General features: G+C 63.4%; 30 protein-coding genes and 1 pseudogene (1 of these 31 only partly in view). 16 read left to right on the top strand and 15 right to left on the bottom strand.

From position 1 onward, the window contains the following. Positions 1-163 precede the first annotated feature (163 nt). From ACX80C_RS07810 to ACX80C_RS07795, 4 genes and pseudogenes are all read left to right on the top strand, one after another. A pseudogene (locus ACX80C_RS07810) lies at positions 164-361 on the top strand (trypsin-like serine protease); the annotation flags it as partial. A 472-nt stretch (positions 362-833) separates the two neighbouring features. Next, complete coding sequence (locus ACX80C_RS07805; RefSeq protein ID WP_459325872.1) at positions 834-6,605, top strand: DNRLRE domain-containing protein; 5,772 nt, start codon at positions 834-836, stop codon at positions 6,603-6,605. Further along, the gene (locus ACX80C_RS07800) at positions 6,509-7,429 is read left to right on the top strand and encodes an RHS repeat-associated core domain-containing protein (protein WP_459325897.1); all 921 of its coding nucleotides are present in this window, start codon (positions 6,509-6,511) and stop codon (positions 7,427-7,429) included. Before ACX80C_RS07805 ends, ACX80C_RS07800 begins: the two co-directional genes overlap by 97 nt. Next, positions 7,426-7,854, top strand: a complete 429-nt coding sequence (locus ACX80C_RS07795) for a hypothetical protein (RefSeq protein WP_459325870.1) — start codon at positions 7,426-7,428, stop codon at positions 7,852-7,854. Before ACX80C_RS07800 ends, ACX80C_RS07795 begins: the two co-directional genes overlap by 4 nt. A gap of 835 nt (positions 7,855-8,689) precedes the next feature. On the opposite strand, the gene ACX80C_RS07790 is transcribed toward ACX80C_RS07795, so the two are convergent. Further along, the gene (locus ACX80C_RS07790) at positions 8,690-9,304 is read right to left on the bottom strand and encodes a carbonic anhydrase (protein WP_459325869.1); all 615 of its coding nucleotides are present in this window, start codon (positions 9,302-9,304) and stop codon (positions 8,690-8,692) included. 70 nt (positions 9,305-9,374) lie between these two features. After that, positions 9,375-9,959 (bottom strand): DUF4245 domain-containing protein, encoded by a 585-nt coding sequence (locus ACX80C_RS07785; protein WP_459325867.1) that lies wholly within the window; start codon positions 9,957-9,959, stop codon positions 9,375-9,377. A 147-nt stretch (positions 9,960-10,106) separates the two neighbouring features. On the opposite strand from ACX80C_RS07785, the gene glpX reads away from it, so the two are divergent. Continuing rightward, positions 10,107-11,156 (top strand): class II fructose-bisphosphatase, encoded by a 1,050-nt coding sequence (glpX, locus tag ACX80C_RS07780; RefSeq protein ID WP_459325865.1) that lies wholly within the window; start codon positions 10,107-10,109, stop codon positions 11,154-11,156. Here glpX and ACX80C_RS07775 read toward each other — a convergent pair. Genes ACX80C_RS07775 through ACX80C_RS07755 form a run of 5 tightly spaced genes read right to left on the bottom strand, consistent with a single transcriptional unit; the run spans position 11,138 to position 16,713 of the window. Then, the gene (locus tag ACX80C_RS07775; protein WP_459325863.1) at positions 11,138-12,139 is read right to left on the bottom strand and encodes a lipid II:glycine glycyltransferase FemX; all 1,002 of its coding nucleotides are present in this window, start codon (positions 12,137-12,139) and stop codon (positions 11,138-11,140) included. The genes glpX and ACX80C_RS07775 overlap by 19 nt on opposite strands. A 3-nt stretch (positions 12,140-12,142) precedes the next feature. Further along, positions 12,143-13,462: a mannose-6-phosphate isomerase, class I gene (manA, locus tag ACX80C_RS07770; protein ID WP_459325861.1), complete on the bottom strand. Its 1,320-nt coding sequence runs from the start codon at positions 13,460-13,462 to the stop codon at positions 12,143-12,145. 16 nt (positions 13,463-13,478) lie between these two features. Further along, positions 13,479-15,056: an LCP family protein gene (locus ACX80C_RS07765; RefSeq protein ID WP_459325859.1), complete on the bottom strand. Its 1,578-nt coding sequence runs from the start codon at positions 15,054-15,056 to the stop codon at positions 13,479-13,481. Further along, the gene (gene purE / locus ACX80C_RS07760) at positions 15,053-15,553 is read right to left on the bottom strand and encodes a 5-(carboxyamino)imidazole ribonucleotide mutase (RefSeq protein ID WP_459325896.1); all 501 of its coding nucleotides are present in this window, start codon (positions 15,551-15,553) and stop codon (positions 15,053-15,055) included. Before purE ends, ACX80C_RS07765 begins: the two co-directional genes overlap by 4 nt. 35 nt (positions 15,554-15,588) lie before the next feature. Then, positions 15,589-16,713 (bottom strand): 5-(carboxyamino)imidazole ribonucleotide synthase, encoded by a 1,125-nt coding sequence (locus tag ACX80C_RS07755; RefSeq protein WP_459325895.1) that lies wholly within the window; start codon positions 16,711-16,713, stop codon positions 15,589-15,591. Between the two features lie 251 nt (positions 16,714-16,964). Between ACX80C_RS07755 and ACX80C_RS07750 the strand changes: the two genes are divergently transcribed. After that, positions 16,965-17,570 carry a GtrA family protein gene (locus ACX80C_RS07750; RefSeq protein WP_459325857.1) on the top strand — a complete coding sequence of 202 codons (606 nt, stop codon included), beginning with the start codon at positions 16,965-16,967 and terminating at the stop codon, positions 17,568-17,570. On the opposite strand, the gene ACX80C_RS07745 is transcribed toward ACX80C_RS07750, so the two are convergent. Next, the gene (locus ACX80C_RS07745) at positions 17,548-18,294 is read right to left on the bottom strand and encodes a TIGR03089 family protein (RefSeq protein ID WP_459325856.1); all 747 of its coding nucleotides are present in this window, start codon (positions 18,292-18,294) and stop codon (positions 17,548-17,550) included. The two genes, ACX80C_RS07750 and ACX80C_RS07745, sit on opposite strands and share 23 nt — an antisense overlap. A gap of 275 nt (positions 18,295-18,569) precedes the next feature. Between ACX80C_RS07745 and ACX80C_RS07740 the strand changes: the two genes are divergently transcribed. Genes ACX80C_RS07740 through ACX80C_RS07730 form a run of 3 tightly spaced genes read left to right on the top strand, consistent with a single transcriptional unit; the run spans position 18,570 to position 24,353 of the window. Beyond that, on the top strand, positions 18,570-19,118 hold the full coding sequence (locus ACX80C_RS07740; RefSeq protein WP_459325854.1) for a WhiB family transcriptional regulator: 549 nt from the start codon (positions 18,570-18,572) through the stop codon (positions 19,116-19,118). After that, positions 19,115-22,708, top strand: coding sequence for a glycosyltransferase (locus ACX80C_RS07735; RefSeq protein WP_459325894.1), 3,594 nt, complete (start codon positions 19,115-19,117; stop codon positions 22,706-22,708). The genes ACX80C_RS07740 and ACX80C_RS07735 overlap by 4 nt, the downstream gene beginning before the upstream one ends. Before the next feature lie 10 nt (positions 22,709-22,718). Then, positions 22,719-24,353, top strand: a complete 1,635-nt coding sequence (locus ACX80C_RS07730; protein ID WP_459325852.1) for a DUF5719 family protein — start codon at positions 22,719-22,721, stop codon at positions 24,351-24,353. A 41-nt stretch (positions 24,354-24,394) separates the two neighbouring features. Here ACX80C_RS07730 and ACX80C_RS07725 read toward each other — a convergent pair whose 3' ends face one another. After that, positions 24,395-24,886 carry a metallopeptidase family protein gene (locus ACX80C_RS07725; protein ID WP_459325851.1) on the bottom strand — a complete coding sequence of 164 codons (492 nt, stop codon included), beginning with the start codon at positions 24,884-24,886 and terminating at the stop codon, positions 24,395-24,397. 134 nt (positions 24,887-25,020) lie between these two features. Between ACX80C_RS07725 and ACX80C_RS07720 the strand changes: the two genes are divergently transcribed. The 3 genes from ACX80C_RS07720 to ACX80C_RS07710 all read left to right on the top strand — a co-directional run bounded on the left by ACX80C_RS07720 (position 25,021) and on the right by ACX80C_RS07710 (position 28,716). After that, on the top strand, positions 25,021-25,401 hold the full coding sequence (locus tag ACX80C_RS07720) for a DUF3499 domain-containing protein (RefSeq protein WP_459325849.1): 381 nt from the start codon (positions 25,021-25,023) through the stop codon (positions 25,399-25,401). 379 nt (positions 25,402-25,780) lie between these two features. Next, a complete protein-coding gene (gene ahcY / locus ACX80C_RS07715; protein WP_459325847.1) occupies positions 25,781-27,259 on the top strand; it encodes an adenosylhomocysteinase in 1,479 nt (492 codons plus the stop codon). A 179-nt stretch (positions 27,260-27,438) separates the two neighbouring features. Then, complete coding sequence (locus ACX80C_RS07710) at positions 27,439-28,716, top strand: L,D-transpeptidase (protein WP_459325845.1); 1,278 nt, start codon at positions 27,439-27,441, stop codon at positions 28,714-28,716. 14 nt (positions 28,717-28,730) lie between these two features. Here ACX80C_RS07710 and ACX80C_RS07705 read toward each other — a convergent pair whose 3' ends face one another. Continuing rightward, positions 28,731-29,567, bottom strand: coding sequence for an RDD family protein (locus ACX80C_RS07705; RefSeq protein ID WP_459325843.1), 837 nt, complete (start codon positions 29,565-29,567; stop codon positions 28,731-28,733). 40 nt (positions 29,568-29,607) lie between these two features. On the opposite strand from ACX80C_RS07705, the gene ACX80C_RS07700 reads away from it, so the two are divergent. Next, on the top strand, positions 29,608-30,600 hold the full coding sequence (locus ACX80C_RS07700) for a stage II sporulation protein M (RefSeq protein WP_459325841.1): 993 nt from the start codon (positions 29,608-29,610) through the stop codon (positions 30,598-30,600). A 128-nt stretch (positions 30,601-30,728) separates the two neighbouring features. Then, a complete protein-coding gene (locus ACX80C_RS07695; RefSeq protein WP_459325839.1) occupies positions 30,729-31,760 on the top strand; it encodes a lipoprotein intramolecular transacylase Lit in 1,032 nt (343 codons plus the stop codon). Between the two features lie 72 nt (positions 31,761-31,832). Here ACX80C_RS07695 and ACX80C_RS07690 read toward each other — a convergent pair whose 3' ends face one another. Both ACX80C_RS07690 and ACX80C_RS07685 read right to left on the bottom strand, forming a co-directional pair. Next, positions 31,833-33,626, bottom strand: coding sequence for an AMP-dependent synthetase/ligase (locus ACX80C_RS07690; protein WP_459325837.1), 1,794 nt, complete (start codon positions 33,624-33,626; stop codon positions 31,833-31,835). A 51-nt stretch (positions 33,627-33,677) separates the two neighbouring features. After that, positions 33,678-35,174 carry a dolichyl-phosphate-mannose--protein mannosyltransferase gene (locus tag ACX80C_RS07685; RefSeq protein WP_459325893.1) on the bottom strand — a complete coding sequence of 499 codons (1,497 nt, stop codon included), beginning with the start codon at positions 35,172-35,174 and terminating at the stop codon, positions 33,678-33,680. Between the two features lie 259 nt (positions 35,175-35,433). Between ACX80C_RS07685 and rsmI the strand changes: the two genes are divergently transcribed. Continuing rightward, a complete protein-coding gene (rsmI, locus tag ACX80C_RS07680) occupies positions 35,434-36,294 on the top strand; it encodes a 16S rRNA (cytidine(1402)-2'-O)-methyltransferase (RefSeq protein WP_459325892.1) in 861 nt (286 codons plus the stop codon). A gap of 184 nt (positions 36,295-36,478) precedes the next feature. Continuing rightward, positions 36,479-37,960: an NAD-dependent succinate-semialdehyde dehydrogenase gene (locus ACX80C_RS07675; protein WP_459325835.1), complete on the top strand. Its 1,482-nt coding sequence runs from the start codon at positions 36,479-36,481 to the stop codon at positions 37,958-37,960. A 28-nt stretch (positions 37,961-37,988) separates the two neighbouring features. Here ACX80C_RS07675 and ACX80C_RS07670 read toward each other — a convergent pair whose 3' ends face one another. The 3 genes in view from ACX80C_RS07670 to ACX80C_RS07660 are tightly spaced (at most 4 nt apart) and all read right to left on the bottom strand, a layout consistent with a single transcriptional unit that may run on beyond the window. After that, entirely contained in the window at positions 37,989-40,391 is a 2,403-nt protein-coding gene (locus ACX80C_RS07670; RefSeq protein WP_459325834.1) for a transglutaminase TgpA family protein, read from the bottom strand. Beyond that, positions 40,388-41,836, bottom strand: coding sequence for a DUF58 domain-containing protein (locus tag ACX80C_RS07665; protein WP_459325833.1), 1,449 nt, complete (start codon positions 41,834-41,836; stop codon positions 40,388-40,390). The genes ACX80C_RS07670 and ACX80C_RS07665 overlap by 4 nt, the downstream gene beginning before the upstream one ends. Before the next feature lie 4 nt (positions 41,837-41,840). Further along, positions 41,841-42,012, bottom strand: the 3' portion of a protein-coding gene (locus ACX80C_RS07660; RefSeq protein ID WP_459325832.1) for an AAA family ATPase. It continues 872 nt past the right edge of the window; only the last 172 of its 1,044 coding nucleotides appear in the window; the start codon falls outside the window, past its right edge; it ends in the stop codon at positions 41,841-41,843.

Below are 42,012 nucleotides of genomic sequence, written 5' to 3'. Positions count from 1 at the left end.
TGTCCTTTCGAGTGGGATGTGAGAGTTTCCTCGAAGGACCCACGGTGACCGCGCCCCGTTCGGGCGGTACCGGTCACCAGCGGGCGTTACACCACTCTAAGGGGCACTACTTGATTATGTTGAGCAACTTGTTACGTCGCCGCCTGGGGAAAGTTCCTACGTTTGTGCCTTACCTCCTATGGGGGAGTCCTACAACACCTGCCAAGGTGACAGTGGAGGGCCAATCATCTTCAAGGAAGGTGATCAGTGGCGCGTCGCCGGGCTCACACTCGGCGGAGCCAGCTGCGCTGTTGACTCCCCGGGAATGTACGTCGGGCACTCTGCTCTCCAACGTGCACTGAGTGAACACGAGAACCGGTAGACACGTGAATTCAACAACCCGCAGCCGGCACGTCGCATAATCCAGCCCGTCAATTCTCGTAGAAGTGACGGAACACAACCCGCGAGTTGGCACCCAGACAGGTTATGGGCGTGCTTGCTGATAAAGCGGTTCCACTTGGCAGAAAAATCGGGCCCGCTGGCGTTCGGACGACCATGCAGGAATGATTTCGTAGCAGTGCATGGCAGCGTCCAGACGACTGTTATGTTTTCCTGCGCTGATCTTGTGGTAATCCTTCGTCTTGAAGGGTTCCTGTCTCGTCTTCATCAGTTATCTTCATGTGACTTACCTCTCAAGAAGCTTTCCGGAACTCGCTGAGCGGCAGGTAATCCGTTCCTTTTCACCGTTCACTTCTGCCGTCGCTCTGGCGGTGGTCCCTTCGCCTCCCTTGGGGTTCCTCATGTTCTTTGCTGCGCCCGAAACCGCTGCTGGTAAAGCTTCACTGCGTTGGACGATGTTCGTTACGACCATCGCTTGTTCCTCCCTGTTGATGGTCGATGTCGGCCCTGCCGCGGCGGAGATGCGGACACAGACTGTTCAAACACAGCCCCAGGAGGAGCTGGCGACGGAGCCGGTGCCCACCGAACGCCCGGACACGCTGTCTGCGCAGATCACGGCCCGGTCAGCTGGTGTGCCGGTCGAGGACCTGTCCCAGCGAACGGAAACCACGCGTACATTGGCTAACCCGGACGGGACCTGGACGCTGGAGTCCTTTCCGAAAGCGATCCACGCCGAGACCGCTGACGGGAAGCTGGTGGAGATTAACACCGACCTGCGTGAGTTCGAAGGCGACGTGTCCCCCGTGGCAAGTACTACGGATCTGACACTCTCCTCCGGCGAAGCGACCGGTAGCGATGGGGTTGCTGATTTGGTCACGATCGCGGGGGAAGACTCCACCGGCGACGAGGCGTCTCTCACCCTGGGGTGGGAAGGCGCCCTCCCTGAACCGGTCCTGGATGAATCCGATGCCACGTATGAGGGGGCCGCGAACGCTGTCATCGACGGCGAGGAACTGCCCTTGGACCCGGCCGGCATCGTCCCCGATCCGGTACCAGTCGACTCACCATCAGCATCCTCGGCACCTTCACCGTCAGCCTCCCCGTCGGCCGCGCCGGAGGGTGAGGAAACGGCAGGCGCTGATGTTGTCATCGAAACCAACAAGGAAGGTTTCTCGCATAACGTCGTCCTCAACGAAGCACCCACGGAGCCCTTGGAGCTGCGCTTCCCGCTGAACCTTTCCGAGGGTTTGACCGCGGAGATCGTCGAATCCGGTGTCATCGAGGTCCGCGACCCAGAGGGCGAGCTGGTGTTCTTCGGGTCGAAACCGTTGATGTGGGATTCGGTGGTCGATAAGAATTCCGGCCTGAACACCAACACCGTCGACGTCGGTGCTGAGCTTGAGGACACTCCTGAGGGTGTTGTCCTGGTCCTGCGCCCGGACCATGGGTTCCTTACTGATGCGGAGCGCGTGTACCCGGTGACTGTGGATCCGACCTGGACCACAGCCACCACGGTGGATACCTTCGTGCAGTCCGATAACAGCACACCCCAGCACGGGTCGAACGAACTTAGGGTGGGTACCTTTAACGGTGGAGCGTCGATAGCGCGCAGCTACCTGAAGTTCATTACGGACAGCATCACGGGCAAGCAGATTCTCAGCGCCGACCTGCAAATCCACAACCACTGGTCTTGGTCCTGCGACCCGCGCCCGGTCTACGCGCAGCGGGTGACCAGTTTCTGGGACTCCACCAAGCTCATCTGGTCCAACCAGCCCACGGTCACCACCAGCGGGCAACAATTTGTGTCCGCGGCCCGGGGATTCAGCAGCGCCTGCACCCAGGCCTCAATATATGTCCCGGTTACGAACATCATTCGGGACTGGGCGGTGAACCCGGCCAACAACTACGGCATCCGCCTGGTCGCGAGCCCGGAATCAGATAACTACGGGTGGAAGCGATTCCACTCGAACGCCAACTCGCATGAACCGCACCTGCGCGTCACCTACAACTCGTACCCCAACACCCCTACCGGCGGGTCCTACGTGTATGGGCAGACCGTCACCTGGACCGACCCGGTCACCAAGGCGGTCACCCGGTACGCGAAAACCACCAAACCTGCGATTTCCGCGATCGTTTCCGACCCCGACGGCGGGAGCCTGCGCCTCGGCGTGGATACGTTCGACGGATCCACCCAGGTCTGGAACAAGCAGATGGGCAACGCTGTCGCCTCCGGCGGCCGCTCAACCATGGCACCATCATCGACCACCCCGGCCCTCGCGGACGGAAAAACCTACACCGCGAAACTCTGGACGCACGACGGTTCCCTGTACTCCAAAGCCTCATCCAACATGACGTTCACCGTGGACATCACCGCACCAGGAACACCAGCAGTAAGCGCTTCGCACGTCACCAACAACGGGTGGACCGACACCAAACCGGCCACCAACACGTTCACGTTCAGCTCCACCGCCGCGGACACCGTAAAGTTCCAGTACTCACAAGACGGCGGAGCGTTCATCGACCTGCCCGCCACGGGGAGCACCACGAAGACCGCAACCCTGAACTGGACACCGGACGGCGGTCATGAACTCCGAGTCCGGGCCGTCGATAAGGCACAGAACACCTCCGCGCTGAGCACCTTCAAATTCGGGTTCGGTGGTGCCGCCCTGACCGCGCCGAAGAGCGGGGCATCCTCCACCGATACGTTCCGGATCACCGCGTCCTCCCCGGCAGCCGGTTCCGGGACTGTCACCCCCGTAATCTACTGGCGGGCCGCCGGCACACCAAACAACGCTCTCTTCTCCGACACCCACGGCAGCACAAGGGACTGGACGCTGGCCGAAACCCTGCCCACCATCGCAGCAGGGGCACCCGTAGCAGTTAACGAACCCTTCGACGCAGCAGCCGCAGCAGCCGTACTGGGTAAGGAGCGTGTACCAGCCCTGCTCGATGTCCAGGTTTGCTTCACCTACACCTCACCAGCAATCATCCGGTGTACCTGGACTAAGAACGCCGGGAACACCTCCGTCCTACGGCTGCCGCACGCCTTCGGCAATGGGTACCCCGTCGCTGAAGCAGGACCTGGCCAGGCCGCCCTCTATACCGGTGAACTGAACCTCTCCGACACCGACGTTTCTGTGGACGCCGGCGGAACCGGACTGAGCATCGGACGCACCTACTCCTCGCTCTCCGGGGCAGGCTCCGCAGCCGGCGCGTTCGGCCCCGGCTGGCGGGCCTCCTTCACAGGACCCGACGCCGGGCTCGCCGGACACCTCGTCGCTGACACCACCGGTATCGACGGAACTGTCTCCCTGATCGGGGATGACGAAACCGCCTTGGTGTTCCGCCAGCCAGGTGCGACCAAGACCGCCGGCAAGACCGGGGTTTATGAGCCGGTGGATGACAACGCCGTGGCCTCCGGGCTGAAGGTCGAACTCACCGGCACCGGCACCGCCGCCCGGATCACCGTCACCGAGGATGACGGCACACGCACCATCTACCTCAAAGGCAAGATCGACGACGGCGTCCAACTCTGGGACCCCGAAAAAGTTGTCGGGCCGGCATCCATCGGTGAAGTCACTTTCACCCGCGACGCCGAAGGCCGTATCACCCGGATCCTGGCACCCACCCAGGAAGACACCATCATTTGCCCGGCAACAGGAACCCTCACCCCTGGTTGCCGTGCCCTCGACATCAGCTACGCCACCATCACCGGTGCAGGCAAAGTCGCAGGCCAGGTCGATACGATCAGCTTCACCGCCTACGACCCGGCAGCATCGGTGATGAAGTCCACGGTCGTGGCCACCTACACCTACGACACAGCGAAGAGACTCTCCACCGTCACCGACCCCCGCAACAACCAATCCACGACCTACACCTACGGGGCCAACACCAGCGCAGGAGTGCCATCGCTGGCATCGGTCACCGACTCAGGACTGGCACCGTACAAGTTCAGCTACGGTGCCGGCGCCGGAACCGGTCGCACCGACTGGATCGAAACCGTCAAACGCGGCAACCCCGCCGGCACCGGCTCCGACATCCAAACCGCACGCTTCGTCTACGGCGTCCAACCCGCCGGTGACGGCACCAACCTGCCCAACCTCTCCCCGACCACAGTGAAGCTGTGGGATCAGGAGAAAGCCCCCGTGCTCGGAGCAGCAGTCTTCGCCGCAGACAAACCCGTCACCAGCTCAAACGCCGCGTCCATGGCCGCCGGTGACTTCCGCTACGCATCCCTGCAGTACTGGGACGCCGAAGGCTACACCACCAACACCGCCGACTACGGTGCCGGCGCCTGGCAGAACAGCGCCACCGACTACGACACCTCCGGCAACATCGGCCGCTCCTTCACCCCAGGTGCCATCGCGCAGATCCGCGACCTCGCCGCCAACGACCCCACCAGCATCACCAACGGTGTCCTCGGCAACAACAACGAGTTCGCCACCATCACCCGCTACACCACCAACACCGCCGGCACCTACCCCACCGACGTCTGGGCACCAGTAGCACCCTCCGGACCGAACAGTGAACCGCAGCGAGCACACACCCGCACCGTCTACACACCAGTGACGGACCTGAATCCGGTTACCGGGAAGCCGCGGATGCTCGTCCTGGAAGCCATCACTACCGAGGCGGAACCCACCGAGGGCACCACAGATCCTCAAGCCGCCACAGCGACCGGAGAACCCGTACTCAGCCACATCCGCAACGGCTACGACGCCGCCGGGTCAACTGACAAGTTGAACCCGGCGTCCGGATGGGTCCACGGAGAACCGACAAGCGTCACCACCGTCATGGGATCCGGCCAAACCGACATCGTCTCCCGGACTACCCTGGACACCCGCGGCCGCGTCATCGAATCCCGTCAACCGAAATCAGTAGGCGCTGACGCCGGTACAACGCGCACCTACTACTACACCAAGGCCGCACAAACCGCCGCACCACAATGCGGCAACCGTCAGGAATGGGTTGGATTGACCTGCGCGACGATCCCCGCCGGGCCAGGTGCGATCACCGAGACCACCACCGGATATAACCAGTTCCTCCAGCCCACCCGCACCGTCGAAACGGGAGGAGGAGCCACTCGCACCACTGACACCGCCTACCTGCCCGACGGCAGGGTCGACACCGAGAAGACAACCGTCAGCGGGCTGCCCGGGTCCGAACCCGTTCCACCCACCAAGAACCTCTATGACCCCGCCACCGGAATCAGTATCGGCACAGCCTCGCTGAGCGTCACCGGGACCGAAACAGCGAAGACGATTTCCACGATCGACAAGTGGGGCCGTACCACCACCTACACCAACGCAGGAAACGAGAAGACCACCACCACCTACACCGCCACCGGCGAAGTGGCCAGCACCATCACCCCGTACGGCACCACCACCTACACCTACGACGGCACCGACGCCAACGGAAAGGAAGAACGCCGCGGACTGCCGGTCACCATGACCGTCACAAACCACGGCGCGACCGGAACAACCGGCACCTACAAAGCCGCCTACGACGCAGCCGGCATTCTGACCCACCAGCTCATGCCCGGAGGCATCACGCAAACCCGGAGCTACGACCAAGCCGGCCGCCCTGAAGGACTCGCCTACGCCGGACAAGTGACCACCACGGCCGACGACGGAACCACCAACACCGCAACGGGACCGTGGATCGCTTGGACGCAAGCCCGCAACACCCTCGGGCTCGTCATCGCCGAAACCACACCCGACGGTGCCCTCATCACCGGGGGCACCACCGGAGAGTCAGCCTCCGCTTACCACCGCACCTACACCTACGACCGGGCAGACCGCCTCATCACCGTTCAGGACCGCACCGCAGCACCAGTGCAGTCATCAACACCGACCCAACCGAAGGAGAACTCACAGGCTGCACCACACGCATCTATACCTTCGACGCCAACGGCAACCGCGCCACCCTCGCCACAGCCAAGGCAGCAGCGGACGGCGCCTGCACCACAACCAGCCCAACCACCAAGACGTGGGCCTACGACGCAGCCGACCGCGTTCTTGCCGGTGCCAACAACATCGGTAACTACGTTTACGACGGCCTCGGCAGACAAACGACCCTGCCAGCCGCCGACGCACCGGCCACCGACACCCACGCGGCCGGAACCGGGGACATCACAATCGGCTACTACGACACCGAACAAGCCCACACCATCACCCGCAACGGCACCACGACCGAATTCTTCCTCGACCCCGAAAGGCGACGCCTGAACGCCATCACCGACGGCGTCCAAGAAAGCAACGGGTACAGCGACACCTCCGACAACCCGGCCTGGGTCACCACCTCCTCAGGACAAGGACCTACCCGGACAAGGTACGAATCTGTCATCGGCGGAGACCTCGGAATCACCATCACTGGCACCACCGCCAAACTCGCCCTCAACAATCCCCACGAGGACGTCGTAGCAACCATTCAACTACCTGCTACCGGCAACGCAACGGGCATCGACTCCTGGGCCAACTACGACGAGTACGGCAACAACACTTCCACGACACCCAACACCGGACTCACCACCTACGCTTGGCACGGAGCAGCACAACGAGCACTCGACAACTCCGGACTGGTCCTCATGGGAGCCCGCCTCTACAACCCAACGACGGGACTTTTCACCAGCCGCGACCCCATCACCGGAGGAAATACGACCAGCTACACCTACCCGCAAGACCCCATCAACAAGTCCGACACGACAGGCCTAGCCTTCTGGTTCATTCCCATCCTGGTACGAGTCGCGTGGGTTGCATGTAAGCGATACTGCGCCTCTGCCGGGAAAGCGATCTATAATACATTCAAACGCGCTGCTCCGAAGGTGAAGCACTATGCAAACAAAAATCCCTATATTCGGTACGGGAACCAGCCAAGCGGAATCCGCAGATTTTCAATGGGAGCGACCACGAAGCACTGGAATAAGTCGGGTCCTATTAGGCGGCAGTTCACTCGGTTCCATTTGCACGTCGAGAGACACAAGTGGGACTTCCACGTCAACACGAGATCTGGACCGCGCTTCCACCGTCATGGTGGAAAGAACTGGAAATGATGATGAGCGATGAAATAGACCCTCCTCCGGCTTTGCTGGAAATCGCGTCCGAAGTACAGCGAATAGTAGACAATTTGCCGGATGGTGTGATCGGAACGACGTACCTACGCGGACATCATGTATATATGAAATTACAGGGACAGGGATCCCCGGCTTTTGAGGTGGTTCTTGGTAGCGAGGCGCCTGAAATTGTGTACGACGCGCAGTTCATCGAACATACCACCATCGACAGTGACATAGAGGATCATTTCGAGTTTGCGAGAGAAACCGCTAGTCAAATAGTCGACTTCATCCTAAGCAAGAGAAAGGCCACGCTTCGCAAGAGCCGCATCTTCGGACGACCCTTCCTTTGCGTGCCCCTATCCGACGGCTCTGAATGGAAGATGAAGAAATTCTCTGCGGGGACGAGTTCATCCGCAGAGTGACAATCGTACTCAAGTACTGGGCCATGTCAAGGTTATGGTTACTAGTGGGTGATCGTAGAATACATACGTTAGCCGGTCGATACAGCGAGGACGCAACTTCTCACAATGCGTAATTAATCACAATTATTATGCTCTCAATCTATCCGAGCAGGTATGCAAACTATCAGTAAAAAATTCCGCGGCGATAGAATACTTTGAGAGCACGGTAGGGCGATTATATATGATTCGGGTCGACTTCCTATATGAGGAGGCCTTATATACCTCTCCCACTGGTTGGGAGGTGGCTGAGGAAGACCGGCGCATATACCGAGGAGAACGGTTCGGTTGTCGCGGTGATGCGTGGGGGACAGTGATCACCGCTCATTTGAACGAGGAAAGAACCGTGCCGAGGCCTCTTGGGACGTGGTTCCCCTTCCTCCGGTCACAAACGGTAGGGCCTTTAAGTACGCGGCTGCAGCTGAGAGTTTGTTCACCTACCTTCCAGGAGACCGACAGCCGCTTCCTACACGAGGGGGGTCATTTGGCTTTGGTTCAGGACGAGTTTAATCTTGCATCAGTCAAGAATTACATCAACCGGAGAATCCAAGAGACGCGCCGTCTGAGCTTGCCAGCCCAGCACGAAGCATGGAGTCAGCACTTTCACCTGGACGATCCAGACGATTGATTTCGTGCTCGGTAGCAGCGCGCCAGGCTCGCCCGTGCTCTTCACTCACTCGGCAGTCGGGTAGTTGGTCTTTTTCAGCGGGTCCGCGTTTTTGTCTGGCGGGCGTTAGCGATCTCGCTGCTATTAGACTTGCGGCACTAAGCACGTGCCGAAGCCGAGGCATGCGGGCAGTTACAGCGCCCCGTTGTCGGCAACCAGTTCCGCTTTGCCTTCCTCGAGCCGGTAGGCCACGCCGACGACGGCGGTGGACCCCTGCTCAACAGCGTCGCTGATAACCCGCGAGGAGTCGACCAACCGGTTCGCGGTCTGCTTGATGTGCTCGACGACGGTTCCGTTGATGTCGGTGACACCGTTTCGCTGCGAGGTCAGTACTGACGGCGTGATGCGTTCCACCAGGTCGCGGATGAAACCGGCGGGCATAGCTCCGGTCTCGATGGCGTTCATGGTGGCTGTGACAGCGCCGCAGGAATCGTGCCCCAGGATCACGATCAGCGGGACGCCGAGGACGCTCACGCTGTACTCGAGGGAGCCGAGGACGGCATCGTCGATCACCTGGCCTGCGGTGCGGACCACGAAGACGTCACCGAGGCCGACATCGAAAATGATCTCTGCGGCCAGACGTGAGTCCGAGCAGCCGAAGATGACCGCGAAGGGATTCTGGGTGTTGACCAGCGACGCGCGTCTCGACGCATCCTGGTTGGGGTGCGATGAGTCCGAGGAAATGAAGCGAGCATTTCCATCGCGCAGTTTCTGCCATGCTTCCGCGGGAGTAAGTTGCTTGTTCACCCGATTACTGTACTGCGGACGATCCACGGGGCCGTACCGTCGGTGACGGTAGGTTGAGCGTGCGGGCACGTCAGAGTTCGTCGACGACGGCGCCGGCAAGTATGTCGAACTCCGCGAGGTCTGCTGTGCCGTCCAGGATCAGGGTGAAACCCTGGAGCTCGGTGGTAAGGAAGGCATCGCCGGAGGGACTGTCGAGCAGTTCCCAGGTCACGCCGTCGATCACTCGCTGGCCGGAGGGTTCAGCGTCCTGCAGATGCTGTGAGAGCCAGGTGGGGTTGGCCTGGTTGGTCTGGGTCACCCGGATGAACTCGCGGCTGGGTGTGAGATATCCCACCTCCCAGAAGGGGACCCCGTCTGCGCCGCTTCCGGTCCAGCGGGCGTAGTTCGAGGTCCAGCCGTCCGGCAGTCCGGCAGCGACCGGAAGGTAACCGGCGGCGCCCTCGGCCTGGTTGGCTATCCGTGCGACATCGACATTGCGGGTGTAGGTCTCAGCGGTATGGGTGGGATTCAGCAGCACCACAAGGAAAACCAGGGCCAGCGTGGCGCCGGTGGCAATGAACATGCCCACAGCTGAGGCGTTGGCACGCTTTGCCTGCTTGGGTGTGAGCACGGGCGTACCCGTTGCCGACTGCTGATCTTCCTGGGCTTTCCTCACCCCTCCATTGTCACCCACGGATGGTTGCCGCGGCCAACCGGGACTGATCACGGGCGGTCCTTTCGAACACGTCACCGATAAGGGGAGCAGGTCCGGGCCGCACTATGATTGCGGGAGAAGGAAACGGCCAGTTCAATGATTTCAACGATGAGGTACAACGTGTCCGACACCGCAAAAGCTGCACAGTATTCCACCCTGTCACCCGCCCTGGCGGTTGGGGATGACGAGCCGGACCGCAACCTCGCGCTCGAGCTGGTGCGCGTCACTGAGGCCGCGGCGATCGCCGGTGGGCACTGGGTCGGTTTCGGCGACAAGAACAAGGCAGACGGCGCAGCGGTTGACGCAATGCGGTCCCTCCTCTCCACAGTCCACTTCAACGGCGTCGTGGTGATCGGTGAGGGCGAGAAGGACGAAGCGCCGATGCTGTTCAACGGGGAACGCGTGGGCGACGGCAGCGGCCCGGAGTGCGACGTCGCCGTGGACCCCATCGACGGCACGCGCCTCACCGCACTCGGAATCAATAACGCGCTGGCCGTCCTGGCCGTTGCAGAGCGCGGCACCATGTTCGATCCGTCAGCCGTGTTCTACATGGAGAAGCTGGTCACGGGACCCGAGGCAGCCGACATGGTGGACCTTCGCCTGCCGGTCAAGCAGAACCTGCACCTCATCGCCAAGGCCAAGGGCAAGCGGGTGAGCCAGATCAACGTCATGATCCTCGACCGGGACCGCCACCGCCCTCTGGTGGATGAGATCCGTGACGCGGGCGCGCGCACCAAGTTCATCATGGACGGTGACGTGGCAGGAGCCATCGCCGCTGCCCGCGAGGGCACCGACGTCGACGCCCTGATGGGCGTAGGTGGCACACCCGAAGGCATTGTGGCGGCCTGCGCCATCAAGTCCCTCGGTGGAGTGATCCAGGGCCGCCTGTGGCCCACCAGCGACGACGAGAAGCAGAAGGCGATCGACGCCGGCCACGACCTCGACCGGGTGCTCTCGACGAACGATCTCGTCACCAGCGACAACTGCTACTTCGCAGCAACCGGAATCACCGACGGCGACCTGGTTCGCGGCGTTCGCTATAACAAGGGCAAGGTCCTCACCCAGTCGATCGTGATGCGCTCGAAGTCGGGCACCATCCGCGTGGTGGACGGTGAGCACCAGGCCCACAAGTGGGAAAGCTACGCCCGCCTGGCGTAGCGCCGGGCGCGCGACGCGGCGGTGCGGGCCGCTGACGCGGTAGTGCGCAGGGCTCCCCGGGCCAGCCGCGCCAGCACGTACGCCCGGTACATACCGTGGCGTACCGGCAGGTCCCAGCTGCCCGGGTAAGCCACCTCGAATCCGCCGAACGAGCGTTTGAACCGGGAAAATCCCGCCCAGGGATGCTCCGGTTCATCCTCGGGGGAGACACCCCACATATCGAAGTGAGTGAGCCCTGATGCCTTCGCGTCCAGGATCATGGTTACGAGGAGGGGGATCGCTGCGTTCAGGCGGCGGTGTTCGTCGCTGGCAGCGGCATGTGCATACGCGCGGGTGGTGCCGGTTTCATAGGACAGGGCGGCGGCAATCGGTTGACCGTCCAGGCGCGCGATGAACAGTTTCGCGGCTCCGGATGGCATCAGCGTTTTCGCCGCCAGCTCCAGGTAGGTGTCTGACTGCGGGCGGAATCCGGCGCGGTCGGAGACTTCGTGCAGGAAGCCGAGCAGGATCGAAATGTTGTCCGGATCGGTGGACGTATCGAATGTCACGCCCTTCTTGTGGATGTTCCGGTGAAGGTTGCGGCTGGTGGGCCGCATCCCTGCGAGGAGAGCCTTCTCATCCTGCATCAGGTCAAGCATCCACGTACGCTGCGGCTGTATGTCGGTTGGTGCCTTCCTCAATCCGGCGGCGGTGAGTGAACGTTGGCTCGTCTCGACGCCACCGTGCCCGGGCTCCAGCCGTACGAAGTAGGCTCCTTCAGCCTTGGCACAGCGCGACAGCGCAGCAACGGCCTGTTCAAAGCCGGCCTCATCCTGAGCTAGCGGACCGTGGGGACAGTACAGGTATCTTCCCAGCACCGTCGACTCCAGCACCGCCAGGAATGTCCAGCCGTCTCCGGACTCCTCGTGGACCTTCTTGCCCAGGACACGTTGAAACTCCGCCCACAGCGCAGACTGCAGGATCGAGGAGGGCATGGTGTTCATCGACTATTTCTCACTGGTTCTCAAGGAGGGTGTGCCGGCCATAGCCCCGTTTACCGTCACAGCGTAGGCGAGCGCCGCGCCGCCGTCGTCGTTCTCTGAGGTTTCCGAGGCCCGCTTGACCATCACCGGGGACTCGTTGGCGGGTATAAAGGCGCTCTCGCCGCGGTGGAGGAGGAGGTCTCCCTTAGGGGAGTCCAACACCACCGAACCGCTGAGCGCTATGATCACGGCCGGACCGTTCTGGGCCAACGGGATGTCGGCGGAGGCGGCGGTGTCGCCGAAGGAGACGGGAAGTTCAAGCCGCTGAAGCTGAAACTCGTCGAAGGGCGGGCAGTACAGTTCCTGGCCAAGCGGCGTGGTCTCCGGCTCCACCATCGGGACTTCGAGCGGAGCGAAGTCCACTGTCTTGAGCAGTTCGCCGATGTCCACGTGCTTGGCCGTGAGCCCACCCCGCAACACGTTGTCGGAGGAAGCCATCACCTCAATGCCGAGTCCCTCCAGGTAGGCGTGGACGTTGCCGGCAGGAAGGTACAGAGCCTGGCCGGGGCGGAGCGCCACCCGGTTGAGCAGCAGCGCAACGAGCACGCCCGGATCACCCGGATAGTGGCCGTTGAGTTGGAGCACGGTCTGCGCGGTTGTACGTACATCGTCGGCAACCTCAGCCGGGTTCTCCTCCAACACGCCAACGACGACGGCGACAGCCTCCCGGGTCTCGGCGCCGCCGGTCAGCAGGCGAGTGAAAGCTTCGCGCATCGCGCGCACCGGGTCGGGGATGGCCAGGTCGCGGACCACGGACTGGAGGATGGCGGGAGAGAAGCCACGGCGCTGTGCGACCAGGTTCACGAGCGCGGTGAAGGTTCCGGCCGCGTCGCGGACCGGGCGGAAGCCGGAAAGCGCCTCGAAATCGGTGAGGGCGAAGATCATTTCCGGCTTGTGGAAGGCATCACGGTAGTTGCGCTGTAGGGCATCCTGCGGCACGGCGGCAGCGTTCTCGGCCTCGTAGCCGGCACGAGCCTGTTCGAGGCTCGGGTGCACCTGCAGGGACAGCGGCGATGCCGCGGCGAGCACCTTCATCAGGAAGGGCAGCCGCTCACCGAACGCATCGCGCGCGGAGCCAAGGGTGCGATCCGGGTCGGCACTGATCAGTTCATCCAGCGTCTCACCGGAACCGCCGTGTCCAAGGATGCGCGACGGAGAATCCGGATGCGCACCGATCCAGAGTTCAGCCTCCGGGCCGCCGGAGGGTTTCCTGCCGAGCAGTTCCGCGATGGCTGTCTCCGACCCCCATGCGTAGGGGCGGAGCGGGTTATCCAGCTTGTACATCCGATGAGTCCGTTTCTTAGGCGGGGGTGCATTCCCCGTTGTCGGCGAGCAGGGACTCCAGCGTGGCCCAGTCCTGGTTCACTGCGAGCTGATGCAGGTACTCCTCGGTAATTTCGCCGGTTGTGGTCTGTGCGGGGAGGCCCTGGGTGAAAGCAGCGAGGACTTCGCGGGCCTCTGGGGAAGTCGATCCGGCTGAGGCTTCCGGAGAGGCCGCGGCGAGTGTCTCCTGGACGCGCTGCCGGATCAGGTCGAAATCCGGGTAGGTGGAGAACAGGTCACCCGGTTCACCGAAGTCCGGCGCACCGATGGTGAGGCGGCCGACGTCGTGATTCTTCGCCTTGAGCGCAAGGTCCACGAAGCTGCCCAGCTGGTCGCGGGGGATGTCGGTTTCCACGATCTGGGTGCCCGCGGCTGCGATCTGCTGGAACCGGGTCAATACCGTCGCAGGGTCGAGCTGGGCAATCATTGCCGCCTGGACACACTGCTGCCTGCGGATGCGGGAGTAGTCGGTTGCGTACTCGCGGGAGCGTGCATACCAGAGCGCGTAGTAGCCATCGAGCGTCTGGATGCCCGGCGCAATCCACTCCGACGGCGGGTTATAGCGCTTGGGCACCGAACCGGGGATTTCCGTGGACGTAATGGGAACCCAGCCACCGGCGTCGATGGTGATCCCGCCCATCGCGTCAATGAGCTGCTCGAATCCGGCCATATCCACGAGGATGTAGGCCTGCACCTCGATGCCGAGAATCCCGCTGGCGGCATCCATCATCGCTTCGGCACCCGGGTCCTGGGCCTCCGGGTAGAGATCGGCATACTGTTGCGTCACTACCGGGTAGAGGCTGTTGATAATGCACTCGTTGCCGCAGTTGTAGCCATCGGGCCACACCTCCCAGAGGGGTGAACCCTCGGAGAACGGAGCGTTCTGGAAGTCGCGGGGGATGCTGAAGGTGACGGTCGCGCCGGACTCGGCGTCAACGCTGACCACCGAGATGCTGTCGGGTCGGCGGCCGGTCCGGTCTTCGCCGGCGTCGCCGCCCATCAGCAGGAAGTTGTACCGGCCCTCGACCGGATCGAAGGCGGGGCCCGCCTGGAAAATACTGCCGAAGGTGTTCCGGCCGACGTTCAGCAGATACGCGCCGTAGCCGAGGCTGCCGCTCGTCAGCAGCATCAACAGGGCCAGGGATCCGGCCACCGCAGGCCGCATCCCGCGGTCCAGGAGCGGCGGGCGGATGATGCGCAGGGTGTTGAGAAACAGGAAAGCCCACCCCAATGCCAGCAGGACCAGGAGCACGATCAGAATCAGTGACAGCCACTCATTGGTGAAGAGGCTCACCAGGATCTGGCGGTTGACCAGCGCTACGACGACGGCGGCAATCACCAGGAGCCAGACCGTGAGGGTCACACGCAGCGCGCGGCGGCCGAGCCTGCGGTCACCGGCGACTATCTGGGCGGACCCTGGAATCAGGAGCGTCAGCAGCAGGAGCATGAAGGCGCGCTTGGTGCGCACCTGCGATTGGGCCGATTCCGGGCATCTCACCGGATCCGTGAGGAGGGTCCGCTCAGAGGGACGGCCGGGATGGACTGCCCTGCTCATGCGCCGCCTTGGTTGCTGCCCGCGCGGGAGCGCAATGCAGCCCCTTTATCGAGCGCGGTCTGACGGAGTCCCCGGGCAAAGTCGTCCAGTCTGGCTGAGAGTTCCTGTGCCAACTGCCCTTCGCCGGATGCAAGGATGCGCACGGCAAGGAGTCCGGCGTTGCGGGCACCGCCTACCGACACGGTGGCGACCGGAATTCCGGCCGGCATCTGCACAATCGAGAGCAGCGAATCCATGCCGTCCAGATACTTGAGGGCAACCGGGACACCGATCACGGGCAGGGTTGTCAGCGATGCGAGCATGCCGGGCAGATGCGCTGCCCCGCCGGCGCCGGCGATGATCACCCTCAGCCCGCGGCCGGCAGCTTCGCGTCCATAGGCCAGCATGTCTTCGGGCATGCGGTGGGCGGAGACGACGTCGGCCTCGTAGGGAACGTTGAATTCCTCCAGCGCCGTTGCCGCTGCCTCCATGACCGGCCAATCGGAGTCCGAGCCCATGACCAGGCCTACCCGGGCGTGGCTAGCGGAGTGGTTCACTGTTCTTCCTTCCGGGTCTCGCATCCGTCCCGCAGGATCGCCGCGGCGCGTTCAGCACGCCGGGCGATCTGTGCAGGCGTTTCGCCTGTTAGACCCATCGCGTTGACATGGCCGATCTTGCGGCCCGGCCGGACGCTCTTGCCGTAGGTGTGGATTTTCGCAGCGGGCTCCGTCTGCATCGCTTTCGGAAAAGCACTATACAGCTCGGGGTTGTCCCCGCCGAGGATGTTCTTCATCACAACCACACCGCCTGCCAGTGAGGGATCGCCGAGCGGCAGGTCAAGCACAGCGCGAAGATGCTGTTCGAACTGGCTGGTGACAGAGCCGTCCATGGTCCAGTGGCCCGAGTTGTGCGGCCGCATGGCAAGTTCATTGATGAGGAATCCATGCTCGGAGTCGGGAACCTCGAACAGTTCCATCGCCATGACGCCGGTGACGGCGAGCTCATCGGCGATGCGCAGGGCGGCGCCCGCAATCGCTTGTCCCTGTTCACGGGGCAGGTCCTGTGCCGGGGCGATCACTTTGTCGCAGACGCCGTCAACCTGGATGGAGTGAACCACCGGCCAGGCGCGGGCTTCCCCGCTGGGGGAGCGTGCTACCAGCGCTGACAGTTCACGGGTGAACGCGACCTTTTCCTCCGCAAGGAGGGCTGAACCGTCGAACCAGTCGGCGGCATGGCCGGTGTCCTCCGCCGAGGCGATAATCCGCACGCCCTTGCCGTCGTAGCCGCCGCGCGGGGTCTTCAGAACCACGGGCCAACCTACTGCGTCTCCGAACTCCCGGAGCTCATCCGGGGAGGAAACTGCACTCCACCGGGGGTTCGGGAGTCCCAGCCGGTCAACTGCGGCGCGCATGATCAGCTTGTCCTGGGCGTGTTGCAGCGCTTCCGGCCGCGGTTGCACATTCACTCCGGCAGCAACAAGCGCGCGAAGGTGCCCACCGGGAACGTGCTCGTGATCGAAGGTCAGGACGTCGACGCCTTCGGCGAAGGCCAGCAGGTCCTCCAGGCTCAGGTAGTCACCGACGGTCGCTTGAGCCACGGCAGCAACCGCGGATACACCGGGAGCCTCTGCCAGCACGCGTAGTTCAAGGCCTAGTTCGACGGCGGGCGGTGCCATCATCCGGGCCAGCTGGCCGCCGCCCACCACACCAATTACGGGAAAAGTCACCCCTTCAGGGTACCCATAGCCGGGTGCGTAACCGTGATGTGACCTCTTCCCTGTCCACCTTCCTAGGAAAGTCTCAATCTCGATCGGTACAGTAAAATAGATCGGCAGTTGTACTGTGTTCTTCGCAGCTCCTCGCAGTTCGTCCGCCCCGTATGCTTTTCCAACAGCTGCCATGGCGAATTAGTCCAATCGACCGGAGGGTCATGATCACCACACTTGCTGAGCGAATCAGGGGCCTCGCGTCCCTGTTCTGGCGGGAGCTCGCGAAATTCGGCGCAGTGGGCGGCGTGGCGTTCATCATCGACAAGGGACTGTTCTGGCTGTTCATCCACGGGCCCATGTCGGACAGCGAGGTCAAAGCCCAGGTCGTTTCAGCGTCGATCGCCACCGTGTTCGCGTGGATTGCCAATAGGTACTGGACATTCCGCCACCGCAGGCAAGCCAACCCATGGCGCGAGCTCGTGATGTTCGCCCTGATCAACGCCATCGGACTGGGCATAGCAGCGGGCTTTGTCTGGCTGGCGAAGTACCCACTCGATATTTCCGACCGCACCGGCCTGTTCGTTGCCGGGATCATAGGAACCGTACTGGCTACCGCCGTGCGTTTCGTCGCCTACCGCTTCTGGGTCTTCAACGTGGAACTCGATGCAGAGCCCGGCTTCGCGCACGACTACGAACTTATCCACCCGCACTCAGGTGGCGCGCATGCTGCGGACACTTCGGACTCCGGCCACGCCCGGACGGACCAGAACGACGTCGGCGGGCTGGGTACCGTTGTGCGGGAAGCTAAGCAGCCAACCGAGCAGTAATCCGTTCCCCCGCCAACAATCGGTCGGTCACCTCTACGCCCGGGTGCACCAGGACGACGGCGCCGCCGCCCGCCCAGATACGGACAACGGCAGCCAGCACCGTACCCAGGGGGAGCCCGGCTGGAACCAGCCACACGCCGTCGTCGTTCTCCGGCTGTCCTGACGCGCTTTCATCCTCTGCTGCCAGCGGCGCGGAAAGCAGGTCCTGGAAGGTGAGACTTCTCACGCCGTCGGTGGCGAGCACCGAATCCGGGCGTGCAGGCTCCTCCAGATAGACGTCGCCGTAAGAGCGAACCGAAGCCGCGTAGTCCACGCTGCCGACCGGGAGCTCGCCCGGCCAGCGCACATCCAGCGCGCCGGGAGCGATGAGCACGGACACGCCGTTGGCGGCAACGTCCTTGTCGGCAACATCGGCCTCCATCGAGAGGCGGATGTCAGCTTCTGCTGGAGGCTCCGCGATGGCACTCCGCGCTCCCACCTGCCAGCATGCCAAAGCCCAGATCAGGGACTTCCAATGCGGGGACAGGTTCATTGCGACAACGGTGGACTCGTCAGCGTCCAGTTCCTCGACGAGAAGGTTGGAGGTTTTTGCCACCCAGTTCTCGAGTACGCGTCCGGATAGTTCGATTCGTTCGTTCGTTTCGCCGTACCAGATGAGCTTCGGGCTGGAGGACGCCGCCCGGAAGGATTCGAGGAGTCCGGCCACGCTGGAAATATTGGTCATTGATGCTGTTCCTTCCCGGCGCCGCCGCGGTCCGTCGGGCGTATTTGAGGGCGCCGGTTGCTGAATCGTGAGGAGTCTTGCGCGTGGCGTGCCAACCGCTGACGAAAATTACTCTATAAGATTCCTTCCGCCGCTTGACTCACAACGTATTACACGCGTGTAATTAGGTCATCGGATTTGTTCCGGCGGACGGGATTTAGAGGTTCACAGCGACTTGCGGTGGACGCATCTCCCACACTAGCTTCCGGCCGGAGCTGCAACACCGGGAGGCTGATATGGGGCAGGCAGAGCACATACAGGACCGTACATCCATAGCGGCCCAGGCATCGGCGCGTTACGGATCACGGGGAGTGCCACAGGACTGGTACGTTGACCCGGCAGATCCGGGTGCAGCTGTTCGGTACAAACAGCAGACCCAGGGCCTGGAAGATGAGGCGACCGCGTTCCTTGCAGCGCACGAGGCACTCAGCGACGGCGCCGCAGTCGAGAACTTCCTGGACCCGGAGAAAATCTCCAGTCCGCGCAAACCCGCTGCACCGGAACACGTGGAGCAGGCTGTCTGGATCGGGTTGCCCGGAATCGGCTCCGACTTCGATGATGAAGGGGAGCTTGGGTGGCAGGCGGATGCCCTGTGCGCACAGACTGACCCCGAAGCGTTCTTCCCGGAAAAGGGCGGCTCAACGCGGGACGCGAAGAAGGTCTGCGGTTCCTGCAACGTCAAGGCCCAGTGCCTGGAATACGCACTGGCCAATGACGAGCGGTTCGGAATCTGGGGAGGCCTCTCCGAGCGTGAGCGCCGGCGGTTACGAAAGCGAGCAGTCTGATTCATCCTCACCAAAGGGTCACGGCCGTTGTCGTAGCGCATAACGGTGCCGAGTACCTCGCTGAAACGCTGGGTGCACTTGGTCGACAGACCCGACCCGCGGACTTTCACGTTGGAGTAGACGCCGGTTCAACTGATGAATCGGCGTCGATTCTGCAACTGCAGCTTCCGGTGGGTTCGCCGGTTGTGGGGGTGAGCGGACGAGGAGGGTTCGGAGGCGCCATTCGGACAGGGCTGGCGGAAATTCCCGCCGCCCGTCGTGCCGACCCTGAGGCTGCTGACCAGGACTGGATCTGGTTGGTGCATGATGATTCAGCGCCCGAACCAACGGCCCTGGAGGAACTGCTTCGAGCCGTTGAACTCGCGCCGTCGGTAACCGTCGCTGGAGCTAAACAGGTTGAATGGGAACACCGGCGGAAGCTGGTTGACGTTGGACTCTCGATCAGCCGGTGGGCCGAACGGCTCACCCTCATCGATGTAGATGAACTGGATCAGGGCCAGTATGACGTCCGCAGCGACACCTTCGCCGTGAACTCGGCAGGCATGCTCATTCGCCGTGATGTGTGGGACGAACTCGGCGGGTTCGATCCGGCACTGCCGGGCGTCGGCGATGATGTCGATTTCTGCTGGCGGAACCGCCTGGCCGGGCATCGCGTAGTGGTGGTGCCCACTGCGGCGATGCGTCATGCAGGCTCGCGCGAAAGCCACACCGCCGTGTTCCGTGCAGCACGTCGCTCTGAGGTGTACCTGCGCCTCAAGCACGCCACGCTCTGGAAGGTGCCGTTTCTGGCAATCGGTGCAGTCCTGGGCGGGTTCGCCCGGCTGATCCTGGGGATGCTTGCGAAGGACCCCGGCTATGGGCTCGGGCAATTGACCGCCAGTATCGCGGCCTGCCTCAAGCCTTTTGACCTGTACCGCTCGCGACGGTCCGCAGCCCGCACCAAGCGGCGGCCGCGCTCGGTCGTTCGCGCCCTGCGGACACACCGGCGGGAAGTGTGGTCACACCGCAAGTCCGTGGTTGAAGCCTTCTCTGCACGTGGGCTCGAAGATGAGTCCTATGCCCAAAGCACCGCCGCGGAAGTTCCGAGCGGCGATGCGAACGATGATTTCGCGGCACTCGAAGGTCCGTCCCGCCTATGGGTCGGGTTGGGGGCCATCGCCGCCGCTGTGGTTCTGATGGGCGTCTCGGTCATCGCCCTGTCCGGATTTGTTGGTGCGCCGGCGCTCGCCGGCGGGGCGCTGCTTCCTGTATCGACCGACCTCGCAGAGATCTGGGCCAATTCTTCCCGGTGGTGGATCGGGCTTGGCTCAGGGGTGGCCGGCCACGGAGATCCGTTCGGCTACGTTCTGTGGGTGCTGTCGGCTCTGGGATTCGGTAACGGCAACGCCGCTATTGTTGCCCTGCTGCTGTGTGCTGCCCCGCTGGCCGGTGTGAGCGCTTGGTTTGCAGCCGGCGCCCTGGTCCGCAGCAGACCGTTGCGATTGTGGGCAGCCTTCTTCTGGGGTTCAGTGCCAGTACTTCAGGTTGCTTTGGGAACCGGGCGTCTCGGTGCGCTTCTGGTCCACGTTCTGCTTCCGTTTGCGGCCCTCGCGATGATTCGCGCTGTGGGTCAGGCTCCAGGGAGACCGGGCTCACAGTCGGACGATTCGCTCGAGTACAGGAACCGGCAGCGCGGCCTGCAGCTGATGCTGAAACCGGGGATCAACGGGATTCCGAGCTGGACCGCCGCAGCAGCAGCCGGCCTGCTGATCGCAGCGATCGTTGCCAGTGCGCCGTCCCTGCTGATCTTCTTCGTGCTCGCCGTTCTCCTTATTACCTTTGTAGCCAGGCGCCGGGCGAAGACCTTGTGGTGGGCTCTGCTGCCGGTGTTGGCCCTCTTCCTGCCGTTTGCGATTTCAACCCTGGATCGTCCCCGGGCTGTGGTTGGGGATCCAGGGCTCCCATTTCCCTTCGAGGCCGCCGCACTGTGGCAACAGTTGCTCGGTTACCCCGTCGCGTTTGACCCCTTTGCACCGCTTGCGGCCTTTCCGACCCTCTCCCAGGGACCATGGCCGCTTGTAGCAGCCTTGTTGGTCGGGTTGCCCGTACTGCTGCTGGGAGCCGCCGCACTGTTCCTACCGGGACGTGGCCGGCCCGCGGCACGGGTGCTGTGGCTGCTGGCGATCCTGGCGCTCCTTGGCAGCGCTGGAAGTTCCCTTGTGATTACTGCAGTCGGCTCCGCGACGCTCATGACCCCGTTCTCCGGCCCGTGGGTTTCGGTGCTCGCCTTCGCGCTGCTCGCTGCAGGGCTTCTTGGCGGGGAGGGCATCTCGCAGTTCCTGCGCACCCGGCGCGCACGCTCGAGCTCCTCCGCTGGGCGCGGCACGCGCCTGTGGCTGACCTCGGCTGCAGTCATCCTGGCTCTGGGGCCTGCAACCAGCCTTGGACTGTGGCTGATCCCTCAAATTCGTGCGGCGGACCCTTCCCTTGCGGCCACGTCCTTCGGTACGGAGTCCTGGGTTGTGCCAAGCGCGCAGCGGACGTTGCCGGCCACGGCAGCGGATCGGGGGAGCAGCGGGGAACGAAGCCGCACCCTGGTGATGAATGTCGACGGCGACAGGAACGTCAGCGCCGCCGTGATGCGTGGCGGCGGGACAACCCTGGACGGGCTGTCACAGATATATGCGGCTCGTCAGCTGCACGGTCCACTGCTGGACGCTCAGTTGAGGACCGACGACGACGCCACGGCGGACATGCGCCGGACAGTGGCCACCCTCGTCGCCGGAACCGGTGCTGATCCTCGTGAAGAACTCAAGCGGCTCGGCATTGGGTTTGTGGTGCTGCAGCAGTCCGACTCGGCGGCCGAAGTTCTCGCCAGCCAGATTGATTCCGTACCGGGGCTCGTATCGGTCGGCAACACCGAGTCGGGGTGGCTATGGCGCGTCGAGATGCAGGCTTCCGGAGCGAGCGAGTCGGCGCCGCAGACAGGACGCATCCGCGTCCTGGATGAGTCCGGCTCCACTATCAGTGTGCTTGACTCTGGTCCGACAACCGCGTCTGCGGACGTTCCGGCAGGGCCGGAAGGGCGAACCCTCGTATTGGCCGAACGTGCCGCTCCCGGTTGGGAAGCAACGCTGAACGGACAGCGGCTGGAACCTGCTGACGCAGGCTGGAGCCAGGGCTACGCGCTTCCGGAGAACGGCGGCACGCTTGAGGTCCGCTATGTGACTCCGTGGGAACCCTGGGCGGGAATCGGACAGGCGGTGGTGTTCGGATTGACCGTGCTGTTGGCCGTTCCCATTCCCGCGCGTCCGCGGCTTGTCCGCATCCCGCCTGGCAGGAACCAGGCAAGTGAGGTTCGATCTTCCTCAGGCAGGCGTGCAGCGGTCCCGGCCCGTGACACGAATCGTGGGCATGTTGATGCAGTGGCAAATGACGTGCGCGATGGTGCGATTCTGAAGGAGCAGGCCGCCACCGGAAGCAGGGAAGCACATGGGGAGCGTCCGGTCGGTGGTCAGGACCTCGGGGCCGGTGAACCCGCCGACCCACCACGGTCCGATAATCCAAGGTCCGATACTGCGGCTCTGAGCGGTAGAAGGGCCGGTAACTGATGTGGGAAGCATGAGCAGGAAAGACAACACGGAACGTACCGGCGCCCGAAGCCCGCGCGGCACGTGGGTGCGCAGTGCGGCGGGTGTAGCTGCCGGCGTCGTACTGGTGTCTGCGACGGGTGCGATCGCGGGTGCGGGCATTGCGGGGCGGATTGGAACTGCCTCGGAGCAGTTTCCTGTTCCGACTGCTGCCGTGCCCGCCGGTGAGTACTCTGCCGTCTGTCCCGAACCGCTCCGGCTGCTGGAGGGCGCTGTGGAGGGCGGGGATCCTGAGTTCAGCCCGGTGTCTGAAACAGCAGAGAACCGGGTCAGTGCGATGGCTTTGAGCGACCTCGGGGGAACAGTGCCCGGTGCGGCCGTAAGCCCGCTCGGAGCCGATGAGCCGGCAGCTGTCATTGCCGAACAGGTGCCCGAATCGGAGGCGAAGCCGCAGGTAAGCAACGAGGACGGCTTAACCGGGCGTGTTGCCGGTGTTGTCCGCGGTGTAAATGTGGAGAATGCAACGGTGCTGCGCGCCCAGGCCGTCGGTGAGCAGGAGGCAACCGCAGGCGCCGGATTCACGTACACGGCATCCGATGGGGACCTGGCGGGGCTTGCTACGGCGAACTGCCAGGAGCCGTCGAACGACTTCTGGCTGGTGGGAGCCTCGACCACCGTTGGCGCAACAGCAGTGTTGAAGCTGCACAATCCGTCGGTTTCCCCGGCTACGGTCAATCTTGAGTTGCATGGATCAAAGGGTGTGATTGACGCGCCCGGTGGCAGGGGAATACTGATCGCGCCGGGCGAATCGGAGTCGATCGTGTTGGCCGGGCTCGCTGCCAACGACGAAAATGTTGCCGTCAGGGTTCGCAGCGACGGCGGCCGTGTCAGCGGATTTGTCCAGCAGAGCGTGCTCCGGGGGTTGACCTCGGGCGGGGTGGATCTCATTCAGTCCTCCGCTTCAGGCTCATCCAGCCAGGTAGTTCCGGGCATCCAGATCCAGCCTGACGATGTGATGGCTGAAATTGTTGCCCAGGATGGATACGCGAACGCGGCTCCTTCCCTCCAGGTAGCGGTACCGGGCGGCACCGACGCTGTCCTCGACGTCCGGATCTATGGACCCAACGGTGAAGTCGATTTGCCCGGCGGGGGAGTCGTGACCGCGGCGGCTTCGACTGTGACAGCCATTCCCCTGGACTCCCTTCCGGAGGGAAACTATGCGGCGGTCGTGAGCTCGGATGTGCTCATCGTTGCGGGAGCGCGGATTGCGCGGGGAACAGAACCGGGGGAGCCCCTCGACCTTGCACGGATTCCGTCGGCGGCCAGGCTTGGAAGCGAGCACGTCTCGGTGCTGCCGAGCGGTGCAGACGCATCGTTCGTGTTCACCGCACCCAGTGGAAGGGCAGAGGTCACGATCACGCCCGTCAATGCCGAAGGTGCGCTCGGCGAGGAGCGTGTCTTCAATGTAGGTGGAGGCACCACGGTAACGGTGCCGGCAATTGATCTCGGCGAGGGTGCGGTGGCTGCGCTGATCGGATCGTCAGGAGACCCCGCGTATGGGGCGCAGCTCGCAACCCTCGGGGGAGAGACGCCTGGAATTGCGGTCTCACCGATTCCGCCGGGGAGTGCGGGGCAACAAAGTGTCGCGGTGAATATCGGGTTCTAGGGGTTCTTCGCCGAAACCCGTATTCTCCGGCAGGCCGCGTGCTAGGCGCGGGACCGTCCATAGGCCGGATCGACGGCTTCGGGGGTCATGCCAAGCAGCTCGGCGATCTGTTCGACGACGACGTCGTGCACCAGCTCATTGGTGGGAACGTAGCCTTTGGCAGCCATCTCGATTGGATGCCGGTACACCGTGATGATCGCCGGCCGCTTGTCGGCGGCAGGCGTGGAGGTACCCAGCAGGCCACGCAGTGCGAGCGGGGTCATGCTCTCCAAGCCGTCCGGGATTTCCTGCACGTTTATCTGGACGTCCTGGATCCGGTCGCCCCAGAGCCGTTCAAGGCGCTGCGCTGACTCCATCACCCAGTCTTCGAAACGCTCGGACCGTGTCCGGGAACCGGGGAGATGGGAAGGGATCAGGTCGCCCCGCACCCCGCGTCCGTGCCGATTGCGACGCCGCCCGGCGGAATCGGAAGATCCGCGAAGCGGGGAGTCCGGCACAGCCAGGCGAATCGACAGTTCAGAGCTATCCCGCATGAAGAAACTCTAGTCCCAAGACGGCTTGCCTGCACCCCAGAGCTCAGCTTGAAGCACACCTCCGTGTCCGCGGGCCCGTGGAAAACGAGAGTCGGTCCGCGGAGCGGTCACCGGACACGGTAGGCTGATCAGTCGTGGGATCCATCCGTCAATGTTCGCGTTCAGCGTGCCAGCGAGCTGCTGTGGCAACGCTGACTTATGTGTATGCCGATTCCACTGCGGTGCTGGGTCCGCTCGCCACCTATGCCGAACCGCATTCCTATGACCTGTGCACGCTCCACGCTGAAAGATTGACAGTTCCACGCGGGTGGGAAGTTGTCCGGCTGGCTCTGCCCTCCGGACCGCCCGAACCGAATCCGGATGACCTCCTCGCCCTCGCAAATGCCGTTCGGGAGGCTGCGACCGACCGAAGCCTTCCCGAGCCGGCAGCGCCCTCATCGAAAACCCCCCTGTCGCCGCCACCGGGAGAACGCGGTACCCGTCGAGGCCACCTGAGGGTGCTGCGCGACTCCTAGGCATCGTGCGCCCAATTCTCCGTCCTCTCATGCTGCGCGATACGCTTGTTTCACCGCATCGCCCAGCGCTGCAGTACCGCGCACTCCGAGCTGTATCCGGAATCCTGGAAGGGTTGCATCCCATTGCCCAATATCGCACCCGGTCTGCTGACCATCCTCCGATGCCCAGTGACCGGTTCTGCTGTCGTCCAGGACGGCGAGGTACTTCGCTCCGTTGCGCCCGATGCGTCAGGCAGGCCGGTCGAATATCCTATCGACGAATCAATCCCCGTGCTGCTCAGCCCCGAACTCGTAGGGGCAACCTCGGCGTCCGCAACGCGCCGGGACCCATCTGCTCTTGACATTCCGCCCGCCACATCCGCAGAGGAACCCACACAAAATGACGTTTGAGTTCAAAGTAGCCGACCTTTCACTCGCTGAGGCCGGGCGCCACCAGATTCGCCTTGCGGAGCACGAGATGCCCGGTCTGATGGCCCTACGCCGCGAGTTCGGTGACAGCCAGCCACTGAAGGGTGCACGGGTTGCCGGTTCGCTTCACATGACGGTCCAGACTGCCGTCCTGATCGAAACGCTGACTGCACTCGGTGCCCAGGTTCGGTGGGCCTCGTGCAATATCTTCTCAACGCAGGACGAGGCTGCGGCGGCCGTCGTCGTCGGGTCGGGCACTGTCGATGAGCCGGCCGGAGTACCTGTCTTCGCCTGGAAGAACGAGACGCTGGAAGAATACTGGTGGGCAACCACACAGATTCTGAGGTGGCCCGACGGCGGCCCGAACATGATCCTGGACGACGGCGGCGATGCCACCCTTCTGGTCCACAACGGCGTTGAGTTCGAGGCGGCAGGTGCGGTTCCCGCTGCGCCTGCAGAGGAGGACGTCGACTATTCGCACGAGTACACGGTGATTTTGGATGTTCTTCGCGCACAGCTTCAGGAAGACCCGCAGCTCTGGACGCGCATTGCCGGGGACATCAAGGGCGTTTCGGAAGAAACCACAACCGGGGTCCACCGGCTGTACCAGCTCGCCGAGCAGGGAAAACTTCTGTTCCCTGCCATCAATGTCAATGATTCGGTGACCAAGTCCAAATTCGACAACAAGTACGGTATCCGTCACTCACTGCCGGACGGCCTGAATCGGGCAACCGATGTCCTGATCGGCGGAAAGGTTGCGGTTGTCTGCGGTTACGGGGATGTCGGAAAGGGGGCGGCCGAGGCGCTGCGCGGCCAGGGTGCACGTGTCATCGTGACCGAGGTGGACCCGATCTGTGCGCTGCAGGCGGCAATGGACGGCTACCAGGTTGCACGGTTGGAATCGGTACTGGCCGAAGGTGACATCTTCATCACCACCACGGGCAACAAAGATGTCATCATGGCCAGCCACATGGCGGGAATGAAGCACCAGGCGATCGTCGGCAACATTGGGCACTTTGACAACGAGATCGATATCGCGGGCCTTGCCCGTGTTGCGGGAATTACAAGGGTCGAGATCAAGCCGCAGGTCCACGAATGGGTCTTCGACAAGGGAACCGATCGTCAGCGCAGCATCATCATGCTTTCTGAAGGACGTCTGCTCAACCTCGGCAATGCCACGGGACACCCTTCTTTCGTCATGAGTAATTCCTTTGCGAACCAGACCATCGCCCAGATTGAGCTGTACACCAAGCATGGTTTGGCCGGTGAGGACGGATCGCTGGAATACGACAAGCAGGTCTACGTCCTGCCGAAGATCCTGGACGAGAAGGTTGCACGGCTTCATCTTGACGCGCTAGGAGTGGAACTCACCGAGCTGACAAAGAGCCAGGCGGAATACCTGGACATTGATGCGGCCGGGCCCTACAAGCCCGATCACTACCGGTACTGACGGATACCCAAGGACGGACGGTTCTGCCGCACGCCCCGTCCAGCCCGAAGGTCTCTGTGCGGCCTTACTTCCTAATGCCTTGAACCCATTGGTACGCCCGCCGGGGTGTCCTGTCGCTGCGTCTGCGCGTGCGGGCATAAAATCGAACTGGACAGTAATCAACAGGCAAGGTATAACGAATGTCGAATCACCCCGAAGAACTCCAGCCCCGTCGGCGAGGCTGGAAGATCGGCGCGCTCGTCATCGCGGCACTTCTTGTAGTAGCGGCGGTAGTGGCCGGCATCGTAACCGCGCCCACGTGGGCCAACCTTGGCTCAGGTTCTGCTGATACGCCGTCAAGTGCTCCCCCCGCCGGTGATTCCTCAACACCTCCGTCTGAGGCGCCCCAGGCGGAGGGATACACGTTCGGGGTGACGCCAACTGACGGAGCCGCGGGCGTCAACCCCGTGACGCCTCCGGAGATCCGTGCGGAAAACGCAACTGTAGAGGACGTAGTACTCGAGCCTATGGACGGCGGCGAGGCCATTTCCGGAGCTCTTTCGGAGGACGGTACGACCTGGAAAGCGGACGAGCGTTTGAGCTTTGCCACCGAGTACTCCTTCGAGTTCGTCCTCATTGACAGTGCTGGCGGCCGGGACCGCATTCAACAAACTTTCACCACGGTGCTGCCGGCCAACGAGGCGAATGCCTGGATGTACCCAGCAGACGGGTCAACGGTAGGTACCGGACAGACCATCGAGATCACCTTCAGCGAGCCGGTAACGAACAAGGCCGACGTCGAGAATGCCATCACCATCACCAGTACCTCCGGGCAGGAGGGTGCGTTCTACTGGCTGAACGAGAACAAGGTTCGCTACCGCCCGCAGGAGTTCTGGGAGCCGAACAGCACCATCACTGTTGATATGCAGCTGTTCGGAGTGGACTTCGGGAACGGTATGATCGGCAATTTCGACGACACCTTCTCGTTCCAGACGCACAACACGAGGTTGGCTGTCGTCGACAATGCGACCAAGCAGATGCAGGTGTTCATCGACGGCAAGCTCGAACGTACTTTCCCCGTAACGCTCGGCACCGAGGAGTGGCCGTCATTCTTCGGGTACTACACCGTGATGGAACAGTACGAACAGACAAAGTTCACGGCGGAATCGATCGGCCTCCAGCCCGGTGACCCGGCGTACTACGAACCGACACTGGTCAATTACGCCAGTCGGATTTCCAACGGCGGAGCCTTCGTTCATGAAGCTTTGCCGGCGGCGCAGTCAGTTCTGGGCGTGACAAACGTTTCGCACGGGTGCGTGGGAATGAGTCCCGAGGGCGCGAAGTACTTCTATGAGGTCTTCGGTCCGGGCGACATGGTCCAGATCCTGAACACGAGCAAAGGTCCGGTCCAGGTCTGGGACGGCTTCGGCGACTGGAACGTTCCCTGGACGGAATGGACTGCTCAGCAGCCTGCGTGAGACAGCGGGAGTTCTCAGGAGCTGAAAGGTAGCCTGTGGAGGTGTTTTGCCACGCGGGCCGTCCGCTCCCGTTGCTTCATCATCCGGTTGTAATCGCGGTCGCGGCGTTCGGAGACAACGGCATTGAGGAAGTCCTCCGGCAGCGTGCCCGGGGGAGGACCGGGGAACACAAAGGTGCGTGCCTCTGTGGCCAGATCCACGGCCAGTGTGGCCCGGGCGCCGGGGGATAACCGAGCCGCCTGGCCGATGAACTGTGAGATGCGCCGGGTCAGGGGGTCTGGAAGTTGGGCCACGTCGGCGGTCTGGATCCAGTTTCGCATCGACGGCGGAAGCTGGGCCCGCACACGCGGCTTGGCAACCACTCGCTCGTGCATTGAATACGTTCCTGCCAGCAGGTCTCCCAACCGCTTGGAGCGTTCGTTGAAAACGGCTACCAGAAATGCAAGGGATCCGACCAACAGATAGATTTCCAGCACTGCGAGCGTCCCCCGGATGAAGGCGTGCCGAAATCGTATGGAGCCGCCGTCGTCGCGCACTATCCTCAGGCCCATCACAAGCCTTCCGAGTGACTTCCCCCGGGTCACCGTTTCTACAGTGACGGGTACGACGACGAGGACCAGCACTACCAGCACCAGCACCAGTGCCTGGGTCAACGCCGGGTCGAAGGATCCGCCGAGTGTTTGCCCTACGACCAGGATGACTCCGATGATGACGACTATCTGCGCCACGACGTCGATCATCACGCTGACTGCGCGTGCGCCGAACGATGCCGGGCGTAATTCCAGCACAACTGCTTCGCCGGTGATCACCGAGCTCATCCCACTGTCCTCCCCTTGGCTGGAATTCAGCATAGCTTCCTTCGCCGAGCGCTCTCGGCGCTAAGCTGATCGAGTGGATCTGGATGCATTCGAGGCAGTAAACCGACCGGACTGGAACCGGCTCGATTCCTTGACCCGGCAACGAAGGTTGCATGGTGAGGACTCGGACGAGCTGCTTGATTTGTATCAGCGCACCTCCACCCACCTGTCGATGATCCGATCGGTTGCTCCGGAGAGTGCGCTCTCCAATGAGCTGTCCATGCGTCTTTCCCGGGCGCGGACAAAATTCACCGGTGCCCGATCGAACGTTCTGGAGGACGTCGCACGGTTCTTTGTGATTTCTTTGCCGGCCGCTTTCTATCGGATCCGCTGGTTGACGATCATCATCGGAGTGCTCTTCGTTGGGGTCGCGTGGCTCTATGGCGCGTGGGTCGTGAACACTCCCGGCGTCATCGCTGCTCTGGGCAGTGACGAAGAAATCCGGCGCTACGTCGAGGAAGACTTCGTCGACTACTACTCAGAAAACCCTCCGGCGTCCTTCGCCGGACTCGTGTGGACGAATAACGCGTGGATTGCCGTTCAAGCGGTTGCTTTTGGCATCACCGGATTCTGGTCGCCTTTCATCCTCTACCAGAACGCCCAGGGTGTCGGAATGGCCGGAGGGATGATGGCGTCCTACGACCGGCTTGACGTGTTCTTCATTTACATCCTTCCGCACGGGTTCATGGAGCTGACTGCGATCTTCGTCGCCGCCGCTGCGGGTCTGCGGATCTTCTGGGCGTGGGTGTCACCCGGATCACGTACACGGTCACAGGCGCTCGCTGAGGAAGGGCGGTCCCTGATCACCGTTGCGCTGGGGTTGGTCCTGGTGCTGCTGGTCTCCGGGCTGGTTGAAGGATTTGTCACCCCCAGCCCATTGCCTGTCTGGGCGAGGATCGGAATCGGCTTCGTCGTGTTCGCCCTGTACTGGGTGTACACGTTCGTTCTTGGCCGCCGTGCGGTACGGGCAGGCTATACGGGTGATCTGAGTGACGTCGATAGGGGTGCGACCGTCCTGACCGCCTGACTATGTTTCGCCGACGCAGATGAGCAAGCAACGCGGGCTACCCGACCGTGCCACGGCGTGGTTGTGGCACCCGCACGCCAACCTCCCGAGTAGTGTCTTAAGCAGAAGCTTTATGCGAGGAGACGGTCGTGGCTGACAAGGACGAAAACAGGCAGCAAGGCGTAACGGTGGAAGGCGGAGAACGCCGTGCCGCGCTGCGTGGCGATGACACGCCCCCGGCGAAGACACCCGACCGGTCAGGAACCCAACCCATGCGCAAGGCGAGCACACTGCCGGATGTAGCTGCGTACCGCTCCTCCGCAAAAGACAGCGACAGCAAGGCTCAGACCGCTGGCACAAGTGAGAAAACGCCCACCGAAGCAAACCCGGACACCACAGCCTTGTCCATTCGCCCATCCGAAGAGGACGTCAGCCGCCGGGCAAGCCAGCGGGACGACGCAGTAGCGGCGAAGCCTGTTCTACCCCGTGTGCTCCAGGTCCTCGTGGCCATATTCTTTCCGGTGATCCTGCTCGCTGCAGCAGTTCGCACCGTTGCTACACCGTTGTTCCTCTGGGCCGAGTATCACCGTCCCGGTTTCCCTGCTGACAGTTACGGGTTCAGCACTGAAGACCGGATGACCTACGGATCGTACGCCATGGACTACATCCTGAACTGGGCGCCGCCGCGGTATCTGGGCGGACTGGTGGGTACTGACGGCGACCAACTGTTCCTCGACAGCGAAGTCGGTCACATGGCCGATGTGAAACTGGTGCTTTCCACGGGATTTGTGGTCGCGACGGTTCTCGCCCTGTTCTGCATCGCGGCCTGCATCTACCTGGCGCGCCGCTATCCCGGTGGAATCCGCAGGAGCCTCTTCGCCGGTGCAGCTGCAACCCTCGTCCTTGTCGTGGGACTTGCTATCGCCGCGGCACTGGCGTGGGAGGTCTTCTTCACGCAGGTGCACGCACTGTTCTTCGCCGACGGCACCTGGACCTTCCGGCTCGACGACACCTTGATCAGGCTATTCCCCGCACAGTTCTGGATCGACAGCGCCGCAACGGTGGGCGCCCTGGTCCTGATAGGCGCCGTAGCGACCGTGATTCTTACCTGGCCTACGAAAGCGCGCCGGGAAAAGTCAGCGGCTACCTACGCATCCCGACGCGCTCAAGCCCAAGCCTGAACCCGAAGCGCCTGAACCCGAAGCGCCTGAACCCGAAGCGCCTGAACCCGAAACCGGGCCAGGAGCAGCGGCTCAGGAAGCGTAGAGGCGGTCAACCTCGTTACCGTAATCGGTCAGCACGGCAGCCTTCTTGAGCTTCAGGGTCGGTGTGAGGTAACCCGAATCGATCGTGAACTCCGCATCCAGCAGTTCGAACTTCCGAATCTGCTCAGCACGTGAGACGAGTTCGTTAGCTGAATCCACAGCCCGCTGGAGCTCCGCCTTCAACGCGACGGGCGACACCGGAGAGCTGTGCCCGTTCCCTTGCGCCCAGCTCTGAACAGCCTCCGGATCGACCGTGAGCAGTGCTGCGATGTATGGGCGGCCGTCGCCCACCACCACCGCATGCGCCACCAGCGGGTGCTCACGGAGTTTCTCTTCAAGCGGCGCCGGTGCAACGTTCTTGCCCGATGCGGTTACCAGCAGGTCCTTCTTCCGCCCGGTGATCTTCAGGAAGCCGTCGTCGTCGAGTGCGCCAAGATCTCCCGTCCTGAAGAATCCGTCCTCGGTGAAGGCTTCACGATTGGCGGCATCGTTGTTGTGGTAGCCCTTGAACACTCCGACCCCGTTGACCTGGATTTCGCCGTCGTCGTCCACCCGGATGGTGGTTCCGGGCATGGGAATCCCTACGGTCCCCACCCTGGTCAGCGAAACCGTGTTCGCCGTGCAGGGTGCTGTGCTCTCGGTCAGCCCGTAGCCTTCCAGGACATTGATTCCGGCGCCACGGAAGAAGTGCGCAAGATGTTCACTTAACGGACTCGCGCCGGAGACGGTGTGCGTCACCGCGCCACCGAACACCGCGCGGAGCTTCGGATAAAGCACCCGTTCAAACAGCGCATGCCGTACCCGCAGGGGCAGTGAGGGACCGCGCCCACCCTGTGCGGCGTCGTCGAGCCTCTTCGAGTAGCTCACCGCTGTTGCCGCCGCAGCCGAGAACAGCTTGCCCTTGCCGGCTGCCTCTGCCTTCTGCGAAGCCGTGTTGTAGATCTTCTCGAAGATCCGCGGCACCACGAGCAGGAACGTCGGCTGGTACTCGGCGAGATCCTCAAGAAGCTCGGTCGCGTTGCCCGTATGCCCCAGCTTCACCCCACCGGCCAGGCACACCAGCTGCACCGCCCGCGCGAGAACGTGCGCGAGCGGCAGGAACATGAGGGTCCGCGCATTCTCCTCACGCAGCAGCTCCGGAAGGAACTCAAGCGTGTTCACTGCGAAGAGAGCGAAATTGCCATGAGTGATCTCGCACCCCTTGGGCATGCCGGTTGTGCCCGAGGTGTAGACCAGTGACGCGACGTCGTTGAGGGTCCTGCCCGACCGCGCCGTCTCCAGCGCCTCGTCACTGATACCCTCTCCGGCCGACACCAGCGAAGCGAAGGAGGCGTCGCCGTCGTCGTAGTTCATCAGCACCAGGTGCTTATCCGGCGCGGCCTCGCGGACCACCGACGCCAACCCCCGGTTTTCCACCAGGACGACGACGGCGGCAGAGTCCTCAAGGATCCAGCTCACCTGTTGTGCCGAGGAAGTTTCGTAGACCGGCACGGTGACCGCTCCTGCGAACCAGATGGCCAGGTCTGCGAGGGTCCACTCGTACCGCGTCTTGGACATGACTGCGACGCAGTCGCCGGGCTGGACGCCGCTGGCAATAAGGCCCCTGGCCAGGGGGCGAACCTGATCGAGGAACGACTCCGTGCTGACATCACGCCACGAACCATTGGACTTCACCGCGTAGAGCGGACCGTGGGGGGAGCGCTTATGTTGGGCGAGGAGCAGGTCGGTGACGTTCGACCCGGCGGGCAGGTCTACCAGGAGCTCGGTGGAGGATTCTCGCATCTTTAATGCACTCGCTTTCCCTCGGTGGCTGTGATGCTGAATCTGATGATGCTAGATCCAGCTCGGCATCCACATCCGTAGACGCCACTGGTCGTATGGAATGGTCTCGGAAGTCCAGATGGGCAGGAAGAACGCTGACACGAGCACAGCCAGCGCGACGAATGCCCCCACCAGCACAATACCGGTTCGACGCCGCCAGGCGGGGTGGCCGGCACGTCCCAGAACCAGGCCCAACACGTACACCAGTGCCAGGAGCAGGAACGGTTCAAAGACGATGGCGTAGAAGAAGAACATGGTGCGGTCCGGGTAGAGGAACCACGGAAGGTATCCCGCAGCCACGCCCGCCAGGATGGCGCCCGCCCGCCAGTCACGGCGTCCGGCCCAGAACAGCAGTACGACGATCAGCGACAGCGCCGCCGCCCACCAGATGATCGGATTTCCCACCACGTTGACTGCCTGCGAGCAGTCCGTTGCGCCGCAGGTAAGCCCCTCCGACTCATAGTGGAAGGACGTTGGCCGCCCGAGCACCAGCCATGACCACGCAGTGGCCTCGTAGGGGTGTTCGGAGCTCAGGCCCTGATGGAACGAGTAGGCGCTGCGGTGATACTCGGCGAGGGAGCGGAGCGGTCCCGGAATCCAGTCCAACGCCGGGTTTGGGTTATCCGCTGCCCACTGACGGTTGTAGGCATCCGAGGAGAGGAACCAGCCAGCCCAGGAAGCGACATAGGTAACGAATGCCACAAGAACGATGGAGGCAAAGGCTTGCAGGCCGTCACGCACCACAGCTCCCCGTACCCAGTGCTTTATGCCGACCGTCCGACGTGCGCCCATGTCCCACAGGACCGTCATGAGTCCGAGAACCGCAATGTACGGCAGCGCGGACCACTTGGTTCCCAGAGCGAGCCCCAACGCAACGCCCGCCGCGATTCGCCATGGACGCCAGCCCAGCCACGGACCGTACAGCAGTTGATCCCGGGTTGGCCTGCCCCGCTCCCGGGCCAAAGCTGCGAGCTTTGCCGCCATCCGGCGTCGTGCATGGTCCCGATCCAGCACCAGGGCCGCAAAACCCACAAGCACCCAGAACATGAGGAAGACATCGAGCAGGGAAGTGCGTGAGTGCACCAGATGGTGGCCGTCGACCGCCAACAGCAGGCCTGCTGCTGCGCCCAGGGCAGCAGAACCGAACAGACGCTGGGCGATCAGCGCAACAACCAGGATGGAAATGGTGCCGACGACGGCAGCGGAGAACCGCCAGCCAAACGGACTGTCCGAACCGAACAACGCCATTCCGAATGCAATCATCCACTTGCCGACAGGCGGGTGGACTACGTAGTCCGCCGTTCCCAGGATGACCCCTGGGTTTCCGGCATTGAAGCTCTCGTCAGCGCCCTCAGGCCACTCGCGCTCATATCCCGACTGCAGGTAGGAGTAGGCATCCTTGACGTAGTACGTCTCGTCGAAAACCAGGGAATCGGGTTCTCCCAGCCGGACGAAGCGCAACACTCCACCGATGAGGGATATCAGGAGCGGAAGCAGCCACCCCCACATGCCGAAGGACAGCTGTTCCCCGAGCAGACGTCTGCGCAGGACCTTCTCGGTGAACGCAGACCGCGGAGAGGTAACCCACTGCTGCCGTTCGGGCCGTGCGGCGGGAACGGTGCTGGTGGTTTGGCTCACCCGATCATCGTACCGAGGGCATCTGTCAGTTTCGGTAAGGCTGCCAATGCGAGGTCGCGGGGAATGCAACTAGGCTGGAGCAGTGAAGGAAGAGGATATCGATCAGCAAGCCGACGACGACGGCGCGCAGCTGCTTCCAGCGCATGTTGCACAGGGCGAGGGAAGCATTGTGCTGGCAGCTACACCTATCGGCAATATGGGGGATGCGAGCTTCCGCCTGGTCTCCCTGCTTGAAACCGCCGACGTAATTGCCGCCGAGGATACTCGGCGCCTTCAACGGTTGATTCGGGCGCTGGGTGTAACCCCGAAGGGCCGGACGCTCAGCTACCACGAGCACAACGAGGCCTCGCGCACGGGAGAGCTGCTGGACCTGGTTGCCGGCGGGGCAACTCTCCTCATGGTGACCGACGCCGGTATGCCGTCGGTATCCGATCCGGGGTTCCGGCTGGTCGAAGCGGCAGCCGGGCGGGGAATCACCGTCACGGCGGCGCCGGGCCCCTCCGCCGTGCTGACGGCGTTGGCACTCTCGGGATTGCCCACAGACCGTTTCACTTTTGAGGGATTCCTCCCGCGTAAGGCAGGGGAGCGGGCCGCACGGTTGGCTGAGTTGCGCGCTGAACGCCGAACCATGGTGTTTTTCGAGGCCCCGCATCGCCTGGAAGCCATGATCAGGGCACTGCACCAGGAATTCGGAGCCGACAGGCCGGCCTGCGTAACCCGCGAGCTGACAAAACGGTATGAAGAAGTGGTTCGCGGGTCACTGCAGCACCTGCTCGAGTGGGTGGAGGGTGTGGCAGTGAGGGGCGAGATCGCCGTCGTCGTTGGCGGTGCTTCGGCCGCTGCGCCCTCGGAGCCGGCAGACCACGTCGGCGCGGTGAACCAACTCATGGAGCAGGGCCTGAGGCTGAAGGAGGCCGTTGCCGCCGTGGCAGAGGACGCGCGGGTGAGTAAGCGCGAGTTGTACGCGGCCGTGGTCGCGGCCCGGTCCTGACATCTGTTCCTGACGATGCGTTTCTGACGTAAGGGCACCTCGTGGCATTGTGCACCGTGACAGGGTCTACGGGGGATCATGGTGCAGTGCTGCATGGACAGTGACTGAAACCGAGGGCTAGCGTGAGGGTCTTGAGGCGCAGTACCGCGCCCTGAACTCCGTCGATCGTAAAGGCTTGAAGAGGATGACCATCACCGCCCAGCGCGAACACGAACTTCTGTCCACGGTTCCCACCGGCCTGCTGATCGGCGGCCAATGGCGCGACGCCTCCAACGGCAAGACCTTCGACGTCGAAGATCCAGCCACGGGCAAGACCCTGCTCTCCATCGCCGACGCCAGCCCCGAAGACGGCAAGGCCGCCCTCGATGCGGCCGTAGCGGCGCAGGACGACTGGGCCCGGACCGCACCGCGGGAACGTGGTGAGATCCTCCGCCGGGCGTTCGAAATCGTCACCGACCGGGCAGATGATTTTGCGCTCCTGATGACACTCGAAATGGGCAAGCCGCTCGCCGAAGCACGCGGCGAGCTCACCTACGCAGCCGAATTCCTGCGCTGGTTCTCGGAGGAAGCCGTACGCACCTCCGGCCGCTACTCCACAGCCCCCGACGGCAAGTCGCGCATCCTCGTGACGAAGAAGCCCGTGGGCCCGTGCCTGCTCATCACCCCGTGGAACTTCCCGCTCGCCATGGCAACGCGCAAGATCGCCCCGGCAGTCGCAGCCGGCTGCACCATGGTGCTGAAGCCCGCGAATCTCACCCCACTGACGTCGTCGTTGTTCGCGACTGTGCTCATGGAGGCAGGGCTACCGGCCGGCGTGCTCAACATCGTTCCCACTTCCGACGCCGGCGGCGTCACCGGGCCGCTCATCAAGGACACCCGCCTTCGCAAGCTCTCCTTCACCGGCTCCACACCCGTGGGCCGCCGCCTCCTGGCGGACGCCTCCGAAACGGTGCTGCGCACCTCCATGGAACTCGGCGGCAACGCGCCGTTCGTGGTCTTCGAAGACGCTGATCTCGACGCCGCAGTGACTGGCGCAATGGCCGCCAAGCTGCGCAACATGGGTGAGGCCTGCACGGCAGCCAACCGCTTCATTGTGCACGAATCCGTTGCTGCCGAATTCGCCGAACGTCTGGCTGCGAAGATGGGCGAGGTGACCCCCGCACGAGGCACCGAAGACAATTCAACCCTCGGCCCGCTGATCGACAGCAAGAGCCGGGACAGTGTCCATTCGCTTGTGCAGGACGCGGTCGACGCCGGCGCCACCTGCCTCGCCGGCGGCTCACCCATGGATGGGCCGGGCTACTTCTACCCGGCCACGGTTCTGACGTCGGTCCCCTCATCGGCCCGGATCCTCCGGGAAGAGATCTTCGGCCCGGTGGCTCCCATCATCACCTTCTCGAATGAGGATGACGCCGTCCGGTTGGCCAATGACACCGAATACGGGCTTGTTGCCTACGTGTTCACCCGCGACCTGAACCGCGGGCTGCGCATCGGCGAGCGGTTGGACACCGGAATGCTGGGATTGAACGCGGGAGTGATTTCCAACGCCGCAGCACCGTTCGGTGGGGTCAAGCAGTCGGGCCTCGGCCGTGAGGGCGGCTACGAAGGTATCGAAGAGTACCTCTACACGCAGTACGTGGGCATCGCGGACCCTACGGCCAGCTGAAACGCGGGCGGCAGGAGCGCCGGCAGCGCTAGCCCGTACGGGCGCCGGCGCCTGCTGTCCGGACTGCGGGACGCTGCCCCTCGCTGCGCTGGGCGCTGAAGCGCTGCCACAGCGATGGGGGCCAGAAGCGTGCGCGCAACCGTGTTGGCAATGACGCAGCATCCCGCAGCGCTGCGGTAACGGTTTCGACGTCGTCCCAGCTGGTCGCCGGGCGGTCGCCTGGTCTGCGCATCGCTGAGTATTCCTCTTCCTCGTACGCACGCCGCAGGCGCTTCACGGCATCAGCGGCGGCTTTGTCCAGCGAGGCCTGCTGCAGCAGGCGGTTCTCGAAGGAGCGCGGCGTGTCTGTCGGCGCAGCCGCGTACCCGTAGTCACCGGCGATCTCGACAGCCTGTGCCCACGCCGCCGTTGCCCGGCCAGCGGAACCAGGTCCGGCCGTAACGGCACGACGACGGCGGGCGGTCCGTAACAGCCGCAGCGTCAGCGGTGTGAGGGCCAGGATGAGCAGGACGCTTCCGAGGATGATGCCGAGGGCAGAACTGCGCTCGGTACTTTCGCGCACGGCCTGTGCCGTTTCCTCCTCTTCCGCTGCGGGGGAGGGCGTGGCGGTGGACGGAGCAATGGGGCCGGCACCGGGGTTGAGGTTGTCGTTGACTGGCGGAGCAATGGGAGCGACGGCGGACAACGCGTAGTCCGGAACAACGCCTCGGGACGGGGTGGGTTCGAACTGCACCCAGCCAACGCCCTCGAAGTACAGTTCCGGCCAGGCGTGTGCGTCCTTCGAATTCACGGAGTACTGGGTTAGCTCGACGCCGTCCTCGGCAACGACGACTTCGCCCGTCGGGGTGCCGGGTGAGTATCCCACCGCCACGCGGCTGGGGATACCCGCCAGGCGCGCCATCACGGCCATGGTGCCCGCGTAATGGACGCAATAACCGGACTTGGACTCGAGGAAGCGTGCCATCACGTCGAGGCTGTTGCCGTCGTATCCTCCGTCAACGGGAGCGTCGACCGAGTAGACGAAAGACGGCCCGCGCAGGTAGCTCTGGATTGCGATCGCCTTGCTGTACGGGTTCTCGATACCTTCGGTGACCGTCGCCGTGGTGTCGCGGATGATTCCGGGGGTCTGCTCGGGCAGGGAAAGGAACTGTTCGGGAACGGACTCGGGGTCCACCGGAGGGATGGCCTGCAGGCGTTCGCGCGTGAGCGCGGGTTCTGCGCTGCGGACAAGGTAGTCCTGCTGAGCGGTGGAGCCGCCGTCGATGGCAAGGATGCTCAGGTTCTGCGGATCCCACGCCCATCGGCCGTCCAGTCCGCTGATCGAAACCGGAGCGTACGGGGCAAGCAGCCAGGGGCTGGTGAAGCTTTCGGTGCTGATTTGGGTGAGCGAGCTTTCAAGGTTGGGGTCCTGCTGCAATTCGGTGCCCATCTCCTCGACACCTGCTTCGCGCTGGCCCATCCGCTGATCAGGCTCCCAACGCTGGCCGCTGAAGTCCTCCAATGTGACAGAACGCAGGTATAGGGGATCTTCGGCATTGGTTGCATATTCAATCCGGCCGAACCCCGTGGGATTCCGCAAGTCGTTGCCGAGCGTGACGATCGGGTTCAGTCCCGTTGCCGTTCCCCACAGGTTTACCCGGGCACCTTGCGGGAAAGACCCCGAATTGAACCCGGGTATGGCGAGTGGGAGGAGTACGGCAAGGACGAGTGCGGACGCCCCGATGACCAGTCCGCGCGAAAGATGCCCGCCGGAGAGTTCATGCGAGGACGCCGATTCGAAGCGGGCCTCACGCCAGTGCGCGCACCCCAGAAGGATCAGGAATCCCACGACTGCGGCGATGAAAGCAGGCACACCGACACTGTTGATGCGGACGACGGCGGGAACCACCAGGATGGCAAGGAGCGCGAGCCCGCTGGTGGCCGGCATACGCAACGTATTTGCCAGGGTGTCCACGAGGATGGCTATGAGTCCCACGCCGGCGCACACCACCAGGAACAGCCCTGTTCCGGGCAGTACCGGGGCCACCTGTGAGACAACGGTGTTCTCGGCATGGTTGAGCAGGACCAGCAGACGCCCGTTGAATCCGGGGCCGGGAAACACCCCGAAGGTGCTCTGCCCGGGGAAGAACTGCCAGATCAGGGACCCGCCGAGTGCCAGCAGCCCCGCAACGGGGGCGAAGACACCCGGCAGCCGGGCAAGCCGCGTCAGTGCCATGAAGAAGAGCACTGTGACAACGGTTACCAGAACCGGTGTGAACCAGGACCCGCCGAAGATCACTCCGGAAAGACTCACCGATGTGAGCATGACGGCTACGAGGGACGCGAGGCTGACGAGAAGATGCCAATAGCTGCGGCGCGGTTCGTCCGGGCGTGCGGGAGTGAGGCGTTGTGTCTGCCCCGAGGTGGCCGGCCTTGAGAGTGTAGCCGTCATGAACCTACCCCCGTAGCCGATTTGATGGTGGTCTTTGCAGTGGACGAGGTAACTGTCCCGGTCGGGGCGTCGAAGTACGCCCATGCGGCGGCCAGCGAGGCGTTCGGTGTGACGGCAACAGCGTGCCAGCCGGCTCCGCGGAGGATGTCCATGATGCCGTGCATGTCGCGCGGCCGTTCGCTGACAATGATGGCAAACGACTGGGATCCGTATTCGGCAGCGGGTGCGAGGTCCCGGGCTTCAGATTCGCTGATGGCCCCGAGCAACGCGATCAACGGGCCCCGGTGCTTGAGGCTTGCCAGTTTGTCCAGCATGGGATCGCCGAAAGGCACCGCGCGTTGGGTCTCGATACCGTTCACCGTCCGGCTGGCGAGCGGGCGCCGCTTCTGGGAGGACGGCGCACGCTTGGACGGGTCCGGCAACAGCTCCAGGGCGGCCAGGCCCTGGGCTATCCCGTGCAGCCCGGACAGGCCGGCATATTCCTCGTCTTCCGGCCAGGGTGCCGACTCCGACCGCCGCAGCGCCGGCGCACCGGTCTCGTCGACGAACCGCAGGGCGTAGCTGCGTTCCAGCAGGTGCGCGCTGATGGACACCGCTGCCACAACGGCCCACTCGAAGGTGGGTGAGGAGAGCATTCCGGTGCCTTCGGTGTCGCGGTCACCGGAAAACGCCGAGAGGAAACCTGTTCCGAAGCTGCCCTGGCGCTGGTCAAGGATGAGGGTTGCCTCCGGTGTGGTGACGGACTCCTCCTGGCGCACCATCAGCTCGTTGTGCCGCGCCGTCGCAGCCCAGTGCACCCGCCGCATCGGATCACCGTGGCGGTATTCGCGGGTCATGACATCGTCATCGCTGGGGTTCGCGTTGCGTCGGGTTACCGCACTGCCGTCGGTGCCGCGGACTCCGGTGAGCGGCGAATGGGGGAGTTCCAGCGGGCTGGGAGTCACCACGAGGCGGTCAGTGCCGCCGAGTGTATGGCGGGAGATCCCAAGGCCAAAGGGATCGGTGAACCCCGCGGTGACGGGGCCGACGTCGTACACGCCGCGGGCAGCGGACCGCAGCCGGTATTCGTAGAGGCTGACTCCGCTCGGTGTGGGATGGCGGGACGGGAAGTGGAACTCCGGCGCGTCACCGAAACGCTGTGGGAGCTGTTCCTGCATGGTGACCGAACCACCGAGCGGACCGTCAGCTGCGACCGAGAGCGTCACCGTGGTTGTGAAGCCGGTTTCCATGCTCTGCGGAGCGAAGGTCCGGCTAACGGTGAACCGGGGTTTGACCAGGCGGAGGATGAGGACCGACACCAGGGGCAGCAACACCAGCAGGATACCGAGGTAGAGCAGGTCCCGGCGCCCGAGGAACTGGGCGAAGAGCAGCGCAGCCACGCCGGTGACTGCAAGGCCCCAGCCCCTTGCAGTCAGCACGCGCGGCAGCCGCTCCACCAGGGACACGGTGCTAGCCGTTCCGGGATGAGGCGCTGAGGGCGTCCCGCGCCACGGGTACCCGGGCGAGGATGCCGGCGATGATCGACGACGGCGTCTCGCCCGCGCTCAGCGCCTTGCGGTCCAGGATGAGCCGGTGTGCCAGGACAGCCTCGGCAACGGCGCTGACGTCATCGGGAAGGACG

This window comes from Arthrobacter tecti (assembly GCF_054511355.1).
Note: the sequence above shows the minus strand (reverse complement) of the source record. Positions and strands in the feature narration are given on the sequence as shown.

What these genes read in the sequence shown, in the direction of transcription:
- ACX80C_RS07805 (WP_459325872.1), top strand. Translation starts at nt 834, where the DNA reads ATGTTCGTTACGACCATCGCTTGTTCCTCCCTGTTGATGGTCGATGTC.
- ACX80C_RS07795 (WP_459325870.1), top strand. Translation starts at nt 7,426, where the DNA reads ATGATGATGAGCGATGAAATAGACCCTCCTCCGGCTTTGCTGGAAATC.
- glpX (WP_459325865.1), top strand. Translation starts at nt 10,107, where the DNA reads ATGAGGTACAACGTGTCCGACACCGCAAAAGCTGCACAGTATTCCACC.
- ACX80C_RS07775 (WP_459325863.1), bottom strand. Translation starts at nt 12,139, where the DNA reads ATGAACACCATGCCCTCCTCGATCCTGCAGTCTGCGCTGTGGGCGGAG.
- manA (WP_459325861.1), bottom strand. Translation starts at nt 13,462, where the DNA reads ATGTACAAGCTGGATAACCCGCTCCGCCCCTACGCATGGGGGTCGGAG.
- ACX80C_RS07765 (WP_459325859.1), bottom strand. Translation starts at nt 15,056, where the DNA reads ATGAGCAGGGCAGTCCATCCCGGCCGTCCCTCTGAGCGGACCCTCCTC.
- purE (WP_459325896.1), bottom strand. Translation starts at nt 15,553, where the DNA reads ATGGGCTCGGACTCCGATTGGCCGGTCATGGAGGCAGCGGCAACGGCG.
- ACX80C_RS07755 (WP_459325895.1), bottom strand. Translation starts at nt 16,713, where the DNA reads ATGATGGCACCGCCCGCCGTCGAACTAGGCCTTGAACTACGCGTGCTG.
- ACX80C_RS07750 (WP_459325857.1), top strand. Translation starts at nt 16,965, where the DNA reads ATGATCACCACACTTGCTGAGCGAATCAGGGGCCTCGCGTCCCTGTTC.
- ACX80C_RS07745 (WP_459325856.1), bottom strand. Translation starts at nt 18,294, where the DNA reads ATGACCAATATTTCCAGCGTGGCCGGACTCCTCGAATCCTTCCGGGCG.
- ACX80C_RS07740 (WP_459325854.1), top strand. Translation starts at nt 18,570, where the DNA reads ATGGGGCAGGCAGAGCACATACAGGACCGTACATCCATAGCGGCCCAG.
- ACX80C_RS07730 (WP_459325852.1), top strand. Translation starts at nt 22,719, where the DNA reads ATGAGCAGGAAAGACAACACGGAACGTACCGGCGCCCGAAGCCCGCGC.
- ACX80C_RS07725 (WP_459325851.1), bottom strand. Translation starts at nt 24,886, where the DNA reads ATGCGGGATAGCTCTGAACTGTCGATTCGCCTGGCTGTGCCGGACTCC.
- ahcY (WP_459325847.1), top strand. Translation starts at nt 25,781, where the DNA reads ATGACGTTTGAGTTCAAAGTAGCCGACCTTTCACTCGCTGAGGCCGGG.
- ACX80C_RS07710 (WP_459325845.1), top strand. Translation starts at nt 27,439, where the DNA reads ATGTCGAATCACCCCGAAGAACTCCAGCCCCGTCGGCGAGGCTGGAAG.
- ACX80C_RS07705 (WP_459325843.1), bottom strand. Translation starts at nt 29,567, where the DNA reads ATGCTGAATTCCAGCCAAGGGGAGGACAGTGGGATGAGCTCGGTGATC.
- ACX80C_RS07690 (WP_459325837.1), bottom strand. Translation starts at nt 33,626, where the DNA reads ATGCGAGAATCCTCCACCGAGCTCCTGGTAGACCTGCCCGCCGGGTCG.
- ACX80C_RS07685 (WP_459325893.1), bottom strand. Translation starts at nt 35,174, where the DNA reads ATGTGGGGGTGGCTGCTTCCGCTCCTGATATCCCTCATCGGTGGAGTG.
- ACX80C_RS07675 (WP_459325835.1), top strand. Translation starts at nt 36,479, where the DNA reads ATGACCATCACCGCCCAGCGCGAACACGAACTTCTGTCCACGGTTCCC.
- ACX80C_RS07670 (WP_459325834.1), bottom strand. Translation starts at nt 40,391, where the DNA reads ATGACGGCTACACTCTCAAGGCCGGCCACCTCGGGGCAGACACAACGC.